Origin of the sequence: Vibrio sp. ZOR0018 (assembly GCF_963865925.1) — a bacterium.
GTDB lineage: Bacteria > Pseudomonadota > Gammaproteobacteria > Enterobacterales > Vibrionaceae > Vibrio > Vibrio anguillarum.
This window is the reverse complement of the sequence record NZ_CAWMCN010000091.1, coordinates 1-57,671: the sequence shown is the minus strand read 5'-3', so window position 1 is coordinate 57,671 and position 57,671 is coordinate 1. Positions and strand designations below refer to the sequence as shown.

Sequence of the window (57,671 nt, the reverse complement as noted above, 5' to 3'; positions counted from 1 at the left end):
GATAGTACAAACCTTAACGAGTGATAACGTTGAGCCAATTCAGCGCTTTGTGTTTCAAGGCTCATTTCCTTCTTTGGACCAATTGCTTTTTACGCCAGATGGTAAAACGCTTTACCTTCGCTCTGGGTCCGAATTGGTTGTTGCCGTTAAGAGTCGTCAAGGTTATTTCGTGCGAGAAGTGGTTGATTTAAGCCAAGGTAATTCCGATCGAGCCGTGACACAAATCAACTTATTGTCCGGTGCTTATTCGCTACTGGTGACTCACCGTAACGGCTTAGTGTCACAATGGTTTGATGTGCTGCAAAATGAAGAACGTCAACTGACTCAGATTCGTAAGTTTAAATTAGCGCCGCAGGTGACGCTGTTACTGCCGGATACTTATCGCAAAGGTTTTTACAGTTTCTACCCTAATGGCACAATCCAAAGTCACTATACGACCAGTGAAAAACTGGTGTTGTTTGAGAGGATGTACAACAAAGCCCCTCAATTGGCCGCCATGTCCAATAATGAGCTTTATCTCGCTACGTTAAGCGAGCAGAAGATCAGCGTGGCAAAAGTGGATAATGATTATCCTGAAATATCACTCTCATCATTGTGGCAAAAAGTGTGGTACGAAAGTTATCCAGAGCCTCAATATGTGTGGCAATCGACGTCAGCGAACGATGAATTTGAGCCTAAGTTTAGCCTAGTACCGATAGCCTTTGGCACTCTTAAGGCCGCAGCATACGCAATGTTATTTGCGATACCGATTGCGGTGTTTGGCGCGATTTACACGGCTTATTTTATGTCACCGAGAATGCGCCGAGTGGTGAAGCCGTCGATTGAATTGATGGAAGCGTTACCAACCGTCATTATTGGTTTTTTAGCGGGGTTGTGGTTTGCGCCATTAATTGAAAGCCATCTCGCGGCGGTCGGAGCCCTGCTGCTATTTTTACCCATTGTGATGTTACTTGTTGGGCTAGGTTGGCACCTATTACCGAGAGCATGGGTGCGAAATTTTTCAAATGGGTGGCACGCATTGATACTAATCCCCGTATTAGTCGTTAGTGCAGTGGTTATCTTTTCGTATAGCAGCCAAATTGAAGTTTGGCTATTTGATGGCGATATTCAGATTTATCTCGCGCAAAACGGCATCGATTTTGATCAGCGTAATGCGCTGGTGGTTGGTTTTGCGATGGGCTTTGCCGTCATTCCAACCATTTTCACTATTGCGGAAGATGCGATCTTTTCTGTACCTAAACATCTTTCTGATGGGTCATTAGCATTAGGCGCAACACCTTGGCAGACATTAACCAAAGTCGTGTTGTTAACGGCAAGTCCTGGCATATTCTCGGCGATCATGATGGGTTTGGGGCGAGCCGTCGGAGAAACAATGATCGTTCTTATGGCGACGGGTAATACACCCATTTTAGATTGGAATATTTTAGAAGGGATGCGCACCTTATCGGCAACGATTGCAGTTGAGTTACCAGAGTCGGAAGTGGGGAACTCCCATTATCGGTTGCTTTTTTTAGCGGCACTATTGCTACTCATGTTCACCTTTTGTGTGAACTCGATTGCTGAATGGGTCAGACAAAGGTTGCGTGCCAAATATCGCGCTTTGTAATCAAGGTGCTTTGTAATCAATTGGGAAAAATCATCACAAATGTTTAAGTGGTTTCAATCAGGTTCACCTTGGATATGGTTAACAGGCGGTGCTGTCAGCATCAGCCTGATTTCGGTATTGGGCTTGCTCCTGTTTATTGGTTGGAAAGGATTAACCTATTTTTGGCCGACGCCACTTTATCAATGGCAAACTCAAGAGGGGCAAGCACTGGTTGGTCAGCTCTACTCTGAGGAAAATGTGCCATTAACACACTTAAGAGCATTAGACATTACGTGGCCCAAAGCCATACTGGATGCTGGGGAAGTGAAGCGGCTCAGTATCAAAGTCGCTAACCGAGAACAAAATCATGCGGACTTTGTTTCGATACTGGATGTTAAACTGTCGGATAAACAAATGCCTAGCGGGTGGGCGGTAATAGAACGTAAGAATAACGGACAGTTTTATGGCAAGCCGATTGCTTATGTGCAAACCGATGGAAGCGAGAGTTCGGATGTTCAAACCATGCTCGCTGCAGGAATGCAGGATGTCGCGTTATTGAGAGAGCAAATTGACGATGTGATTGACCAAGAGATCAGAGTCATTGGCTTTGCCGCCGAAAAATTACGTTTAGAGAAGCGTCGTAAAGAACTCAATGGAAAGCTAGAGCGAACCTATTTAGATCACTATTTTCATAAAAAGCAGGATTTGGATAGCCAATTAGCTATTGCCGAACAAAAGTTAGATGCGCTGCGCCAGCAAATGAATGGGCCGTCGTTGATTGTTGAAGAGATGAGTGGGCAACGAGTGGCGATTCCACTTAGCCAAATTCTCGATATTTGGTATCCCAATGATATGACTTTGGGGCAAAAATTGGTCCAGTGGGGAAAGCAGGTGTGGCTCTTCCTATCAGAAGATCCCCGAGAATCGAACTCTGAAGGCGGTGTATTTCCAGCCATCTTTGGTACAGTGCTGTTGGTGTTGTTGATGTCGATTATTGTCATGCCACTTGGTGTTGTGGCGGCTATTTATCTGCACGAATACGCAAAAGAGAATCTATTTACTCGTATCATTCGTGTTGCGGTTATCAACCTTGCTGGTGTGCCATCGATTGTTTATGGGGTATTTGGTCTTGGTTTTTTTGTTTACACCATAGGCTCATCGATTGATACGCTACTCTATAGCGAAAGGTTACCAGCCCCCACTTTTGGTACGCCTGGCTTACTGTGGTCGGCGCTCACATTAGCGGTGTTAACTCTACCCGTAGTGATTGTGACGACGGAAGAAGGGTTAACACGGATTCCCAGCGCAGTACGCCATGGCTCGTTAGCATTGGGCGCTACCCATTTTGAGACGATTTGGCGCATAGTATTGCCAATGGCAAGCCCTGCGATTATTACTGGGCTTATCCTCGCCATTGCGCGAGCCGCGGGTGAGGTTGCCCCTTTGATGCTGGTGGGTGTGGTCAAACTGGCGTCAAGTTTGCCTGTGGATGGCGAATTTCCCTTCGTACATCTTGAGCGAAAATTCATGCACTTAGGTTTTCATATTTACGATGTTGGTTTCCAAACGACCAACATCGAAGCGGCTAGGCCACTGGTGTACGCCACTTCATTTTTATTGGTGACAGTGATTGTGGCACTGAATTTAACGGCCATCAGTATCCGCAATAACTTGCGTGAGAAATATCGAACGTTAGGGCAAGATTAATTATGTTTTCCATCAATCAAACTTTGGGTTATCACGCCCCGTTAGATGTTAATAATCTGAGCGATCAACAAACGGCGATTGCGATTGAAGATCTGAATCTGTTCTATAAACAGACTTGTGCGCTGAGCCATATCTCAATGCGTATTCCCAAAGGACAAGTAACGGCGTTTATCGGCCCTTCCGGTTGTGGTAAATCAACCTTACTGCGCTGTATTAACCGGATGAACGATCTGGTCGAAGGGTGTCGAGTTGAAGGTGAAGTCAAACTTCATGGTAGAAACGTCTATCACCCAGATGTGGATGTTGCCACGTTGCGCCGCCGAGTGGGGATGGTATTCCAACGACCTAACCCATTTCCGAAATCCATTTATGAAAACGTGGTGTATGGACTTCGTCTACAGGGAATTAAAAATAGCCGTACTTTAGATGACTCCGTTGAGCGAGCTTTAAGAGCCGCTGCGTTATGGGATGAAGTGAAGCATCGCCTACATGAAAATGCATTTGGCCTTTCGGGTGGGCAGCAGCAACGCTTAGTGATCGCCAGAGCGATTGCTATTGAGCCAGAGGTGCTGTTGCTTGATGAGCCAACGTCCGCGTTAGACCCTATTTCTACTTTGACCATCGAAGAGTTGATTAACGATCTCAAAACCAAATACACAGTGGTGATTGTGACGCATAACATGCAACAAGCGGCAAGAGTGAGCGACCATACGGCTTTTATCCATATGGGGAAATTGATTGAGTATGCGGATACTGACTCTATTTTCACCTCCCCATTGAAAAAACAAACGGAAGACTATATTACTGGTCGATATGGTTAATACTTTCGTCAATAGCGATATTCAAAAGGAACGATGATGCATCTAGGTCGCCACATTTCAGGACAGTTCAATGTTGAACTTGAATCGATTCGCACTCATGTATTGACGATGGGCGGGCTGGTGGAGCAACAACTCTCTTTTGCGATGCAAGCATTGCATAAAGATGATGCCGATCTGGCCAGAAAAGTCGTTCGGGATGATCACAAAGTGAATGCGATGGAAGTCTCTATTGATGAGGCTTGCACGCGTATTATCGCTAAGCGACAACCGACAGCCAAGGATCTACGCTTGATCATGGCGATCATCAAAACCATTACCGACCTTGAACGAATTGGTGATGTTGCCACCAAAATTGCCTACGTCACTATCGAAAGCCCTTCACCTAAAGAGAGCAAATTTCGAGTTTCTCTTGAACCTTTATGCCGACAAGCCATTGCAATGTTGCACCAAGTGTTAGACGCTTTTGCGCGGATGGATCTTGAATCGGCTGCTGAAGTGTACCGCTTGGATGACAAGCTGGATGCCGAATACGAAGCCGTGATCCGCCAACTAATGACCTATATGATGGAAGACCCTAAAAATATCCCACATATATTGCAAGTCATGTGGTCTGCACGAGCCATCGAACGCGTGGGCGATCGCTGCCAGAATATCTGCGAATACATCATCTATTTTGTCAAAGGTAAGGATGTGCGCCACTTAGGTAAACAATCGATTGATGACATCCTCAAATAGCCTTTTGGGTAAAGTAAGGTGAAGGAAAGTTATTCACCTTACATCAAGACATAACGGTCGCCGAAGTTAAGAAAGCTGGCGTAATACCTCTTGGATTTTAGCCGGATCGGTAATTGGGATGAGGGTGTCATCGACAGACTCTTGGCCCATTTTCACCGCATTGGCGATCATATCCATGCTACTTGCACGCGTGGTTTTGCCGGACAAATGCACTTCAGTGATGCCCGTTTCACGGATAATGTCAGTCACGTTTGATGCGTTTAAGCCAGCCCCAGCCATAATAGAGAATCGGCCATTCGCCAGTTTCACCATGTGTGCAATTACGGCTCGTCCAGCATAGGCATCTGGCGCTAACCCTGAAGTAAGTACACGCTCACACCCTAATTTTGCAATGTCTTCAATCGCTTGTTCATAGCTGTGGCATTGATCAATCGCACGGTGGAAAGTGGTACCCAACCCTTGCGCGGCTTGCATCATCAGTAAGCTTGCTTCAAGGTTGATGGTGCGATTCGGATTCAAAATACCAAAGACGATGCCGTCTAGTCCCGCCTGTTTTGCCATCTCGATATCGATCAACATCGAATCGAGATCATCCTGATCATAAAGAAAGTCGCCTTGACGCGGACGAATCATCGCGTAAACAGGAACGCTCGATATTTGTGCGGCCTTTTTCATTAAACCAAAGCTGGGCGTCAGTCCACCCAATGCGAGCGACGAACACAATTCAATGCGAGTAGCCCCGCCTTTAATGGCGTTGTGTAGCGATTCAATATTATCAATACACACTTCAACTTGAATATTCATAGCAAAATCCTGCTGGAAAAATTTGGTTAATGTTAGCAAGTTAGAGTAGTGACGTCTGTGTGATTGAGGTGAGAAATAGGGGTAAAGTTTACCAACCAATGCTGCCTCATTTTCACTAAATGAACGCCAACGAAAAGCCCAAAGCGTTAGCTTTGGGCTTGGATAAGGACTTTACTTCTTAACTGATTGGCGATGCGTTTTACGCTTTATTATATGTCCAACCATTGACCCGAGTTGAGCGCGGGCTAAGGAGAATTATTTCTTGCCTAGGTCGTCTGAGTGCTCAGCTAGGAATGCTGCAACACCTTTTGGAGATGCATCCATACCGGCTTTGCCTTCTTCCCACTGTGCTGGGCACACTTCACCGTTCTTTTGGTGGAAGTTAAGCGCATCAACCATACGTAGCATTTCGTCGATGTTACGGCCTAGTGGTAGGTCGTTCACAACTTGGTGACGTACAAGACCATCTTCGTCGATGAGGAAAGAACCACGGAAAGCAACGCCTGCTTCTGGGTGCTCAACATCGTACGCTTTACAGATTTCGTGCTTCACGTCAGCGATTAGCGGGTATTTTACTTGGCCAATGCCACCCTTTTCGATAGCGGTATTACGCCATGCGTTGTGAGAGAATTGAGAATCGATAGATACACCGATTACTTCAACGCCTTTCGCTTGGAAATCTTCGAAGCGTTTGTCAAAAGCGATAAGCTCTGATGGGCAAACGAAAGTGAAGTCTAGTGGGTAGAAGAAAACAACCGCTTTCTTACCTTTAGTAAATTCTGCGAAGTTGAAGCTATCAACGATTTCACCGTTACCAAGAACAGCTGCTGCAGTAAAATCAGGGGCTTTACGACCAACTAGTACCATTTTTTTGCTCCTAAGAATAAGGTTTAGTTCCAAACCAGTGATGAGCACTGGTCCAGTCCGTTTTTGAACGAGACAAACTATAGTACAGATTGTAGGATAGTAAAAAGCGAAATAAATAGATTAGTCTCATCGAAAAAAGCGATGAGCTCTAATGACGGAATCAGAAACGGTACTCAAACAAGATAGTAGTAGAACGATGAATAAATGGCCCAGTTTGAAGCAGTTGCACTATTTAGTAACACTCTACGAAACACGGCACTTTAGTGATGCCGCTGAACGTTGTTTTGTTAGTCAATCTACCCTAAGTAAAGGGATCCAAAATTTAGAGGAATTAATAGGCTGCCCGCTTTATGAAAAGGATAAGAAAGCTCCGTTAGTGTTTACCCAAGCGGGAGAGCTGGTTGTTAGCCAAGGAAGAGAGTTACTTGCCAAAGGACAAGATTTAGTGGAACTCGGCAAGGTTTGCCAAGGCGATGAGATGCAAGGTCAGCTTAAGCTGGGTTGTATTCCAACCATTGCTCCATTTTTACTGTGTGATTTAGTGCAAGAAGTGAATGTCCGCTTTCCGAAGTTGAACTTATTATTACGAGAAGATACGACGACGAACCTTTTGGCTGCACTGCGTCATGGAGAGCTTGATGTGTTGATTTTGGCTTTGCCTGTCGATATCGGCAAAATGGAGAGCCGAGTCGTGGGGATTGATCCATTCAAAATGGTGATCAGCCGTCATCAAATGGATAGCATCCGTGTGCCAATCAAGTATGCTGACCTGCCTGATGAATCGGTGTTTTTGCTCGAAAATGTGCACTGTTTAACGGATCATGCTGTGTCGGCTTGCAAGTTAACCGCTAAAGAGAAAATTAATCCATTTACCGCAACCAGTTTACATACCTTAGTGCAGATGGTCGCCAATGGTTTAGGGACGACTTTCATTCCACAAATGGCAATCAATCATGGCTTAGTTGAAAACCAAAATTTAGTGGTCATCGAGCCTCCTGGCCAGCAAGCGTATCGAGAGATTGGTTTAGTCTGGCGGCCAAGTTCATCGCGAACTCACACTTTTAAGCAGTTAGCGGATGTGGTTTCTGGTTTACTTTAGCGATTAGTCTTACTCTTTCCTTTGCCTAAAAAATCAAAAAGTCACTTTTAATGTGGCTTTTTTCAGTTTTTTATTCTGTTAGTGTTTTTAAACTTGTAAAATTTTACAAACAATTCTTGATGAAGTTTTCATAAAATCAAAAATCTTTACAGCCACAATTTTACACATCCTATTTTCTCTTGCGTTTAAAAAGAAGCCATCTGTCTCGCTCGGTTAGTCGTAAATTCAAGCCTTACTGCGTCTCACATCATTTCGAACGTCTGTTTAAAACTAAAATCTGCCTTTTTGAGTCATGTAATAAAATAACGTAATAACTTTCATATTTAACAAGGAAATCAAACATAGGTTTGAAACGGGATAAAACTTTGTTTTTAACCTTTCATTAACTTTGTCTCTTTTGCTGAATGATGAGTTGATGTAAGGTTTAATAAGGTTTTGTAAGACTTATGTCTAGCTTGGTTAGGCTTGAAATATTGGATTGACTGAGAGAAAGTGTCGGTAGAGATAAGTCAGTGGATAGCAAAAAATGAGCATTTGAATTTGTGGTTTTTAAATTACAAATGTAGTTGGAATGGTTTTAAGGAAGAACGTTATGTTTGCACAGACCCCAGAAACAGAGTTAGCACTCAGCAAAGAACACCACGAAGCCAAGCTTGAGGTTGTTGGTGCCGTTGGCTCACATCACCAAGCTATTTTCCCTTCAGAAGCCCAAATCTTCTTGTCCACTCTGTGTGCTAAATTTGCAAGCCGTGTTGATTCGCTGCTGGATGCACGAGAAGAGCGACAAACACGTATTGATAACGGAGAACTGCCGGATTTTCTCAAGGATACGCAAGATATTCGCGAAGGTAGCTGGAAAATTCTCGGTATCCCACACGATTTACAAGATCGCCGAGTGGAGATTACGGGGCCAACCGACCGAAAAATGGTGATCAATGCATTGAATGCTAACGTCAAAGTGTTCATGGCGGATTTTGAGGATTCGATGTCACCAGCATGGGATAAAGTGCTGGATGGGCAAGTCAATTTGCGTGATGCCATTGAAGGAACCATTAGCTATACCAATCCTGACAATGGTAAGTGCTACCAGCTTAAAGATAACCCAGCGGTGCTCATTTGTCGGGTACGCGGTCTGCACCTTAAAGAAAAGCATGTTAAATATGCAGGGCAAAGTATTCCGGGTTCGCTGTTTGATTTTGCACTCTACTTTTACAACAACTATAAATCATTGCTTAAAAAAGGCAGTGGCCCTTATTTTTATCTTCCAAAACTTCAGGCCTATCAAGAAGCAAAGTGGTGGAGTGACGTTTTCCATTTTACTGAAGAGTATTTTGGGTTAGAAACTGGCACCATTAAAGCCACCGTATTGATTGAAACCTTACCCGCCGTGTTCGAGATGGACGAAATATTGTTCTCGCTTAAAGAACACATTGTCGGCTTAAATTGTGGCCGCTGGGATTACATTTTCAGTTATATCAAGACATTGAAAAATTATCCGGATCGGGTGCTACCAGATCGCCAAGTTGTCACAATGGAAAAGCCGTTTCTTAACGCCTATTCACGCTTACTGATCTACACCTGTCATAAGCGTGGCGCATTTGCGATGGGCGGTATGGCCGCGTTCATTCCAGCTAAAGATCCCCAAGAAAATCAGTTGGTTCTCGATAAAATTCATCACGATAAATTGCTCGAAGCCAATAATGGTCATGACGGTACTTGGGTTGCCCATCCCGGTTTAGCGGATACGGCAAAAGCGGTCTTTGACCAAGTACTTGGCGAGCGTTGTAACCAATTAGATGTTACGCGTCTGTCTGATGCGCCGATTTATGCCAATGAGCTATTGACCCCGAGTGAAGGGGAACGTACCGAGCATGGCATGCGTCATAATATTCGAGTTGCACTTCAGTACATCGAAGCATGGATCTCCGGCAATGGCTGTGTCCCCATTTATGGGTTGATGGAAGATGCGGCGACCGCAGAGATTTCTCGAGCGTCAATATGGCAATGGATCAAGCATGGAAAAGCCTTGGATAACGGTCAGATTGTTACCAAAGCGCTTTTTGAGCAGTATCTTGCGCAAGAAATTGAAGTCGTGAAACAGGAAATCGGCACGCAGCGATTTGCACAAGGACGCTTTAGCGAAGCGGCACAATTGATGGCTCGCTTAACTACCAGCGATGAGCTGACACATTTTCTCACCGTTCCGGGTTATGACTACCTAGATTGATGAGATTTGAAACCAATAACCAATAACCAATTACTGACAACCAATAACGTGAAGCTGTTTTCAAAAGCAGAATAGGTCGTACTGCTGAGAAAAGGATGACAGTGCGCTTGCGCATCAAAATAAGAGGGATAGACCATGACATTAACTCGCCGCCAACAAATCGAAGCTCTAGAAAAAGATTGGGCAACCAACCCACGCTGGAAAAATGTAAAGCGTACTTATACTGCTGCTGAAGTGGTTGACCTGCGCGGTTCAATCACTCCAGCCAACACCTTGGCCCAACGTGGCGCTGATAAATTGTGGTCACTGGTTAACGGCAGTGCCAAAAAAGGTTATGTGAACTGTTTGGGTGCATTGACAGGTGGTCAAGCGGTACAACAAGCCAAAGCGGGAATTGAGGCGATTTATCTCTCCGGCTGGCAAGTAGCAGCAGACAACAACACCGCTTCCACCATGTACCCAGACCAATCGCTCTATCCAGTCGATTCTGTTCCATCGGTGGTCAAGCGCATCAACAACTCGTTTCGTCGTGCCGATCAAATTCAGTGGGCGGCCGGAAAATCACCGGAAGATGAAGGTGGTATTGATTACTTCTTACCGATTGTTGCTGATGCTGAAGCCGGTTTTGGTGGCGTACTCAATGCTTACGAGTTGATGAAGTCGATGATTGAAGCAGGGGCGGCCGGTGTGCACTTTGAAGATCAGTTGGCGTCAGTAAAAAAATGCGGACACATGGGCGGCAAGGTTCTGGTTCCGACTCAAGAAGCGGTTCAAAAATTGATTGCGGCACGTTTGGCCGCTGACGTATCAGGGACAACCACTTTGGTCATTGCTCGTACTGATGCAAACGCGGCGGATCTACTGACCTCGGATTGCGACGCATACGATCGTGATTTTATCCAAGGTGAGCGTACTCAAGAAGGTTTCTATCGCGTGAATGCTGGGATTGAGCAAGCGATTTCACGCGGTCTCGCTTACGCGCCGTATGCTGATCTCGTGTGGTGTGAAACCGCTAAGCCTGATTTGGATGAAGCCCGCCAATTTGCCGAAGCAATTCTAGCGCAATACCCAGATCAACTGCTGGCTTATAACTGTTCTCCCTCTTTCAACTGGGAGAAAAACTTAGACGCAGACACCATTGCTCGTTTCCAGCAAGAGTTGTCGGACATGGGGTACAAATATCAATTCATCACCTTAGCGGGCATTCATAACATGTGGTACAACATGTTTGAGTTAGCACATGCTTACGCGCAAGGCGAAGGTATGCGTCATTACGTTGAGAAAGTTCAGCGTCCAGAGTTTGAAGCAGCATCAAGAGGTTATACCTTTGTTGCACACCAACAAGAGGTGGGAACGGGTTACTTTGACCGGATGACCAATACCATCCAAGGTGGCAGCTCTTCCGTGACCGCGTTAACGGGCTCTACTGAAGAAGACCAATTTTAATTAGCGATACTTCCCAATCATTATCTGTGTAACACCTTTGAGCGGCGTAAGCCGCTCTTTTTTATGTGAGGCACTTATATTAGGGAGTGAGCGTTATTCAATATCGACTTCGTCCGGTTCACTCTCTTCTTGTAGCTCAAGTAAGGTAACAGCTACCCCAATAAAGTCCGTGTCAGTAATAATGCCCACTAGTTGGCCTTTATCTACAACGGGTAAGCAGCCTACTTTATGTTTTTGCATGTAGATAGCACTCTCTTTTAACCCCGCTCGCGGGTCAACCGTCATAATTTCAGTATGCATCACCTCATATAACGGCGTTGTCAGTGTATATGATTGATCTTCAGGGATGTTTTTTAAGCTCGACTCTTGCGCGGCAAGAATATCTCGATGAGTAATGATACCGAGTAGTTTTTTGTGTGGATCGACGATAGGGATATGGCGAATATCCAACGCTTCCATAGTGTGCTTAGCATCGGCTAACGTGTGTGTACGCAACAGGGTATGGGGGTTGCGAGTCATCATGTCTTCAATTTTGATCATAACGAGCTCCTTTTTATTATTGACCTGATTCAACTATAGTTTTTTCTGCGCAAAATATCTGAGAGCTCCCGCTATTTTTACTTTGATTGATGCGTAAAGATTGGGTGCCATTTTCATGTTTAATTACATTAAATTTAGATCTGGGTCTGACGAGCGAAGGTGTTTACGTATATACTACGGCGCTTAAAAAAATTACGTCATCCACTCAAAACGAACAAGATAAGAACTATGCAAGTTTCAGACTTTCACTTTGAACTTCCCGATGAGCTGATTGCTCGTTACCCAACGGCTGAACGTACGGCGAGTCGCTTACTGCAATTAGACGGTAACAGCGGTGAACTGGCGGATGGCTCATTTAAAGACGTTCTTGACCGAGTTCAGCCCGGCGATTTATTGGTTTTTAACAATACACGTGTCATTCCGGCTCGCATGTTTGGGCGCAAAGCTTCAGGCGGTAAACTGGAAGTATTGGTCGAACGAATGTTGGATGAACAGACGATTTTAGCTCATGTTCGCTCATCTAAGCCGCCAAAACCGGGCAGTGAGTTGTATTTAGGAGAGCATGACGAATATCATGCACACATGGTGGCTCGCCATGACGCGCTGTTCGAGATTCGTTTTACAGCGTCAAATACGGTACTGGAGATCTTAAACGAGATTGGCCATATGCCGTTGCCGCCTTACATTGACCGCCCTGATGAAGATGCTGATAAAGAGCGTTATCAAACCGTATACAACCAAAAACCGGGAGCTGTCGCTGCACCGACCGCCGGTTTGCATTTCGATGAGGCTCTGCTTGAGCAAATCAAAGCGAAAGGCGTCGAATTTGCTTACGTAACTTTGCATGTTGGCGCTGGAACCTTCCAGCCAGTACGAGTCGACAATATTCACGATCACCATATGCATGCAGAATATGTTGAAGTGCCACAAGAGGTAGTCGATGCTGTCAACGCGACGAAAGCGCGGGGTGGCCGAGTGATCGCTGTTGGAACTACGTCGGTGCGCTCACTGGAAAGTGCCGCGCAAGATGCGCTTAAAAAGGGCACTGAGCTGGTTCCTTTTTTCGGTGACACTGAAATTTTCATCTTCCCTGGTTATGAGTATCAGTTGGTGGATTGCTTAATCACTAACTTCCACTTACCAGAGTCGACACTGATTATGCTCGTCAGCGCTTTTGCAGGTTATGAGCATACTATGGCCGCGTACGCGCATGCCGTGAAACATCAATATCGTTTCTTTAGTTATGGTGATGCGATGTTTATCACCAAGAACACCAATTAACGAGTGCTAGCATTACGCTAGGAGAAGAAGCTCCGCTTCGTTTTTCGCTAGGAATTGGCGACCGCTCTAGAGGGGTGCTTGCACCTAATCATGATACGTCAGACTGTTTCTCTGACATTGGAGGCTTCGTGAAGTTAACATACGAACTTAAAAAGAAAAACGGAAATGCTCGCCGTGGGCAATTAACCTTTGAACGTGGCACTGTGCAAACACCGGCATTCATGCCTGTAGGTACTTACGGCACAGTAAAGGGCATGACACCGGAAGAAGTAAAAGAGACGGGCGCAGAAATTTTGCTCGGTAATACTTTTCACCTGTGGCTGCGCCCTGGCCAAGAAGTGATGAAAATGCACGGCGACTTGCATGATTTTATGAATTGGCAAGGCCCGATCCTCACCGATTCAGGTGGTTTCCAAGTGTTTAGCTTGGGTGATATTCGCAAAATCACAGAAGAAGGGGTGCATTTTCGTAACCCAGTCAATGGTGACAAGATTTTCATGGACGCAGAAAAGTCGATGGAAATTCAAAAAGATCTGGGCTCTGACATTGTGATGATTTTCGATGAGTGTACGCCGTACCCTGCGACGCACGACGAAGCGAAAAAATCAATGGAGATGTCTTTACGTTGGGCGCAGCGTTCACGTGACCATTTCGACAAATTAGAGAACACCAACTCGCTATTTGGTATCGTGCAAGGCAGTGTTTACGAAGATTTGCGTGATGTTTCCGTGAAAGGCTTAACCGAGATCGGATTTGATGGCTACGCGGTTGGTGGCTTAGCGGTGGGTGAACCTAAAGAAGACATGCACCGTGTACTTGAGCACACTTGTCCACAATTGCCAGAAGACAAACCACGCTACCTGATGGGTGTCGGTAAACCTGAAGACTTAGTAGAAGGGGTACGTCGCGGTATCGATATGTTTGACTGTGTGATGCCAACGCGAAATGCACGTAATGGCCATCTATTTGTGACGGGTGGTGTGATCAAGATCCGTAATGCAGTACATAAAACCGATACAACTGCGCTGGATCCGCATTGTGACTGTTACACTTGCAAAAATTATTCGAAGTCGTATTTACACCATCTGGATCGTTGTAACGAAATTCTGGGTGCGCGTTTAAATACTATTCATAACTTACGTTATTACCAACGCCTGATGGCAAGTATTCGTTTAGCGATTGAAGAAGATCGTTTCGACGCGTTTGTTGAGGAGTTTTATGCTCGTCGCAATCGTGAAGTTCCACCAATGGGCCAATAACGGTTTTGCTGCGTTTTGCTTGATTTGTGAAGTGATAAACTTGAAATTAAGCCAACGCAGCCCAATTAGAATTACATTACACAACAATATTTTAGAGGACGTTTTCAATGAGTTTAATTTCTGTAGCACACGCAGCAGGTGAAGGTGCATCACAAGGTGGCGGTTATGAAATGCTGATCATGCTTGGTATGTTTGCGGTTATTTTCTACTTCATGATTTACCGCCCACAAGCCAAACGTGTTAAAGAGCATAAAAGTTTGATGGCCGCCATGACTAAAGGTGATGAAGTGTTAACCAGTGGCGGTTTAGTGGGTAAAATCACTAAAATCGCAGAAGACAGCGATTACATTTCTATCGAACTGAATGTGAACAATGAAATTGTGATCAAAAAAGATTTCATTACAGCGGTGCTACCAAAAGGTACGCTTAAGTCTTTATAACAGCTAAAGGATCCTTGCTGTGCTAAACCGTTATCCGTTATGGAAGTATTTGTTAGTGGTGTTCGCCATCACTCTCTCTGCTTTATATGCACTTCCAAATATTTACGGTGAAGATCCGGCAATTCAAATTACAGGGGCGCGTGGCGCCTCTGTTGATATGTCAACGCTGGATGCTGTCACCAAAGCTCTTGATAAAGAGAGCCTTTCTCATAAATCCATTGCTCTAGAGAATGGATCAATTCTTGTTCGATTTAACGATACCGATACTCAAATCAGTGCGCGTGATGTGGTGAGTGAAGCGTTAGGCAAAGATACAATTGTTGCACTTAACCTTGCTCCTTCAACGCCTTCTTGGTTGGAATCGATTGGCGCGGCACCGATGAAGCTTGGCCTTGATCTGCGTGGTGGTGTTCACTTCTTAATGGAAGTGGATATGGATGCCGCAATGGAAAAATTGATTGGCCAGCAAGAAGAAGCGTTTCGCAGCGAACTGCGTGATGACAAAATTCGCTACCGCGCCATTCGCTCAGTGGGCAACGACCGAGTGGAAGTCACTTTGCGTGACGATGAGCAATTAGAGCAAGCACAGCAAGCATTAACGTCGAAACATCCTGATATGACTTTTACTACGTCTAAGGCTGACGGTCGATTTGCGCTGATTGCTCAATTTACTGAGCAGCGTTTGCAGGAAGTTCGAAATTACGCCGTTGAGCAGAACATCACGATTTTGCGTAACCGTGTTAACGAATTAGGGGTCGCTGAACCCTTAGTGCAGCGTCAAGGTGCCAGCCGCATTGTGGTTGAGTTACCGGGGGTTCAAGATACCGCTCGTGCTAAAGAGATTCTTGGCGCAACCGCGACTCTTGAGTTTCGTGAAGTTGATGACAAGGCTGATTTAGCCGCCGCGGCTTCTGGTCGTGCTCCTGCTGGGAGTGAAATCAAATCTGATCGTAATGGTCGCCCGGTTGTCTTGAAAAAACGCGTGATTCTAGGTGGTCAAAGTATCACGGATGCCAGCTCTAGCATGGATGAATATGGTCGCCCGCAAGTGAACATTTCGTTAGATAGCGAAGGCGGAAATAAGATGTCGGCGTTCTCTAAAAAGAACATTGGCAAGCTTATGGCAACGGTATTTGCAGAGTACAAAGACAGCGGCCGTCGGACACCTGATGGCAAAGTGATTCTGGATAAGCATGAAGAAGTGATCAACCAAGCAACGATTCAGTCGGCTCTTGGGCGTAACTTCCGTATCACGGGAATTGATTCTGCTGCAGAAGCTCAAAACCTTGCACTTTTACTGCGTGCAGGTGCGTTAATTGCGCCAATCTCTATTGTTGAAGAGCGTACCATTGGTCCATCAATGGGGCAGCAAAATATCGATATGGGCATTCAAGCCTGCATCTGGGGTATGGTTGCGGTGATGCTCTTTACGCTGCTTTACTACCGTGGTTTTGGCTTGATTGCCAATATTGCATTGATGGCGAACCTTGTGCTCATTATTGGTGTGATGTCGATGATCCCAGGGGCGACAATGACCTTGCCGGGTATTGCGGGCATCGTATTGACGGTTGGTATGGCCGTGGATGCTAACGTTCTGATCTTCGAGCGTATTCGTGAAGAGCTCCGTGATGGACGAAACCCACAACAAGCTATCCACCAAGGCTATGCTAACGCGTTCAGTACCATTGCTGATGCCAACATCACTACGTTGATTACGGCAATCATTCTATTTGCTGTGGGTACTGGAGCCATCAAAGGGTTTGCCGTCACACTTTCTATCGGTATTTTAACCTCAATGTTTACCGCTATTATCGGGACTCGCTGTATTGTGAACCTGTTATATGGTGGTAAACGCATTAAAAAATTGTCGATCTAAGGCTAGGAATTACTATGTTTCAGATTCTAAAAGCAGATAAAACGATCGACTTTATGCGTTGGTCTAAATTTGCGTTTTTATTCTCTCTTTTAATGATTGGTGCGTCTATTTTCACTTTATCAACCAAGTGGTTGAACTGGGGACTGGACTTCACCGGCGGTACTTTGATTGAAGTTGGGTTTGAACACCCAGCTAATCTTGAAGATATCCGCAGTGCTTTGGAAGCGAAAGGGTTTGGCGATGCGACGGTGCAGAATTTCGGTTCCGCGCGCGAAGTGATGGTTCGTCTTCGTCCACGTGCTGACATGGTTGGCGAGACGTTAGGCAATCAAATTCTTTCTGCTATTAAAGAGGGGACAGGAAAAAGTGTCGAGATGCGTCGCATTGAGTTCGTTGGTCCGAATGTGGGCGATGAATTAGCTGAAGCAGGAGGTTTAGCGATTTTAGCTTCGCTCATCTGTATTTTGCTTTACGTCTCTGTTCGTTTTGAATGGCGGCTCGCAGCGGGTGCGGTGATGTCATTGGCACACGATGTGATCATCACGCTTGGCATCTTCTCTATCATGCAAATTGAGGTTGATTTAACGATTGTTGCCGCTTTGCTGACCGTTGTCGGTTACTCGCTCAACGATACGATTGTGGTATTTGACCGTATCCGTGAAAACTTCCGTAAATTGCGTAAAGGTGATTCAGCCGAGATCATGAACAGCTCAATTACCCAAACCTTGAGCCGGACTTTGATTACATCGGGAACCACCTTGCTGGTGGTGATCGCACTCTTTGTGCAAGGTGGGGCGAACATACATGGTTTTGCCACCGCTTTACTGCTCGGTATCACCGTGGGTACTTATTCATCTATCTATGTCGCATCAGCGTTGGCATTGAAATTAGGAATTACCCGTGAGCACCTACTTCCACCTCAAGTGGAAAAAGAGGGTGCGGAGTTCGACGAACTTCCTTAGCAGCCTGAAAGTTTCTTAAATAGCCAAAGCCGCAGAATATTCTGCGGCTTTTTTCTACCCCATCCCACACCGCGGTCACTCTAAGTAGCAAAGTATAAAACGAAACTAAAAAAGCCTCGTATATTGCTATACGAGGCTTGAATCAATTTTGACGGTGTTGATGGTATTTAGTGCAACCTATTTAAGAATAGCGCTGTTACCGTTATCACGAATGTGTTTCAGAATCGCTTTAACACCACGGGCACTTGAACCTACAATGTTGCCCGATTTCATGTATTCAGTACCGCCAGAGAAATCGGTAAGAATAACGCCTGCTTCACGAGCGATCAGCTCGCCAGCGGCTAAATTCCAAGGTCTTAAACCCAGTTCAAAGTAACCATCGACACGGTTTGAAGCTAGGTAACATAAATCAAGCGCAGGAGAACCAGTACGACGGAAATCAGCACATTCAACAAACAGTGCAGACATGATTTTCATGAAAGATTCGGCATGTTGCTTTTGTTTGTATGGGAAACCAGTAGCGAGAATAGTGCCTTGAAGATCTTTTAACTGTTTAACACGAAGGCGTGAGTTGTTTAATTGCGCACCAGCACCACGTTGAGCGGTAAACAGCTCATTGCGCATTGGGTCATAAACACAAGCAACTTCTGTTTTGCCTTTAATGCGAACCGCGATGGAAACGGCGAAGTGGGGTAAACCTTTGACGAAGTTTGTTGTGCCATCCAGTGGGTCGATGATCCATTGAACGTCCTTATCTTTACCGTCGATAAGCCCGTTTTCTTCAGCAACGATACTGTGTTCTGGGTAAGAACTTTTGATTGTATCGATGATCATAGTTTCTGCTTCTTTGTCTACGTTAGTAACAAAGTCATTAGTCCCTTTCTGAGTTGTTTCGATTTTCTCAGTATTTTCTAGTGATTTAGCAATATGGTTACCAGCTTTTCGCGCAGCGCGAATAGCAATGTTTAGCATTGGATGCATACAGTTTTCCCAACGGATGTTAAAGAACGAAAAAGCGGGCAGCAGTATAACAAAGTTTTATTAAAAAGGAAGTGGCTATTTTTTGCTCGGTTGTTCATGTGTAGCTAAAGGACCTGACCATTTTAGTCAGGTTTATGTTAGTATTCTGTCGTTTAAAATAGAGTGGCGTACAACGTAATGCTAGACAATGTAAAAATCATTTTAGTAGGGACATCTCATTCAGGAAATATTGGTTCTGCTGCCCGAGCGATGAAGGTCATGGGCCTAAGTAAAATGATTTTGGTTTCGCCTCAATGCGAGGTAGACGCTCAAGCGATCGCTCTAGCTGCTGGAGCAAGCGACATTGCTTTAAATGCGGAGGTCGTGGATACGCTAGAGCAGGCTGTCGCAGATTGTGGCCTGGTGGTTGGGTCAAGTGCACGCTCACGAACTTTAGAATGGCCAATGCTTGAACCACGTGAATGTGGTGAAAAATTGGCGCAAGAGGGGCAGCAATACCCGGTTGCTTTAGTGTTTGGCCGAGAAAAAACCGGGCTGACCAACGATGAACTGCAAAAATGCCATTTTCATGTATGCATTCCGGCTAATCCTGAATACAGTTCGTTAAACCTTGCGATGGCCGTACAAACATTGAGTTATGAGGTGCGTGTTGCCTATCTAAATAATGAAAAAAAAGGTTATCAAGCCCAGCCAGAAGAAGCGTATCCTCTGCATCACGAATTGGAAATGTTCTATCAGCATCTTGAAAAGGTAATGATACAGACACAGTTTATTTCAAAGGGACAGCCGGGACAGATCATGAATAAACTCCGTCGGCTATTTTCTCGTTCGCGTCCAGAGTCTCAAGAAATCAATATATTACGTGGTGTGTTGACCTCAATTGAGAAGCATCGCAGCAATCAATAATTATCCAGATTAATAATAGGGTTAAATACCTGACTAAATTAGTCAAATAAATACTTGACCTATTTAGTCAGGTATGGAAAAATTCCAACCACATAATCAATGTGGATACGGTGATATGAGACTTACATCTAAAGGAAGATATGCGGTTACAGCCATGTTAGATGTGGCTCTGCATTCGCAACAAACCCCAGTGCCACTGGCGGATATTTCCGAACGGCAAGGCATTTCGCTCTCTTACCTTGAGCAGCTGTTTTCTAAACTGCGTAAAGCGGGGCTAGTTGCTAGTGTACGTGGTCCAGGTGGTGGATACCGCTTAGGTGCAGATGCCTGCTCAATTTCGATTGGTACTGTGATTGCCGCTGTTGATGAATCAGTTGATGCAACAAAATGTAATGGAAGAGCCGACTGCCAAGGTGGTACTCGCTGCTTAACACATACGTTATGGCGAGATCTTAGCTCTCGCATTAGTGACTTTCTGAACAACATTACTCTTGGCGAGTTAATGATTGATAATGAAGTACTAGAAATTTCTGACCGCCAAGGCTTGGGCCTGACGGTGAACCACGGGTTAACCAATAAAAATACCAATACCGTGATTATCGGCTCGGTGCCCGTAGGTCTTAATGCCCGCTCATAGCGGCAATGTTTACATTGGAGTAGAAAATGAAACTGCCTATTTATTTTGACTATTCAGCTACCTGTCCAGTTGACCCTCGCGTGGCTGAAAAGATGGTTCAGTACATGACGATGGATGGTGTTTTTGGTAATCCGGCATCGCGATCGCACCGTTATGGCTGGCAGGCAGAAGAAGCCGTAGACACTGCGCGTGAGCAAATTGCTGAACTGCTTAATGCTGATCCTCGCGAAATCGTATTCACATCCGGTGCGACAGAGTCAGATAACCTCGCGATCAAAGGTGTGGCGCATTTCTATGCCAAGCAAGGTAAGCATATCATCACCTGTAAAACCGAGCATAAAGCGGTGCTTGATCCATGTCGTCAGCTTGAGCGTGAAGGTTATGAAGTGACCTATCTTGAGCCAGAATCGAATGGCTTGATTGATCTAAAAAAATTAGAAGCGGCAATGCGTGATGACACAATTTTGGTGTCGATCATGCACGTGAACAACGAAATTGGCGTAATTCAGGACATCATGGCGATCGGTGAGCTTTGCCGTGAACGCAAGATAATTTTCCACGTAGATGCAGCGCAATCTGCCGGTAAAATTCCCCTTGATGTACAAGAAATGAAAGTGGATCTTATCTCCCTTTCTGCGCATAAAGCGTATGGACCTAAAGGGATTGGCGCATTATATGTTCGCCGTAAACCTCGTATTCGCCTTGAAGCGCAAATGCACGGTGGCGGCCATGAACGTGGTTTCCGTTCAGGCACATTACCAACGCACCAAATCGTAGGTATGGGTGAAGCATTCCGTATTGCTAAGCAAGACATGCAAAAAGATTTTGACCACGCAAAAGCATTGCGTGATCGTCTACTCGCTGGTGTACAAGACATGGAAGCCGTGAGTGTGAATGGCGATTTAGATCAGCGTGTTCCGCACAACCTGAATATTAGTTTTGCCTTTGTTGAAGGCGAATCGCTACTGATGTCTTTAAAAGACTTAGCGGTATCATCAGGTAGTGCTTGTACGTCGGCCAGCTTAGAGCCGTCATATGTACTGCGTGCGCTTGGTTTGAACGATGAAATGGCGCACAGCTCGATTCGTTTCTCATTTGGCCGTTTTACGACCGAAGAAGAAGTGGACTACGCCGTTGAACAAATCCGCGTAGCCGTAAGCAAATTACGTGACATGTCTCCTCTATGGGATATGTATCAAGAGGGTGTGGATTTAAACACCGTTGAATGGGCACATCACTAGTCCTTTAAAAGGCACTGGTTTATTCCCAAGGAAATAGAGGATTAGAGGTAACTATCATGGCATACAGCGAAAAAGTAATTGATCACTATGAAAACCCACGTAATGTTGGCTCTTTTGATAAAGAAGATCCAACCATTGGTAGTGGTATGGTTGGCGCTCCAGCTTGTGGCGATGTAATGAAGCTACAAATTAAAGTGACGCCAGAAGGCATCATTGAAGATGCAAAATTTAAAACCTACGGTTGTGGTAGCGCGATTGCTTCGAGCTCACTGGTTACTGAATGGGTGAAAGGCAAGAGCATTGACGAAGCGGCAGCCATTAAGAACTCTGAAATCGCGGAAGAGCTAGAGCTTCCACCAGTGAAAGTTCACTGTTCGATTTTGGCGGAAGATGCGATCAAAGCTGCCGTTGCCGATTATAAAAAGAAACACCAACAATAATATTAAGGGAGTGAATGATGGTTCACTCCCATAAGTTCAAACTAAGAATCTAAGGTTGTAGTATGGCCATTACCTTAACTGAAACAGCAGCGCATCGCGTTCGAGCATTCCTAGATAACCGAGGCAAAGGCGTAGGTTTACGTCTTGGAGTGAAAACAACAGGCTGCTCGGGTATGGCTTACGTGCTTGAATTCGTTGATGACGTTAACGAAGAAGACGAAGTGTTTGAAGATCATGGTGTCAAAGTGATTATCGATTCGAAAAGCCTCGTCTATCTTGATGGCACACAGCTTGACTATGTCAAAGAAGGGCTAAACGAAGGTTTTGAGTTCAACAACCCGAATGCAAAAAGCGAATGTGGTTGTGGTGAAAGCTTCAACGTGTAACGGATTGGCTTTCGGCGTGACTAGGCTCACTTGAGCCTAGTGTCGAGCACTAGGAGCAATGTGTTAATGAACTATTTTGAATTATTTGGGCTACCAAGTCAGTTTGCACTGGATGGTAGCCTTCTTTCTTCTCAGTTTCGTGCGCTGCAAAAACGGTTTCATCCCGACAATTTTGCCACTGCGTCTGAGCGAGATCGCCTGCTTGCTGTGCAAAACGCCTCACAAATCAATGATGCTTATCAAACATTAAAATCGCCGATCAGTCGCGCAGAATACTTGTTGCTTGAACAAGGCGTAGAGTTACGCGCAGAACACCAAACCATGCAAGATCCGCTGTTTTTAATGGAGCAGATGGAGCTGCGAGAAGAGCTTGAAGCCATCGCCTCACAGTCTGATGTTGAAAGTGCGTTATTCGATTTTGAAAACAGAGTCAGCAAGATGTATAAACAGCATCTTACCTTGGTTGAGCAACAACTTAATCATGCCCAATGGAACCTTGCGGCTGATACGGTTCGCAAGCTTAAATTTATTGCCAAGCTCAAAAATGAAATAGAAAGAGTCGAAGAACAGTTACTCGGCTAGTTCGATAATAAGGACCAACCCATGGCATTACTTCAAATTGCAGAACCCGGTCAAAGCTCTGCGCCGCATCAGCATAAACTCGCAGCGGGTATCGACTTGGGGACAACCAACTCATTAGTCGCATCGGTTCGAAGCGGTAATGCGACGACGCTTGCTGATGAACAAGGACGCTCGATCCTCCCTTCGGTGGTCCACTATTCGGCTCAAGAGCGTTGCGTAGGCTTTGATGCCAGAGCACACGCGCAAGTTGATCCTGCTAATACCATCATTTCTGTGAAGCGTTTGATCGGCCGTTCACTGGCTGACATTCAGGCGCGTTATCCCACATTGCCTTATCGCTTCAAAGCCAGTGACAACGGTTTGCCTATTTTGCAAACGGCTCAAGGTGATAAGAACCCGATTCAAGTTTCCGCCGATATTCTTCAATCTCTTGCTCAGCGTGCCGAAGCGTCGTTGGGTGGTGAATTAGCGGGCGTGGTGATTACTGTACCTGCTTACTTTGATGATGCGCAACGCGTGGGCACCAAAGATGCTGCTCAACTTGCCGGCTTGCACGTACTGCGTTTACTCAATGAACCTACCGCCGCAGCGATTGCCTATGGCTTAGACTCAGCGCAAGAAGGTGTGATTGCGGTTTATGATTTAGGTGGCGGTACGTTTGATATCTCTATTTTACGCCTGTCGAAAGGCGTGTTTGAGGTACTCGCGACTGGTGGCGATTCCGCGCTCGGTGGTGATGATTTTGACCATTTGATTGCTGACCATTTTTTGAGCCAAATCGGCTTAGCTGAACCGCTCAGTGCAGAGCAGCAACGAGCATTGCTTGATGCGGCCACCGAAGCGAAAATTGCCTTATCTGATACTGATACTGTCGAGGTTTCTGTGCTGGGTTGGCAAGGGCGTTTAACTCGCGATGAGTTTAACCAACTCATCACGCCACTAGTAAAAAAAACCTTACTATCGTGTCGTCGAGCACTCAAAGATGCCGAGATTACTGCAGATGAAGTGTTGGAAGTGGTGATGGTCGGCGGTTCAACTCGTACGCCACTGGTTCGAGATTTAGTTGGTGAATTTTTTGGTCGCACACCACTAACTAGCATCAACCCTGATGAAGTTGTCGCGATTGGTGCAGCAATTCAAGCCGACATTTTGGTGGGTAATAAACCCGATTCAGAAATGTTACTGCTGGATGTAATTCCCCTGTCGCTGGGTATTGAAACCATGGGTGGCTTAGTGGAAAAAATCATCCCACGTAACACCACCATTCCTGTTGCGAAAGCTCAAGAATTCACCACCTTCAAAGATGGTCAAACAGCCATGAGCATCCATACGGTGCAGGGCGAACGTGAGATGGTAGACGATTGCCGCTCATTGGCTCGTTTTTCACTAAAAGGTATTCCACCAATGACGGCGGGTGCCGCGCATATCCGCGTAACTTATCAAGTTGATGCAGATGGCTTACTCTCTGTGACAGCGATGGAAAAAAGTACGGGAGTTCAGGCGGAAATTCAAGTTAAGCCCTCGTATGGACTGAGTGATAATGAAGTAGCAAATATGCTGCGAGATTCGATGACGTTTGCCAAACAAGATATGCAGACTCGCGCTCTGGCAGAGCAACGTGTAGAAGCCGATCGTGTAATCGAAGGTTTGATCTCTGCCTTACAGGCCGATGGTGATGAATTGTTATCTGAGTCAGAAAAGCAGATCCTTCTGAATGCAATAGAAGATTTAATTGTGCTGCGTAATGGTGATAGCGCCGATGCCATCGAGCAAGGAATTAAAGAGACAGACAAAGCCAGCCAAGATTTTGCTTCACGCCGTATGGATAAATCCATTCGCAGTGCACTTGCTGGTCAATCGGTAGATGATATTTAAAGAGAAAAATTATGCCTAAGATTATTGTGTTACCTCACCAAGAGCTTTGTCCTGAAGGTGCCGTTCTGGAAGCGCAAGCAGGAGAAACCGTACTGGATGTGGCGCTGAAAAATGGTATCGCTATTGAACATGCGTGTGAAAAATCCTGCGCATGCACGACTTGCCATATTATCGTTCGCGAAGGGTTTGACTCACTTGATGAGAGTGATGAGTTGGAAGATGACATGCTTGATAAAGCGTGGGGTCTTGAACCTGAATCTCGCCTTGGCTGCCAAGCTAGAGTCGCTAACGAAGATTTAGTGGTTGAAATTCCAAAGTACACACTCAATCTGGCTTCTGAAGATCATTAATCCTATTGAGCGTATTAACGCCCGTTCACTGTTTGTAAAAGGAAAGCAAAATGAAATGGACCGATTCTCGTGATATTGCGATCGAGCTTTGTGAGCAATACCCAGACGTAGATCCTAAAAATGTACGTTTTACGGATCTACACCAGTGGGTGATGGAACTGGAAGAGTTTGATGATGAGCCAAACCGTTCCAACGAAAAAATTCTCGAAGCGATTATTCTATGTTGGATGGAAGAGATCGACTAAGACTATTGCTAACATGATGGTTATTCAGTAAAACATCACAGAGTTAACAATTTTAACTAAAAAGAGCGGACCGAATGGTCCGTTTTTTTATCAAGTTGACATTTTGACCCTACAAAATGCTAACATCCCTTGGTTATTTAATCGTAATGGCACAGGTGAGGCCATATTCAGGCAAGGAGAAACCATGTCTACAAAGATGTCCGTATTTATCAGCCAACAAGCTGCCCAGCCTCAGTGGGGAGAAAAGGCGATTGTTTCGTTTTCAGAAAATGGTGCCACAATTCATGCTATTGAGAGTGAGCATGAACTCAGCGCGGTTCAGCGCGCGGCACGTAAGCTTGATGGGCAAGCTATCAGAGCTATCAGCCTACAAGGTGACGGTTGGCACTTAGAAAATATTTGGGCTTTCTACCAAGGTTATCGTGAAGCGAAAAAACTCAACACACTAGAATGGCAACCGCTGAGTGAGTCAGATCAAGCCGAGTTAGAATATCGTATTAAAGCGACGGAATGGACGCGTGATATCATCAATAAAAGCGCTGAAGAAGTCGCGCCGCGTCAGTTAGCGACCATGGCGGCTGAGTTCATCAAATCGCTAGCCCCTGAGCATGTCAGCTACCGCATTGTCAAAGATAAAGATCTACTCACCGAAGGTTGGGAAGGTATTTATGCGGTTGGTCGTGGCTCCGAGCGTACGTCAGCCATGCTGCAACTCGATTACAATCCGACAGGAAAAGAAAGTGCTCCTGTTTTTGCTTGCTTAATTGGCAAAGGCATTACTTTTGATTCTGGTGGTTACAGTTTAAAAACGTCCAACTTTATGTCGGCGATGAAAGCAGATATGGGGGGCGCTGCAACGATCACCGGTGGTCTTGGTTTGGCTATCATGCGTGGTTTTAATAAACGTGTGAAACTCATTTTGTGTTGTGCAGAAAATATGGTTTCCGGACGCGCCTTGAAACTGGGTGATATCATCACTTATAAAAACGGCACCACAGTTGAAATAATGAACACCGATGCAGAAGGCCGCCTAGTGTTGGCCGATGGCTTGATTTATGCCAACGAGCAAAAACCACAGCTTATTATTGATTGCGCGACATTAACGGGTGCCGCCAAAAATGCACTCGGCAATGATTACCATGCACTACTCAGCTTTGATGAGAGCTTATCCCAGCAGGCATTGGTGGCAGCTCACCAAGAGAAAGAAGGCTTATGGCCTCTGCCTTTGGCTGAGTTTCATCGCTCTATGTTACCTTCAAGCTTTGCGGATCTCTCTAACATCAGCTCAGGTGACTATTCTCCGGGAGCAAGTACCGCAGCGGCCTTCCTCTCTTACTTTGTTGAAGATTACAAAAAAGGGTGGCTGCACTTTGATTGCGCTGGTACTTACCGCAAATCAGCAAGCGATAAATGGGCCGCAGGTGCAACGGCGATGGGGGTGCGTACATTAGCACGCATTTTGACCGACCAAGCTCAATAATGAAAAACCGCTCAACTCTCTGTTTTGGGCGGTTCACTATAACTAAAAAAACAAAAGAAAAAGGATAACCTTATGGCTCTAGAAAGAACATTTTCTATCATTAAACCCGATGCGGTAGAACGTAACTTGATTGGTGAAATCTATCACCGTATCGAAAAATCAGGTTTGCGTATTATCGCTGCGAAAATGGTACATTTGAACGAAGAGCAAGCGAGCGGCTTTTATGCTGAGCATGAAGGCAAAGCGTTTTTTCCAGCACTAAAAGAATTTATGACCTCAGGGCCTATCATGGCTCAAGTGCTTGAAGGTGAAGATGCTATTGCTCGTTACCGCGAATTAATGGGTAAAACTAACCCAGAAGAAGCGGCATGTGGAACCATTCGTGCTGATTACGCATTAAGCATGCGCCATAACTCAGTTCATGGCAGTGATAGTCCTGAATCGGCGGCACGTGAAATCGCTTTTTTCTTCCCAGAATCAGAGATTTTCTCTCGTTAATCTTGGCGTTTTTTATCCCAAATTCTTTCGATTAAGGCCTCACGTTGTGAGGCTTTTTTATACTCGTATGGTTGGGAGCTGTAGAGTAAAAACAATCCGCCAAGCATTGAATGACTTAGTAATTGAAGGGTTGTACAACCCTTGTCGTTACTGCATAAAGGCTGTACAATTCGCGCCCTTATTTATTGTTTCCGTCGTTGAGAGGCCACATGACTATTGAAAAAGTCAATCTGCTTGATTTTGATCGCCAAGGTCTGCGTAAATTTTTTGCTGAAGAGCTCAGTGAAAAAGCGTTCCGCGCTGATCAGGTCATGAAGTGGATCTACCATTTTGGTTGTGATGACTTCGAACAAATGACCAATATCAACAAGAAACTGCGTGAGCAACTGCAACAACGCTGTGAAATTCGCGCTCCGCTCGTTTCACAAGCACAACATTCGTCTGATGGTACGATTAAGTGGGCGATGCGTGTAGGAGATCAAGATGTTGAAACGGTTTACATCCCAGAGGAAGACCGAGCGACTTTGTGCGTCTCTTCCCAAGTTGGCTGTGCTCTGGAATGCAAATTCTGTTCAACGGCTCAGCAAGGTTTTAACCGTAACCTCAAAGTGTCTGAAATTATCGGGCAAGTTTGGCGCGCAGCGAGAGAAATTGGCCTTGAGAAAGAGACGGGTCGTCGTCCGATTACTAACGTAGTAATGATGGGGATGGGCGAGCCTCTGCTCAACATGAAAAACTTGATCCCAGCGTTAGAGATCATGCTGGATGATTTAGGTTTTGGCTTGTCAAAACGTCGTGTCACCGTGTCGACTTCGGGCGTGGTTTCTGGTCTTGATCAAATGACAGGGCAAATCGATGTTGCATTAGCGATTTCATTGCATGCACCCAATGACAAATTACGCAGCGAAATTATGCCGATCAATGATCGCTGGGATATTCAAGATTTCTTAGCCTCAGTGCGTCGTTATATTGCCACTTCAAATGCAAACCGTGGCAAGGTTACGGTGGAATATGTGTTGCTGGATCACGTCAATGACGATATGGACCACGCGCACGAATTGGCTAAGTTGATGAAAGGCACGCCGTGCAAAATTAACTTGATCCCATTTAACCCTTATCCCGGTTCACCTTATAAAAAACCGAGTAATTCACGTATTGACCGTTTTCAAAAAACACTGATGCAGTATGAACACACAGTGACTGTGCGTAAAACTCGTGGTGATGATATTGGTGCCGCTTGTGGGCAGCTAGTGGGTGATGTGATTGATAGAACCAAACGGACCAAAATGAAACAAATGAGTGGCGATGTCATTCCTGTCAAATCGGTCTAAATCGGATGATAAAGCAAAGCCAGAGATTCCTCTGGCTTTGTGCATTTTTACCATTTGAAATAATTTTCCGCGATTTTGACGTCAATTTTATGAAAAATATTGACCTAGCTGTAATTTCTTTCCTAAAGCCATGTTGTTTAACGTCAAATATCCATTAGAATTGCTAACTGACGTAATGTTAAATTTGAACTGTCGCCTGCATCAATGAATGCAAATTTTTCACCGTGTTGGAATGCACCATTTTATTACTACGAACTAATAACAATAAAAGTGATGACGGTGCCATTCGAGCCATAACATAATGAGATGTACAAAACGGATGACTACTGAACAAGAACAGATTATTGCAGATGTAAAAACAGACACGGTGCAACCCGGTACTTTATTAAAGGCAAAGCGTGAAGCGTTGGGATTAACGCAAAAGCAAGTTGCCGATAGGTTGCGGTTACGTCTCTCTATCATTCAGAGTTTAGAAGAGAATAACTTCGCCTCGGACCAAGTGGCGACGTTTACTCGCGGTTATTTACGTTCCTATGCGAAGGCCGTCGGGATCAAAGAGTCAGTTATTTTAGCTTCCTTTGATGATTGCTATCCTACGGTTGTCGCTGAGCAACCGATGCAAAGTTTTTCGAAGAAAACCAAGCGAGAGAAACACGATAGCCGTATTATGACGCTGACGTGGGGTATTTTTGCCATCATTATTGGTATTTCCTCATTATGGTGGTGGCAAAACCAAGAACAAGAGAATGTTGTGCTTGAGAGTTCACCATCAATCACGTCGACATCGGTTGAACGTTTGCGAGATGAGGATTTCACGACCGTTCCTGAATTAGTACCTACGGTTGACGAATCTCAAGTAGAAGTAGAAGCAGAAGCGGTGGATGCCCCTGTAGAAATCAACACTCAGGCTGCAGAACTTATCCCTTCACCTGAAGATGATACAGCCGAAGCCGACCTGAGTGCGAGCGACGATCCTGTATTGGATAAGACGCCACCGCAGGATGCAACTAATCCATACGCTCCTCTAACACTCACATTCAGCGCAGATTGTTGGATTCAGGTGAAAGATGCAGCAGGTAAAACCCTTTCCACTGGGATTAAAAAATCAGGGCAAACCGTAACCTTGCAAGGTGAAGCTCCGTTTCAAATCATTCTTGGCGCGCCTGAAAGCGTTTCAATGACATTTGCAAGTGAACCTGTAGACCTTTCTGGGTATACTTCCGGTAAAGTCGCTCGATTCACCTTACCTTAGAAAATACTATGCAACACGAATCTCCAATTAAGCGTCGTTCATCGACGCGTATTTATGTCGGTAATGTGCCCATCGGTGATGGTGCTCCTATTGCTGTTCAATCTATGACCAACACGCGCACTACCGATGTTGCGGCAACGGTCGCTCAAATTAAAGCGTTAGAAAAAGTCGGGGCTGATATCGTACGAGTTTCTGTACCGACAATGGACGCGGCGGAAGCGTTCAAGTTGATCAAGCAGCAAGTATCCATCCCGCTGGTGGCTGACATCCATTTTGATTACCGCATTGCGTTGAAAGTCGCCGAATATGGCGTTGATTGCTTGCGTATCAACCCTGGTAACATTGGCAACGAAGAACGTATTCGCGCCGTGGTCGATTGCGCACGTGACAAGAACATACCCATTCGGATTGGCGTGAATGGTGGGTCGCTCGAAAAAGAGATCCAAATGAAATATGGTGAGCCAACATCGGCCGCTTTAGTCGAGTCAGCGATGCGTCATGTCGATATTCTTGAAAGACTCAACTTTGATCAATTCAAAGTCAGCGTTAAAGCATCGGATGTTTTTCTCGCCGTTGATTCCTACCGTTTACTGGCTAAACAGATTGCCCAACCTCTGCATCTTGGTATTACGGAAGCAGGAGGCGCAAGAGCCGGTGCAGTTAAATCGGCAGTGGGCTTAGGTATGCTGCTTGCCGAAGGCATCGGCGATACGCTGCGTATTTCACTGGCTGCGGATCCGATCGAAGAGATCAAAGTCGGCTTTGATATTCTTAAATCGCTGCGTATTCGCTCACGAGGCATTAACTTCATCGCTTGTCCAAGCTGTTCACGTCAAGAGTTTGATGTGATCGCCACAGTCAATGCGTTAGAGCAACGTTTGGAAGATATTTTGACACCTATGGATGTCTCGATCATCGGTTGCGTGGTTAATGGCCCAGGTGAAGCTGAAGCTTCTCATCTTGGTTTGGCTGGCAGCAACAAGAAAAGTGCATTCTACGAAGACGGCGTCCGCCAGAAAGAGCGTTTTGATAACGATGATCTGGTCAGCCAACTCGAAGCGAAAATTCGCGCGAAGGCCTCTATTCTCGATGAGAAGAACCGAATCAACGTGACTCAAATCGAACAAAATTAATCTCAACGACCTTACGGTAAGTATTGTGGCAAAAACAATTCAAGCAATTCGAGGCATGAACGACTGCCTCCCAACTCAGTCTCCACTTTGGCAAAAAGTGGAAGGCACAGTGAAAAACGTGATTAGTGCATATGGCTACAATGAAGTACGTATGCCTATCGTTGAGATGACACATCTATTTAGCCGTGCGATCGGTGAAGTGACCGATGTGGTTGAAAAAGAGATGTATTCTTTTGAAGATCGCAATGGTGACAGTTTATCGCTTCGCCCTGAGGGTACCGCAGGTTGTGTCCGTTCTGGTATCGAAAATGGTTTGCTCTACAACCAAGAGCAACGTTTATGGTACATGGGGCCGATGTTCCGTCATGAACGTCCGCAAAAAGGGCGCTACCGTCAATTCCACCAATGTGGGGTTGAAGTGTTTGGCCTGGATGGCCCTGATGTTGATGCCGAGCTGATTATGATGACCGCGCGTTTGTGGCGTGAATTGGGCATCGACAAACATGTTCGTTTGGAACTGAACTCAATTGGTTCTCTTGAAGCGCGTGCCAATTACCGCACCGCTTTGATTGACTATTTAGAGCAGCATCAAGAGGTGTTGGATGAAGATGCCAAACGTCGCATGTACACCAACCCACTGCGTGTACTCGATACTAAAAATCCAGATATTCAAGCGATTTTAGGTGACGCACCCAAATTGTCTGAGTATCTAGATGAAGAATCGAAGCAACATTTTGCAGGCTTATGTGAACTTCTTACTGCTGCGGGTATCGAATACCAAGTTAACGAGCGCTTGGTGCGCGGCCTAGACTACTACAACCGCACCGTATTTGAGTGGATCACCGAAAGCTTAGGTGCTCAGGGTACGGTTTGTGGCGGTGGACGTTATGATGGCTTGGTAGAACAACTAGGTGGCAAAGCGACACCAGCAGTGGGTTTTGCCATGGGGTTAGAGCGCTTAGTGCTGATGATGGAAACACTGGAACTGACCGACGTGCGTCGCAGTGTCGATGTGTACATGGTCAGTGCGGGTGAAGGCACTATGATGGCAGCAATGAAACTTGCTGAGCAGTTGCGTGAACAGGTTCCGGGGCTGCGTGTTATGAACCATTTTGGTGGTGGTAACTTCAAAAAACAATTTAAACGTGCTGATAAAGTGGGCGCTGCGGTGGCTTTGGTATTAGGCGAAGATGAAGTCGCAGAAAGCACAGTAGTTCTCAAAGATCTTATCGGTGGTGAACAAATTACGATTTCTCAAACTGAAGTCGCGAGCAAACTGACGCATCTTGTGTAAGCAAGCGCATTTGAGACATCTATTAAAGAGGACAGGAAGTGGAACTCTACGATACTGAAGAACAACAAGTTGAAGCGATAAAAGATTGGTGGAAAGAGAACGGTAAAGCCGTGATCTTTGGTGCTGTAATTGGCCTTGGTGGCTTGTTTGGTTGGCGTTACTACCAAGATAGTGTTATTGCTGCGCAAGAAGCCGCTTCTGAAAGTTATAGCAAAGCGGTAACTCAGTTAGCGGCAAAAGGCGCAGAAGCAGAGATGGTTGTTGAGAGCTTTATTGATAGTAATAAAGGTACAGAATATGCCGTCTTAGCCGCACTACAACTTGCAAAAGTTCAAGTAGAAGCGGGTCAAATTGATGAAGCTTTAGCGCAGCTTGAATGGGCAAAAGCAAACACCAAAGATGATGCTATTCTACCGTTAGCGACCTATCGCGTGGCCCGTATTAAAGCGGAACAAGGCCAGTTTGATGCCGCCTTAGCTGATCTTACGACCATCACAGAGAAAGGGTGGGCGGGACGCATTGCGGAACTGCGTGGTGATATCTCACTGCGTAAAGGCGACACGGACGCGGCTTATGCGGCATACACGGAAGCACAACAAGCTGACGATGCAAGCCAAACGCTACAGATGAAACTGGACGATCTTGCCAAATAAGGGCACAAGTTGATGAAAAAGTTGTTCAACAAAGTGCTCGTTTCTGCCGTTGTGCTTGGAGCACTTGCAGGGTGTGCTAGCGAAGAAGACACCATTATCATGGCTCCTGTGCCAATGGTAACCAGTGAATTTACGCCCACAACTCAGTGGAGCACATCGATTGGTGATGGCGTAGGGCATTACTTCTCAAAGTTATCTCCAGAATACGCTTACGACAAAGTATTTATTGCTAGCCGTGATGGTTTGGTGAAAGCCTTGAACCCTAAAACGGGTAAAGAGCTGTGGCAAACCGATCTTGAACAAGATGGCATCATGCGTTTATCCGGCGGTATAGCGGCGGCCTATAGCCAAATTTACATTGGTAGTGAAAACGGTTTAGTCACTGCGCTTAATGAAGCTACGGGTGAGCTTGTATGGCAAGTTAAAGTCGACGGTGAAGTGCTAGCAGCTCCGGCTGCAGATGCGAACATGATCATTGTTAATACCAGTCGTGGCACTTTGGTGAGTTTAGACCAAGCGACGGGTGAGCAAAAATGGACCATCAGTACTGAAGTTCCTAATTTAACGTTGAGAGGCGATAGCAAACCTGTTGCGGTATCGGGCGGTGTTTTTTGGGGAACCTCAGGTGGCCGTCTTGCTGCCGCTATCGTTGAGCGTGGTCAGTTGATTTGGCAACAACCGATTGGTATGCCTAAAGGTGCCACTGAAATTGACCGTCTAGTCGATGTTGATGCCTCACCTATCGTGATTGGCGGCATGCTGTATGCGGTTGGTTTTAATGGCCAGTTGATCGCCATTGATCTGCGTTCGGGCAAACCAGCTTGGAAGCGGAATTACTCTTCAGCAACAGACATGGCTAGCGATGGTGGCCGATTATTTGTGGTGACCGACAAAGATCATGTGGTGGCTGTGGATACAAGAAGCGGTACCGAACTTTGGAGCAACAAACAGCTTGAACACCGTTTGCTAACTGCACCAGCGATTATCAATGGCTACCTTGTGCTAGGTGACAGTGAAGGGTATCTACATTGGATTGATCGCAGCAGTGGCGAATTCGTTGCCCAACAATTGGTTGATAAGAGTGGTTTTGCGGTGAGTCCTCTCGCTGTCGATGATGGTTATGTCAGCATGACCCGTAATGGCAATGTAAAGAAACTGACGATTAAAAAATAAATCGTGATATAATTCACATTCGGCTCCTGGCTGGTAACAGTTAGGGGCCGTTTTATTGAATAAATAGATGTGGTTATAGGTAAAAATTTAATGCTTGCTAGCAAGTGTTTACCTATAACTACATAAGAGAAAATATTGTAGAGGTTAGTATGGTTCCTGTTGTTGCTCTTGTTGGGCGTCCCAATGTCGGTAAATCTACGTTGTTTAACCGATTAACTCGCACTCGCGATGCGTTGGTGGCGGATTTCCCCGGTTTAACGCGTGACCGTAAATATGGCCAAGCTAAATTGGGTGAGCACGACTTCATTGTTATCGATACCGGCGGTATTGATGGTAGTGAAGAGGGTGTAGAAACGAAAATGGCTCAACAGTCATTGGCCGCGATTGATGAAGCTGATGTTGTGCTATTTATGGTTGATGGTCGCGCTGGTTTAACGGCGGCTGATGAAGTGATCGCCCAACATCTGCGTAAGATTGAAAAGCGCGCTATTTTAGTCGTGAATAAAGTGGATGGCATTGACGCTGATGCTGCAAGTGCTGAGTTTTGGCAATTGGGCGTCGATCAAATGTACCAAATTGCTGCCGCTCATGGCCGTGGTGTTGGGATCCTTATCGACCGAGCTTTGAATCCACTTGCTGAAGAAATGATCGAGCAGGCTGAAGGCGAAATCGAAGATCTAACCGACTTTGAAGATGCCGAAGAAGAAAAGTTAGATTACACCGAAGAAGAAGCCGAAGCTGAATACAAACGTCTGCAAGATCAGCCGATAAAACTGGCGATCATTGGCCGTCCGAATGTCGGTAAATCGACACTCACCAACCGCATTCTCGGTGAAGAGCGTGTTGTGGTTTACGACATGCCCGGAACGACGCGAGACTCCATCTACATCCCGATGATGCGTGATGAGCGCGAGTATGTATTGATTGATACTGCTGGCGTGCGTCGTCGTACTCGCATTAACGAAACGGTTGAAAAATTCTCGGTCGTCAAAACCTTAAAAGCCGTTGAAGATGCAAACGTTGTTCTGTTAGTCATTGACGCTCGTGAGAATATCTCAGATCAAGATCTTAGCCTGCTAGGTTTTGCACTAAACGCCGGACGTTCGATAGTGCTTGCAGTCAATAAGTGGGATGGGCTCGATAACGACGTCAAAGAACGTGTCAAGAAAGAGCTCGATCGCCGTTTAGGCTTTGTCGATTTTGCTCGTATCCACTTTATCTCTGCATTGCATGGTACGGGTGTTGGTCATCTATTTGAATCGGTTCAAGAAGCGTATAAATCGGCGACAACACGTGTTGGTACATCGGTATTGACTCGCATTCTTAAAATGGCAACCGATGATCACCAACCGCCTATGGTTCGTAGCCGCCGCGTAAAACTTAAATACGCTCACGCAGGTGGTTATAACCCGCCGATTATCGTTGTACACGGTAACTTGGTGAATGAGCTGCCAGATTCTTACAAACGTTATTTGATGAACTATTACCGTAAGTCTTTAGAAATCATGGGTACGCCTATTCGTATCCAGTTCCAAAGCAGTGATAACCCATTTGAAGGAAAAGTGAATAAGCTGACCTTATCTCAAGAGCGTAAACGTAAACGCTTAATGACGATGATGAAAGGACGCAGCAAGTAGCCTTCCTCATAATTGAAATACCCAAGTTTAGACTTGGGTATTTTTTTGCCTAAAATTTATCATTGGCGATAGAACCTCACTTAACGTGGCGGTCTGGAAATGAAGTGCAGTACCAAAATGATTGAGTGAAAAACAGAGCACGGCAACGTTGCTGCTTTGTATAAGTATCAAACAAAATGAGTAGAACATTTCGCCAAAAGATCATTTTAATATGTTCTGGTTTTTTTGATTTATTAGCTATTAAATGGAATTTTGTATCGTTATAAATCCATATGCAGAATATGTAACTTATGCTTTCGGTGTGTGGTTATATAAATGTTCTTTTGAGAGTAGATCGCTGAACGGAGCAGATAAAGCAAATGATCAGGCAGAGATCTTTTATCGATCATAGCCTAATGTGTATGAGGTGGTTGGTGAGCCTAAAGGTATTGTGATAGAGATCAAAGCTGAACTCTCGATAATCCGAGACCATACGTGCCGTTTGATGAAGTGTCGGCTATCACATGCACGATCTATCTACGCAAACGAGCTATCTATTAAAACGAACGATATAAAACATCTACCAAAATCACACACTATGTGAAAGACACAAAGAGAGATGGGATCAATATGCAGGAAAATCTTTGCCCTTGTTGCCAAAATCCACTGGCGTGGGATGGGCGTTACCATTGTGCTCAGTGCAAACATCACTTTAACAAAATTGGTTTTTGCCCTGAGTGTGATTCTGAGCTGGAGAAATTGCAGGCGTGTGGCGCAGCAAACTTTTTCTGTAATCCATGCAATGAGCTCAAATCAAAATCTAAGATTCGATTTGAGTTTCAAGCACAAGATTAAGTGATTAATTAACGGTAGAGAAAACTTCGCCATCCGCCACTCGCGTAATCAATTGATCGCCAGTTTTTAGATCGCAAGCGCGGTGAATCACTTTGCCTGAGCTATCTCGCGTGATCGAATAGCCTCGTTTTAGTGTCGCTAATGGGCTTACTGCGTCAAGCTTCTCTGCGGCTAGCGTTAAACGGTGTGCTGTGCGCAGGAGCTTTTTCTCCATTACGTCCAGCAATCGTTGCTCGCTTTTGGCTAGTCGATGCTGCTGCTTCGCTAAGGTTTGTACGGGAGAATGCAACTGCAGTTGATGGTATTGCTGGCCAATGTGCTCGCGCTGAGTCGAAATATAGCGCTGTATCGCCCGCTGTAGGCGCATTTCTGTGTCATCAAGTTGCTGGCTTTGACGCTGCAAGCGATAAGTGGGGTGCTGTTTCTCTAGCGCGTGAACCAAAGCGCGTAAATGATGCGCTTGTTGACTGGTGTAATAGCGCATCGCACTTTGTAGCTTGTGCTGGTATGAGGCGAAAGCTTGTCGTTTATTACTGTTGTCTCGGCTGACTAATTCTGCAGCAGCGGAGGGGGTTGGGGCACGTACGTCAGCCACAAAATCAGCAATCGTCACATCGATTTCATGCCCGACGGCACTGATAATTGGGATCTGACTAGCGGCAATTGTGCGCGCTACGATCTCGTGGTTAAAACACCATAAGTCCTCTAAAGAACCGCCACCGCGACCCACAATCAATACGTCACACTCTTGCCTCGCATTTGCTCTACCAATTGCTTGAGCAATTTGAATGGCCGCTTGTTCGCCTTGAACCAGTGTAGGATAAATGATGACGGGCAAGCTTGGATCGCGCCGCTTGAGCACATCAAGAATATCAAACAGGGCTGCGCCAGTTTTTGAAGTAATAACTCCGACGCATTGAGGATTTTCCGGCAAGGGGCGCTTATTGGATTGTGCAAAAAGCCCTTCCGCGGCCAACTGCATCTTCAGCTTTTCAAACTCTTGCTGGAGACGACCATCCCCTTCGGGTTGCATGCTCTCGATGATGACTTGGTAGTCACCTCTGGGTTCATAAAGAGAAAGACGCGCTTTAACAAGTACCTGCTGGCCATTTTTAGGTTTGAAGGTCACAAAGCGATTATTGCCTTTGAACATCGCACATTTTACCTGCGCGCGAGAATCTTTGAGTGAGAGATACCAATGGCCAGAAACCGGAGCGGAGAAGTTCGATATTTCACCAACGAGCCACACAATGCCCATTTCATTTTCAAGTAACAGGCGTACTTCAGCATTGAGACGGGAGACAGTGTAGATGTTTTCGTTGGTCAAAGAAGGCAAGGCTAATCCCCTAGACGAGGGTATGGAAATTAGCGGCAATATAATACATATCAAGGGTTGGAATGCAAATTAAAAATGAAAAAATGAGTGGTCAAGCGATTACCTCGGGCGTATAATCCGACCGCAATATCAAATCCAAATCGATTTATCCTGTTCATTGTGTATTAGGGCAAATTGAGACAACTTGGATTTACCTTTTATTCACTCCTCTTAATTGTGAGATATTGCAAATGCTAAGAATTGCCAAAGAAGCGCTGACATTCGATGATGTTCTTCTCGTACCAGCACACTCCACCGTTCTCCCAAACACAGCCGATCTCCATACTCAGCTGACCAAAAATATCGCACTGAACATTCCGATGATCTCAGCTTCTATGGATACAGTGACAGAGGCTCGCCTTGCGATCGCTCTTGCCCAAGAGGGTGGTATTGGTTTTATCCACAAAAATATGCCCATTGAAGAGCAGGCTGAACAAGTCCGTCTTGTCAAAATTTTTGAAGCGGGTGTAGTCACTGCGCCAGTAACAGTTCGCCCTGATGCAACCATTCAAGATGTGATTGCTTTGACAGAGAAACATGGTTTTGCCGGTTTCCCTGTGGTGAGCGATCACAATGAGCTTGTCGGTATCATCACCGGCCGCGATATTCGCTTTGTTACTGATTTAACAAAAAAAGTTGAAGCAGTCATGACACCAAAAGATCGCTTAGCCACAGTTAAAGAGGGCGCATCTCGTCAGGATGTACAAGAGCGCATGCACAAAGCGCGTGTTGAAAAAGTCTTGGTAGTGAATGATGAATTCAAACTGACTGGTATGATCACCGCGAAAGATTTCCATAAAGCAGAACGCAAACCGAATGCTTGTAAAGATGAACAAGGGCGTTTGCGTGTTGGTGCGGCTGTTGGTGCCGGTGCTGGCAATGAAGAGCGCGTAAAAGCATTAGTGGAAGCGGGAGTGGATGTTCTATTGATTGACTCTTCTCATGGCCATTCAGAAGGTGTACTTAACCGTATTCGTGAAACGCGCGCCGCTTATCCTGATCTCGATATTATCGGCGGTAATGTTGCAACGGGTGCCGGTGCGAAAGCTCTAATTGACGCGGGCGTAAGCGCGGTCAAAGTCGGTATTGGCCCGGGTTCAATCTGTACAACGCGTATTGTAACGGGTGTTGGTGTTCCTCAAATTACGGCGATTTCTGATGCAGCTGAAGTGGCTGATCAATACGGTATTCCTGTGATTGCTGATGGCGGTATTCGTTTTTCTGGCGATATTTGTAAAGCGATTGCTGCTGGTGCATCTTGCGTGATGGTCGGCTCCATGTTTGCTGGTACTGAAGAAGCTCCGGGTGAAGTTATTTTGTTCCAAGGTCGTTCATATAAAGCTTACCGCGGTATGGGTTCGCTGGGTGCAATGTCTCAAGGCTCTTCTGATCGTTATTTCCAATCTGACAATGCAGCTGACAAGCTTGTACCTGAAGGGATCGAAGGTCGTATCGCTTATCGAGGCCGTCTAAAAGAGATCGTTCATCAACAAATGGGTGGTTTACGCTCAAGCATGGGCTTAACTGGCTCGGCCACTATCGAAGATCTGCGCACTAAAGCCGAGTTTGTTCGTATCTCTGGTGCAGGTATGAAAGAGTCACACGTGCATGATGTTCAAATTACCAAAGAAGCGCCAAACTACCGCTTGGGTTAATGACGAACCACGAATAGCTTGAAGCTTATGGGGAGCGCGATACTCCCCATCCACTACATTAATGATTGAGATTGACCTTAAATGACTAAAGATATCCATGACCAACGTATTCTGATCTTAGATTTCGGCTCTCAGTACACACAACTGGTTGCCCGCCGTGTTCGCGAAATCGGTGTTTATTGTGAGCTGTGGAGCTGGGATGTTGAAGAAGCGGACATCCGTGAATTCAACCCAGATGGCATTATTCTTTCTGGTGGTCCTGAAAGCGTGACTGAAGCCAACTCTCCGCGTGCGCCACAATATGTGTTTGATTCTGGCGTACCTGTATTTGGTGTTTGTTATGGCATGCAAACCATGGCTGAACAGTTGGGCGGAAAAGTGGCCAGTTCTGAGGAACGTGAATTTGGTTATGCAGCTGTACAGCTAATGGGTGAATCGGCCCTGTTTAGCGACCTTGAGCTAACGCAAGACGTTTGGATGAGCCACGGTGATAAAGTGGTGCAAATTCCGGCTGATTTTGTCAAAACAGCGCAAACGGAAACTTGTCCTTATGCGGCAATGGCGAATGAAGAGAAAAAATATTATGGCGTGCAATTTCACCCAGAAGTCACGCACACCAAAAACGGTCTAAAAATGCTTGAGAATTTCGTTCTCAACGTTTGTGGTTGTGAGCGTCTATGGACGGCTGAGTCTATCATCGAAGATGCGGTTGCTCGTATTAAAGAGCAAGTCGGCGACGATGAGGTGATCCTTGGCCTATCGGGTGGTGTAGATTCGTCAGTTGTGGCGATGCTGGCTCACCGAGCGATTGGCGATAAATTAACCTGCGTATTCGTTGATAACGGCCTATTGCGTCTGAATGAAGCTCAGCAAGTAATGGATATGTTTGGCAACAAGTTTGGTTTAAACATCATTCATGTTAATGCAGAAGATCGTTTCCTCAACGCACTGCAAGGTGAGTCTGATCCGGAAGCGAAACGCAAAATCATCGGCCATGTGTTTGTTGATATCTTCGATGAAGAATCAAAGAAATTGAAAAATGCGAAATGGCTTGCGCAAGGCACGATTTACCCAGATGTGATTGAATCGGCTGCCTCTAAAACAGGTAAAGCGCACGTTATTAAATCTCACCATAACGTTGGCGGTTTGCCTGATGATATGGAAATGGGATTGGTTGAACCACTGCGTGAGCTTTTCAAAGATGAAGTGCGCAAGATTGGCCTAGAGCTTGGTCTGCCTTACAACATGCTTTACCGCCATCCGTTCCCTGGTCCAGGCCTTGGCGTACGCGTGTTGGGCGAAGTGAAGAAAGAGTACTGTGATTTGCTGCGCCGCGCCGATGCTATTTTCATTGAAGAGCTGCATGCCGCTGATCTGTATAACAAAGTGTCCCAAGCTTTCACGGTTTTCTTACCTGTTCGTTCGGTAGGCGTTATGGGTGATGGACGTAAATACGATTGGGTTGTATCGCTACGCGCTGTGGAAACCATTGACTTTATGACAGCACATTGGGCGCACCTGCCTTATGAGTTCTTGGGTAAGGTTTCTAACCGTATCATCAATGAAGTGAATGGTATTTCTCGTGTGGTTTACGATATTTCAGGTAAGCCACCAGCCACGATTGAGTGGGAATAATTCCTCCAGAAAAGCGTACTCCTTCGGTGAGTGCCCTGTTATGATTGCTGCGAAATAGTCGGGGAGCCGATGCAGATTCTGCATCGGCTGAGATCGAAATTCGAGACCCGTCGAACCTGATTCAGTTAATACTGACGTAGGGAACTATGAGCACTTTGTCACGAGCCGAATAACAACGGCTAACCTTTGTAAATTCGATTACCGAACTTTCCAAACCACGGTCAAAGTCAGTTCCTGTATGTCTTGTCATAGGAGCGACCATGGCACAACCAATACAGAAACACACACAAGAAACGACGCTATTAAACATACCTGTTGTACTCACTATCGCAGGGTCTGATAGCGGTGGAGGGGCAGGTATTCAAGCCGACATCAAAGCGATATCGGCAACCGGCAGTTTCGCATGTTCCGTTATTACCGCCATTACCTCACAAAATACTCAAGGCGTTTCCGCCATTTTCCCCATTCCACTTGATCACATCGAAAGCCAGTTAGATTCCGTCTTTAGCGACTTGAAGATCGTGGCCGTTAAAATTGGCATGCTAGCCGATGCCAGTATCATCAAGATCGTTGCCAAAAAAATGCAGCAATACCAACCCAAGAGCCTTGTGATTGACCCCGTGATGGTGGCGACCAGTGGTGATTTATTACTTGAGCAATCGGCAATCAGTACATTAAAAGAAATATTGATCCCTTTGGCTGACATTATTACCCCCAATTTATTTGAGGGAGCAGTACTTACTGGCAAGCCGGTTCCTCAATCTGGAGTCGAAATGAGCGGTATGGTGGCTGATTTACGAGCGTTGGGTGCAAAGGCGGTGCTGCTAAAAGGTGGGCATTTAGAACAAGATGAAAACAGCAATGATCTTTTGATCATGCAATCTTCGTCAGAATTACTCAGTGCGAAGCGTTTTCCAACCCCAAATACCCATGGGACGGGTTGCACTCTCTCTTCTGCAATCGCTTCTTACCTTGCTCAGGGAAATAACCTGCACAAATCCGTGTATTTGGCTAAGCAGTACATATCGCAAGCCATTGGCCATGCCGATGAGCTGGATATTGGCCAAGGTCGCGGCCCAGTTCATCACTTTTTTACAGGCCACGTTCATGTGCGCTAAAGCCATTGCCGATGCGATGATGTTTGAGAGATTTGAGACATTGGTTGTTCACTTAACCTGATGAAAAATAGATTAGACTCTAAAAGCCTCAAGCTTTTTTGAGGCTTTTTCATATTTATCGACTTGCCTTCAAAGGGCGATGTCGCTGTACGATAATTGGTTTACATCATGATGAAACCACTCGCATTTTGACATTTAATTAATAAGTTTCACTGTCAACAATGGCTCGGCTATCCATACTATTTTCACCGTACCCACTAAGCAAAAAATAAGGGATTGATATGTTGAAAACAAAGCATTTAGCCGTGCTGATTAGCAGTGTCTTAGCCGCAAACAGTTACGCGTTAAATATCTTACCTGACCCTGAAAATTCCGCGGGTTATATTGTCTCTAAAGTAGAGCTACAAGCGGCAGAAAAAGCCAAAACAGCGGATCCCATGTATGCCATCTGGTCGAAAGCACTAGAAACGAGTTCGAATGCGATTGTTGAAGCAATAGTACCGGGGTTAAGTTCTAACCCTGAAAACGTCAAGCGTGTTGAACGAGTCTTTCCACAGTACGAATGGGATTTCTTAACTCAAATGGCGGCTCCCGAATACACCTACACACGCTTCTTACGGGCAATTGGCAAATTCCCCGCATTTTGTGGCGAATATACGGATGGCCGAGATTCAGACGCAATTTGTAAAAAATCCATTGTGACGGCTTTTGCCCATTTCTCACAAGAAACTGGTGGTCACATTGCGAAAGACAACGTATCTGATAATCCGAATAGGCTTGAAGAATGGCAGCAAGCATTGGTTCATGTGCGTGAAATGGGTTGGTCTGAAGGGCAAAGTGGTTACACAACCGGTTGTGGCCAAAATGATTGGCAAAATGCTCGTTGGCCGTGCGCCGCTGGGCAAGGTTATTTTGGTCGTGGCGCGAAGCAGCTCTCTTACCATTTCAACTATGGCGCTTTTTCTGAAGTGATGTTTGATGGTGATGCCAAAGTACTACTCAATAACCCCGGATTAGTAGCGGATTCTTGGTTGAATTTAGCCTCAGCGATTTGGTTCTTCTTAACTCCTCAAGCACCGAAACCGGCAATGTTGCACGTAATTGACCGTACATGGACACCTTCGCAACGTGAAAGCGATGCTGGTATTGGCTATGGTTTTGGCACCACAATTAACGTTATCAATGGCGGCATTGAGTGCGGTGAACAGAACAAAGATAAAGGTCAACCGGTTAATCGCATTCGCTACTGGGAAGGGCTAGCCGATCATTATCAAATACCGATTGAGTCTGATGAAAAGAATACCTGTTGGCAGCAAACGCCTTACGGTAGCTTAAATTTGAACGGTGCGACGGATGTGCTGTATACCAACTGGGATGGTAATTGGAAATATTACTCTGATCGCCCAGGTGGCTACTCGTTTGAATGTGAACTGGTTGGTTTCCAAACCGCGTATTCAGCCCTTGTTGCTGGTGATTACGAAAAATGTGTGACTAACTTTTATGGTTCACATTCTAGCTGGCCCCAAGTGCGTGTTGTGGATGCGATTGATCCCGGTACGCCACCAGAGCCACCAGTGGATGGCATCGTCGGCTGGGAAGCAACAAAGGTATATAACACGGGCGATAAGGTGAGCTATAAAGGCGCTACTTATGAAGCTAAATGGTGGTCACAAGGTAATGAACCCACTCAAGGTGATCCTTGGAAGCTTATTACAGGTGGCTCAACAGCGCCCACAACAGCTGCCCCTGTTGAGCCACCACCAGTGGTCAATGAGCCAGAACCGCCCGTCACGCCAGAGCCTACGCCACCAAGCAGTGATTTTTCAAGCTGGGTTGCAGGGGTTACTGTTGCAAAAAATGGCGATAAAATTACGCATAATGGAAAGTGTTTTATAGCTAAAAATAACCCCGGAGTATGGGAATCACCCACGCAAAGTAACTGGTTTTGGGATGAAATAAACTGTCAATAGAGAGTAACATTTAGCAAAAGGAGAGCAGCACGATCGAATTCGGTTGCTCTGCTCTCTTTTTGAACAATCAAGTGGTTAAATTTACAATCTTAGTTTTCGTTAACGTTCTTTCCATTTTGTGTGCTACTCCACTAAAATCCGCGCGTAATTTTTATCAACATTTTTTAAGGTACTCGCGAATGTCTACTAAATTGGCCAATCCAGCGCCGCTAGGCCTAATGGGTTTTGGCATGACGACTATCCTGCTTAATATCCATAACGCAGGCTTTTTCCCTATCGACTCTATGATTTTGGCGATGGGTATTTTCTACGGTGGTTTAAGTCAAGTCATCGTGGGTATCATGTGTTTTAAACGTGGTGACACTTTTGGTACCACAGCGTTTACCTCTTACGGCCTATTTTGGCTCACATTGGTTGGCCTGATTGTCATGCCATACATGGGACTACCAGCAAGCCCTGCTCACTTTATGGGTTGGTACTTAGCGTTGTGGGGCATTTTCACTGGTTTCATGTTTATCGGTTCATTGTGCTACCCACGCGCTAAACAAGTGGTATTCGGCTCACTGACCATTCTATTTGCTTTACTAGCTGCGCGTGATTTCACTGGTAGCGAGCTTATCGGCACGATTGCTGGCTTTGAAGGCATCTTCTGTGGCGCAAGTGCGATTTATTTTGCAATGGCTCAAGTTCTGAATAATGAATATGGCCGTGTTATTTTACCGATTGGTGAAAAGAAAGCGCAAAACGCTGTTGTCGAAAAGTTGACGACACAAGAAATCGCAGCCTAATACGGGTTGATGAAAAAGAAAAAGGGTTAGCGTTTGCTAACCCTTTTTACGTTTACCTTGAATGCTTTTTGCTGATGAGCTTAGCTAATCCGTTAGGATGATGGTTGTTCAACACCCACGGAGCTTTCTTCTACGGTTGGTTCTTGTCCCGTTTTGCGTTTATATTTTCCTTCCCAATATGTCGCATTCTTAATGCCGAGTTTTACTGGGTTGAAAAGATACTCATCGACACCTTGTTTTTGTTGTTCTTCATAATCTTTGAGTGCTGCAATAGCTGGTTTAGCCATAAAGAAGATGATCAAAATCCCGACTATGTTTAGCCACGCCATCAAACCCACGCCCACATCACCCATTGCCCAAGCAAGGTTCGCGGTTCTCACTGTGCCGTAGAATACCGTTGCGATGATCACTACTTTAAGAAGGAACATCAGGCCATCGACTTTAAAGGTGCGGCGAATGTAAGCAATGTTCGTTTCAGCAATGTAGTAGTATGCCAAAATCGTGGTGAAGGCGAAGAAGAACAGAGCAAATGCAACAAAAGGTTTACCCACGCCCGGTAGTGCGCTCTCAATCGCCATTTGGGTAAATACTGGGCTATTGGCACTAATATCCGCCGCGATGTTCTGTACTAAAAATGCACCTTCTGCGCCGCCGTGTACGTTATAAGCACCAGTGATCAGAATCATGAACGCGGTTGCGGAACAGACCAGCAAAGTATCAATGTAGATAGAAAATGCTTGCACTAAACCTTGCTGCGCTGGGTGATCAACACTCGCGGCAGCCGCAGCGTGCGGTCCAGTACCTTGGCCTGCTTCGTTTGAGTAAACACCTCGTTTTACCCCCCAACCAATCGCAGCACCAATACCTGCCATTGGTGTGAACGCATCACCAATGATCATGGCAAAAATACGTGGTACTTCACTGATGTTAAGCAGGATGATAACAAACGCAGTAATGACATAGGCCAAAGCCATAAATGGCACCACGACCTGTGTGAAGTTAGCGATACGCTTAACACCACCAAAGATGATGAAAGCTAAAATAATTGACATTACGGTACCAGTAAAAATCTTAGCAAAAGTGAAGCTACCGATAGTGGTTTCAATGATTGGGCCAGCCCCAAAAGCCGCTTCTACGGCATTACCAATGCTGTTGGATTGCACGCCAGGTAAAAGCACACCACAAGCAAAGATGGTGGAAATGGCGAAGATCCATGCATACCATTTTTGTCCCATCGCTTTTTCGATGTAATAAGCGGGGCCACCACGGAATTCACCTTCATCTTCTTCTTTATAAATTTGTGCCAGAGTTGATTCAGCATAAGCAGTCGCGGCACCAAAAAAGGCCACTACCCACATCCAGAAAATAGCACCAGGGCCACCAAAACCAATTGCCGCGGCTACGCCTGCAATATTACCCGTACCGACGCGTCCCGAAAGTGAAACGGCCAAAGCTTGGAAAGAGGATATCCCTTTGGTTGAGCTTTTTCCGGAAAGAAGAAGTCGCCACATTTCAAAAAAGTGACGGACCTGAACGAATCGGGTCACAATTGAGTAGAATAAACCCGCACCAAGGCATAAATAAATTAGCGCCGGGCTCCAGATTATTCCATTCAGAAAATCAACAAATGACTGCATATGCATTTCCCTATTTTAGTAGTTTTGGTGAGTGTTGTGTTTGCTTTGTGGGCAACATATTAATCTTTTTGTAACTTAGATGTTAATTTATTTGTCTGTGAATAATCGTTAGCGTGATGAGGAACACAAAATGCTAATGAAATGTTAAATAATAGGTGGGTTAATTAGAATTGGCTAAAATTTCAGCGCATATGGGTTGGTCACCCGAAAGGTTGGAAATTAAATCCTCTCGGATGAATCATTATGCATAATAACTTTCCACTAAGGTTTAGCTAATAATAAGCATTTTCTATTGTGACTAGTTGGTGAGGTAGCGAGAGAGATTCAACTCATGAATTGGTAAAGCACAAGTTTGCTCACTGACAATGTCGGCAAGAAGCTGTCCAGATCCGCAAGCCATCGTCCACCCTAAGGTTCCATGTCCGGTATTGGTGTAGAGGTTTTCAAATGGAGTGGAGCCTATAATCGGGGTCCCGTCAGGCGTCATTGGTCTAAAGCCTGTCCAGAATTCAGCTTGTGCTAAATCACCGCCTTGAGGAAAGAGATCGGTCACGACTTTTGCAATGGTTGCTTTGCGCGCATCAGGCAAGGCAGGATCAAACCCGGCTAACTCTGCCGTGCCCGCGACACGAATTCGATCCTCAAAACGAGTGATGGCCACTTTATATGTTTCGTCCATTACCGTTGAACGTGGGGACAGTTCGGCGTCGACAATCGGCAGCGTTAGTGAGTACCCTTTCACTGGATAAACAGGAATGGAGATACCCAATGTCGCCAGTAAAGCGGTAGAGTAACTGCCGAGTGCGACGACATATTTGTCTGCTTTTAGCTCACCTTTATCGGTTTGGACAGCGGTGATATTTTTGCCATCAGTGGTTAATGTTTTTATTTGTGTATCAAACAGAAATTGCACCCCACGGCTTTTCGCGAGCTCTGTTAATTGTTGGCAAAACAGATAGCAATCTCCGGTTTCATCGTCGGGGAGGTACAAACCACCTCGCAATTTATCGCGTACAAGAGCAAGCCCCGGCTCTTGCTTAATGCACCCATCGACATCAAGAAGCTGATAACGAATCCCACTTTGCTCGAGTAGTTTGATGTCCTTTTGTATCGCTTGTAGCTGTTTTTCGCTGCGAAATACTTGCAACGTTCCAAGCCGACGGCCTTGATATTGCAGGTTATGTTGCTGATTCAGGTCAGCCAAACAAACGCGGCTGTAATTGGCAATCGCCAGCATTCGGGCTTTATTGATGTTGTAACGATCCTGCTGGCAGTTCAATAACATTTTACCCATCCACGCCAACAGCTGTGGGTCGATAGATGGTTTTATTTTCAACGGTGCATGCTCTTCAAACAGCCACTTTAACGCTTTTTGTGGGATGCCGGGTGCAGCCCAAGGGGAAGAGTAGCCGTAAGATATTTGCCCTGCGTTAGCAAAACTGGTTTCTTTTGCACCTTGTGATTGGCGATCCACCACCGTTACTCGGTGGCCCGCTTGTGATAAATACCATGCGCTGGTTAGCCCGATGACGCCGCTACCTAAGACGATCACGTCCATGTTGTCTCCTTAAATCATCCTAGTGTGTTCTTTGAGCACATTCAGAGTTGGTGTAAATGTTCACATAATGGCAACATCAAACATCAAATTGAGTGGAAACACAATCATTAGCCCCTGCACTTATTTTTATGTGGTGATGACAAAAGGGGGGAAATGAAGTCAGAGACAGGTCGCTATCAGCGCTGAGTGTGTCTATGTTTCAATACTGCATAAATCATAACGATAAAAGTGATAGCGGCCATTGCCCAGATCCAATAGCGGTAAGCAGAATAAAAGTGGCTGATTTGGTGAAGATGTTCAAATGCAAAATGGGTGAGTAAACCAAAGACCGCGACCCAAACTGTGGTGGCAAGCACGTTACCCAGTAAAAATACTCTGATGGGCATTTTCGCCACTCCGCAGGCTAATGGCATGAATTGTTTCATCCCCTCAACAAAGCGACTGATGATTAAGCAAATCGGGCCGTATTTTTGAATAGCGCTTTGCAGTTTTTGAAATTTAGCCCCTGAAATATAGCCTTTTTTATCCAACCAACCCTCAAAATAATAGCCGAGTAGATAGCCGCAACTATTACCAATAAAGCAGCTTAGCCACGATACAATCATAACAAGAGAGAAATTCATTACGCCATTGGATGACAAAATGGACGCGGCAATCATGAGCGATTGGCCGGGCATCGGAATGCCAATCCCTTCGAAAAAGATGCTGATGATCAGTGCTAGGTAGCCGTACTGTTCCAATAACGGCTGCATTGAGAGGAGCAGTTGATTGATAGGTTGCAAAGCGGGTATCCACCATCGAAAGTTTGAGGTTATTTAATACGCTGGTTCTTCGTTTGAATCAACGTCATCGTGTGATAATGCCCATTTCTTGGCTCTTAAAATAGAATACGTTGTGGTTAGTACCTTCAAATTAGCTGAAAATCATCAGCAAATTTGTTGTGGTTTCTATGCTCTTTTGGCGTAGTACACTGCTTAAAAATCAAGAGGAGTTATTTTATGTTTCATGCCCATGTTTATTTTGATCTCGCAGAGCAAGCAAAAGCACAGCGCGTACAACAAAAAATTGCCCAACAACGACATGATGTACAAGCCATGTTTGGCTTAGTACCAAGGCTTGTTGGCCCGCACTTAAAGCCGATGTTTGAAGTACACCTTGCTGACAATAGCCACGGATTTATTGAGTGGCTAGATGAACATCGGGAAGGTCTTAGCGTGTTAATCCATCCGGTTTCTGGAGACGATAGGTATGACCATTCTGAGGGACAAGTTCTGTGGTTAGGAGAGACTTTAGGGGTGAACTTAGCCGTATTGCGTTAGAGGATGCCTATCAAATTAATAGCCACAGTGAATTAGTGTTTAATGCTCATCTTGTCTAGTCTGTACAGAACGCAGCAGAAACAATAATCGTGGCAAGGTTTTGAAGAAAAAGGTTTTTCGAACAAGTCGTGACCGCAGGCTCATCACCTCTCGTTGTTATTGTATATACATGATGTTGTTCTAAGTTTTGTTGCATTTGAATTTAATACAGTGAATGTTCAGCCAATATCGACCGTGCTGAGTGTTTTTAGAATAAATCAAGCACACTTAAATAGCCGCAGTAATGCGAAGCAAGGAGAACGCAATGGAGAATAAAGGTATGAATTCGGGCGGTAAATGCCCTGTCATGCACGGCGGAGTAACCTCTGCTGAACTATCGAACATGGATTGGTGGCCAAAAGCACTGAATCTTGACATTCTTCACCAGCACGACGTGAAAACCAACCCAATGGGGGCGGATTTTAATTACCGCGATGCGCTAAAAACATTGGATGTTGATGCCTTGAAAAAAGATCTCAAAGCACTAATGACCGATAGCCAAGAGTGGTGGCCTGCCGACTGGGGGCATTACGGTGGTTTGATGATCCGCATGGCATGGCACTCCGCTGGGACTTACCGAATTGCAGATGGTCGCGGTGGCGCGGGCTCTGGCAACCAGCGTTTTGCTCCGCTTAACTCGTGGCCCGATAACGCCAACTTAGATAAAGCTCGTCGCTTATTGTGGCCAATCAAACAAAAATACGGCAACAAAATCAGTTGGGCAGATCTGATGATCTTGGCGGGTAATATGGCTTATGAATCCATGGGGCTTAAAACCTTTGGTTTCGCTTTTGGTCGTGAAGATATTTGGCACCCAGAAAAAGACACTTATTGGGGCTCAGAAAAAGAGTGGCTAGCGCCAAGTGGCGGAGAAAATAGCCGCTATTCCGGTCAGCGCGATCTAGAAAACCCGCTTGCTGCCGTGATGATGGGCCTGATTTATGTAAACCCTGAAGGCGTTGACGGTAATCCAGACCCGCTTAAAACCGCACATGACATGCGCGTCACTTTTGAGCGCATGGCAATGAATGATGAAGAAACCGTGGCGCTGACAGCGGGTGGGCATACTGTGGGTAAAGCGCATGGTAATGGTAGCGCTGCGAACTTAGGGCCAGATCCTGAAGGGGCGGACTTGCACGAACAAGGCTTGGGTTGGAATAACCATGCCAGTCGCGGCATTGGCCGTAATACCGTCACCAGTGGTATTGAAGGTGCATGGACTACGCACCCAACCCAGTGGGATAACGGCTTCTTCCACCTGTTGTTTACCTACGAATGGCAACTGACGAAGAGCCCTGCTGGCGCGTGGCAGTGGGAGCCAATCAACATCAAAGAGGAAGATAAACCGGTTGATGTGGAAGACCCAAGCATTCGTTATAACCCTATGATGACCGATGCCGATATGGCGCTGAAGATGGATCCTGAATATCGCAAGATCTCAGAGCGTTTCTACAAAGACCCAGCGTATTTCTCTGAAGTGTTTGCGCGAGCTTGGTTTAAGCTTACTCACCGTGATATGGGGCCTAAAGCGCGTTACTTTGGCCCTGATGTTCCGGCAGAAGATCTCATTTGGCAAGATCCCATCCCCGCAGGTCGTAAAGATTATGATGTGGATGCAGTAAAAGCAAAAATAGCGGCCAGCGGCTTAAGCATCAGTGAGATGGTCAGCACCGCATGGGATAGTGCTCGTACTTTCCGTGGTTCCGATAAACGTGGTGGCGCTAACGGTGCGCGCATTCGCTTGGCTCCTCAAAAAGATTGGCAAGGTAATGAGCCAGAAAGACTCAGCAAAGTGTTGGCTGTTCTGGATAAAATTGCTGCTGATGCGGGTATTAGCATCGCCGATACCATTGTTTTGGCGGGTAACGTCGGTGTTGAACAAGCGGCCAAAGCGGCAGGCGTTAATATTACTGTGCCTTTTACTACCGGACGTGGTGATGCAACGCTTGAACAAACGGATGTGGAATCGTTTGATGTGCTTGAGCCACTGGCGGATGGTTTCCGTAACTGGCAAAAGAAACATTACGTGGTTAACCCAGAAGAGATGCTGTTAGATAAAGCGCAACTATTGCGCCTGACCGCCCCAGAAATGACCGTATTGATTGGTGGATTGCGAGTGCTCGGTACAAACTATGGCGGCAGTCAACATGGTGTATTGACAGACCGTGTTGGGGCGTTGACTAACGATTTCTTCGTTAACCTCACCGACATGAATTACACTTGGAAGCCAACAGGCCGTAACTCTTACGATATGGTTGAGCGTAAGAGCGGTAAAACAAAATGGACAGCGACTCGTGTTGATCTGGTGTTTGGCTCAAACTCCATTTTGCGCTCATACGCTGAAATTTACGCGCAGGACGATAACAAAGAGAAGTTCGTCAAAGACTTTGTCGCTGCTTGGACCAAGGTCATGAACGCCGATCGCTTCGACGTGTTGTAAACCTCTTCACTCAGTAATCTTGATATTAAGGCCCTCTTAGCGAGGGCCTTGTCGTGCCTCGGTTTTCTATCTAAACGGCTTGTTTATAAAAGACTGGTCCCTAAAAAACGAGTGTTTCTAAAAACAGATGGAACCTAAAAACAGATGGTATCTAAAAAATAGAGGGCATCTAGGAAGCATCACACAGCGATATATTTTATTGTAATTCCAAGTGCGCCAGTGTTTTGAAGTGCTTAAAGGTTTCGCATTGCGACAGACTTTTACCTAATTTTTTATTAATCAGCACTTGGAAAAGATCATACAGCCCCATCGCCTCTTCATAGTCACATTTACTTAAGGCGAGGAAAAAGATCAGATAGGCTTTTTCACCATTACCCCATTCAATTCCACGCGGTGCAGCGACGGTGTAAACCATCGAACGTTTAGCAAAGAGTTCAATCGAGTGAGGTAGAGCAATGTATTCGCCCATCATGGTTGAAACCAAACTCTCTCGCTCTTGCAGTGAAGTTCGGTATCCTTCCTCTACCAACTCCGTTGATTCAAGATGCGAGCAAACCTGCTCAAAGAGGTGTGATTGCTCAATGACGTCATCAAGGTAGAGAAATTGAGCCTTGGAAAAATACTTATCCAAAAGATAAGAGTGCGTGCGATCAACCAACACTTGTTTGCCCAGTTCTTCCAATTGATGTTGGGTAGGGAAGGGGTCAACCACAAAGCTCTGAATCTCTCTATTGGCTAAGGGCATGGTGGTAATAATGAGGTCCGCTTGCGTGGCATCAGCGGTGATCAACTGTTCAGGGGAATAAACCGTTTTCATATCCAATTGCGGATACTGGCGGCGGATGATCGCTTCTAGCCCAAGTGTTGCGGCATTACCGGCGTCGCAATACAGGAGCGCTTTGGGTGTACGGTGACCTAAATGGTAATTACGTTCAAGCCCCACACCAATGTGAATCACAAGATAGCCTATTTCGTGCTGTGTCATGCAGTAACCCGTCTCTCTGATCCAGTCTGCGATGGCCGATAAGGTAATACTGTAAGCGAGTGGGTAGTGCTGTTTGATATGCTCGGCCAATGGGTTAATTGTGGCGACATGATGTTTGACACGAATGATCATATGGCAGACGTGGTTGTGAAGATCGCGGTGTAATAGCGCATCGTCACGCACATCGTAAGGGTAATTTTGATAGATATAATCAAAGATGTGAGTGACTAGAGCATCGGCTTCATGCTGTACACCCTGGCTAAGGAGTGCTTGATTCGTCGCAATTCTCGCTTGAATGTGAATCGCCAAGGCGGCAATTTCATGGTTATTGGCGGGTAACAGCATCGGTAGCGCAGAAAATAACGCTTTGGCAATTGGTAGCGTCGTTTCATGAACATCGTTTTTAGAAAATTCGGTAAGCTCTTTGCCACACGCGAGCCTGTGCAGTGTGACGGCAGCATAAAGGGTTAACCAACGCAGCCCAATATCGTTGATATAGAGTGTATGGTTGGTCAACACTTCACGAAAGCGCGCTGCAAAAATTTGCTGAGATTTTTCAGGGAAAATCGTACTAATAAAGCCCAGAGCTTGTTTTGTCTCTTTTTGTTCGATGTAGATAAGTTGTGTTAAACGGGAGCGAATCGCCATTTCTGGGCCTTGGATCAGCATGCCCAAACGAGGTTTACTTTCAATCGATAAACCAAACGTGGCCAGTTGGCTGCGTACATCAACCATATCATTTTGAATAACGGTACGGCTTAGATTCCATGTCTCGGCCAATTCGTCAATTTTTACGCCTTGTTCTGCCGTTAATAGCAGTACTTGAATCTGGATGATGCGCTCTTTACTGGTCCTTGGAATCGTTTCTGCATTTTGCACCCTCGATAAAAAATGCTCGAAAGTTGATGGGTTGTAGATATTGAGTTGGTAACCGGAACCGCGCTGGTGGAGAAGATGTGCGCCATGATTGACCATCACATTATTGAGCAGCGCGACATCGGTGCGTATGGTGCGTGTCGAAACATTAAGCCGTTGCGCAAGTTCGTCCTGAGTCAAAGGCGAGGCGGATACAGCATCCAACAAATGAATTAGGCGAGGGTGCGGTAGCTTGTACATCATCGATTCCTATTCCAGCATGAACAGCGCTATCTAAAAGGTAAAATGCACTAAAGGCAATAGATAGCCAACGCTTTGTTATGCCGGAGCACATGCTCCGGCGTCGGTGTTATGAATGTGCCAGTTGTTTTTGAGTCATGGCCAGCAGGGTTTTCACATCCTCGGGGCGAGTCTGTCCGGTTTTCTCATCGATGATTGAGCTATAGATATGTGGAATGACTTTTTCTACACCCGCATCGAGAGCGATGCGTAAGATCTCTTCAAAGTTGTCCAAATCAATACCACCAGTAGGCTCTAACCAAAAGTGGTGACGAGCACAGGCGTTGGCAACTTCTTGGTACTCAGCTTTGCATTTTAGCCCCTGCATTGGGAAGAATTTGACCGAGCTGCAGCCCATATCTTGCAACATGGCAATCGCCGTATCAACGGGAACAACCGCTTCTTCCATACCTGAACTTTTCGGGCCAGTTGAGATTTTAACCAAGCCAACAGTGCCTGATGGTGAAATCAAACCATTCACGATAGTGTGATTTTGACCTAGAGCTTGACGCGTAGCCCCCACACCAGTAAAGACTTGATTGACATGCTGAGGCTGTAGTATTCCGGCTAAAGCCGTCACCATATCCGATTGTTTCGGATCCCCTGCGCCAAGGCCAATCGATAAAGCATTCTCGATTTTTTCAGCGCACGCTTTCATATCAGCCGCAGCACTTGCGGTATCTGGGTAATCTTTCGAGAGCATACCGACCAACACATGGCCTTGTGCGGCTTGATAAATATCAATTGCATTCTGATGAGAGCCCGCCAGCACATTGAGACATACACGGTTAGCGTAAAAATTAGGGCTTAAAGACATTCTAATGACTCCTGATTCAGTTGGTTCATGGCGCTAAGAATAAGTTCAAGTTGATGAGATGAAACACTGCGGACATCAAATTCCACTGAACCTTCATTGGATTTGTAAGCGCGGCAGTAAATCGCTGGGTTACCATTTTGGAGGCGTGTGACGGCTTCATTAGCGCTGATACCAAATTGTTTGGCATCAAAACTTACTTCTGCACGTGCGATATCTCGGCCTGCACTGTCCCAAACCACGCGCGCGCTTATCCCTTCAATACGGTTTAACCCCTCGATAAATGGCGTCATTTTATCCACCATTTGTTGGCCGGTTTCTTGTTGGCGGCTTAAGTACAACTCAATGGCATGCGTTAGGCCTAAAATGCCTTCTTTACCGACTTTCATAGCACGGCCAATCCCTGCAGATTGCTGCTTAACCCATTCCACATATTGATGTTTCCCAATCACTAAACCGCTGGTTGGGCCTTCAATCGCTTTCGCACCACTGTAGATAACCAGATCAGCCCCTTGCTGATAATAGAGTTGTAGATCCTCTTCTGCTGCTGCATCAACAATCAGCGGAAGCTGGTGGTCTTGAGCCACTTTGGCCGCTTGTGGCACGGTTAACATGCTTTTTTGCACGCAATGGTGCGATTTAATGTAGAGAATGGCGGCGGTATTGGGGGTGATTGCCGCGGCTAATTGTTCTGCGCTGCATTCATTAGCCCAACCGGCCTCAATCAGGTTACCGCCGCCAAGATTTACCATGCTGCCAACCGGGGCACCATAATTGACGTTATGCCCTTTGGGGATCACAATATCCGTTGCGATCGGGTGCGTTTTTGCATGCAGATGCTCAAGCAGATAAGGGTTACCACGCACAATGACTGCCGCTACACTCTGTGCAATTCCCGCTGAAGCGCATGAGACGACGACTGCATTTTCAACTTGCAGCAAACGAGCAATATATTGGCCAGTTTTGTTCACCAAATCGCTCATTTCAAAGTAGTTGTTCATCCCAAAACAGACAGTCTGTTCCACTTCAGGTTGCGGAGTAGAAACACCAAGAGCTGTCATACGGCCAGATGCGTTGATCACTTGTTTCAAGTGATATTTTTCAAGAATGGAAGACATAATGCTGTTGTCCTTGTTCAGTCAATACAAGCTTGCCGTCAATAATGGCAGCAAGAGGCGTAAATCTCTGTTGTCCAGTTCGATGCTGGTGATGAGTATCGGTGTAGTTAACCGATGCTTTATTGATGGTGTAGAGCGTTAAATCGGCATCATAGCCTGCAATTAAGTGCCCCTTTTTCGCTAGGCGAAGTGCTTGCGCTGCTTGACTCGTCACGCGCTCAATGATCTGCTCATGGGATAATCCGAGTGTAAAAAACATCGACATCAGGTGTGCAAGACCGTAAACCGGGCCATTGAGCCGGTTCTTACAGTAAATGTCAGAACTGATCGTATCGGGCAAAATCCCTTGTGCGATGGCCTGCTCAGCCACCTCAAAACTGAAACTGGCACTGCCGTGGCCGATATCAAGTTTCATGCCTCGAGCTCTGGCCTGTTGAACGCTGCTTTTTATTTCCCCATGACAATCAAGAATGCGGTTAGGTTTGCCATTAAAGCAGTGAGTGAGAATATCGCCTTTGCCCAGCAGAGCGACAATCTCATCCAAATCTGGCGGCGCATTACCGACGTGCACCATCAATGGAACGCAGCCGCATTGCTGTTGTAATGCTTTGGCTGCATGAAGTGGCATTAAGCCATTGTGGCCGACAACACTACCGCTCATGCGTGCTTTTAAGCCGACAATAAATTCGGGATGACGAAGCAGTGCTTGCTTTGCGCTATCCAGATCAATGTCGTTAGCATCGGCCAGTTCATTTTGGCGCAACAAGCCAATTTTCGAGATGTTAAGTAGTGCGTGCACATGGGTTGTGCATTGCGCTGCAAGCTGCGCAAAATCATCCACATCGTTTGTGCCTGTGCTGCCCGCATCAATGACAGTCGTCACGCCACCGGACACCCCAACGTTATCGGGGTGGTCGTTATAAATCGGCGAGTTCGGATAACAGTGAGTGTGGCCGTCAATCCAACCAGCACTGACAAAAACGTCATGATCTAAATCGACGGTCTGTTTTGCCAATGAACCAGCAAGATCGCCCACCGCCGCTATTTTGTTGCCCTGAAGGGCGATATCGATACTAGACCCACCCGCTTGTTGGGCATTTTTGATCAGGATGTCATACATAATTTGCATCTCACGCTCTTCGCTCATCGGCGCGAAGAGCGATTATCAGTAGAATTTAAACCCCAGCTTGTTTTACAGTGCGATAGGAAAAAGCGCTCCTAACGCCATCGCTCCGAGAATGGCACCACCCGTAATCGGTTTACCCCACACATAGAAAATCAATGCGCCACCTAGAGAGCCGATCCCAATCGGGATAGAAGCGGCCATCGCAGATAAAATGATCAATGGCCCAAGAAAACGGCCGGAGCTATTGCCTGCTCCCATCATCACATCAGCCCCGTAGGTTGAATCGCTTTGGTTGATGGTGAATTTACGTGCCAGTACAATTAAGCCACCAATCGCCAAACCAGCGAGCATGCCTGTGATTA

51 protein-coding genes and 1 riboswitch (1 of these 52 running past the window's edge) are annotated in these 57,671 nt (G+C 45.8%); of the genes, 38 read left to right on the top strand and 13 right to left on the bottom strand.

From position 1 onward, the window contains the following. The 4 genes in view from AACR75_RS05265 to phoU are tightly spaced (at most 39 nt apart) and all read left to right on the top strand, a layout consistent with a single transcriptional unit that may run on beyond the window. Positions 1 to 1,606, top strand: partial view of an ABC transporter permease subunit gene (locus AACR75_RS05265; protein ID WP_047689050.1) — the 3' portion only. 596 nt of this gene lie to the left of the window's left edge; 1,606 of the gene's 2,202 nt are visible here — the last part of the coding sequence; the start codon falls outside the window, past its left edge; its stop codon occupies positions 1,604 to 1,606. A 39-nt stretch (positions 1,607 to 1,645) separates the two neighbouring features. Then, on the top strand, positions 1,646 to 3,292 hold the full coding sequence (gene pstA / locus AACR75_RS05260; RefSeq protein WP_047689047.1) for a phosphate ABC transporter permease PstA: 1,647 nt from the start codon (positions 1,646 to 1,648) through the stop codon (positions 3,290 to 3,292). Between the two features lie 2 nt (positions 3,293 to 3,294). Next, a complete protein-coding gene (pstB, locus tag AACR75_RS05255) occupies positions 3,295 to 4,113 on the top strand; it encodes a phosphate ABC transporter ATP-binding protein PstB (protein WP_010320428.1) in 819 nt (272 codons plus the stop codon). Positions 4,114 to 4,149: 36 nt separating this feature from the next. Beyond that, positions 4,150 to 4,848: a phosphate signaling complex protein PhoU gene (phoU, locus tag AACR75_RS05250; RefSeq protein WP_010320427.1), complete on the top strand. Its 699-nt coding sequence runs from the start codon at positions 4,150 to 4,152 to the stop codon at positions 4,846 to 4,848. Positions 4,849 to 4,914: 66 nt separating this feature from the next. On the opposite strand, the gene AACR75_RS05245 is transcribed toward phoU, so the two are convergent. Together AACR75_RS05245 and AACR75_RS05240 are read right to left on the bottom strand one after the other, a co-directional pair. Next, on the bottom strand, positions 4,915 to 5,751 hold the full coding sequence (locus AACR75_RS05245) for a copper homeostasis protein CutC (RefSeq protein ID WP_017049413.1): 837 nt from the start codon (positions 5,749 to 5,751) through the stop codon (positions 4,915 to 4,917). A 156-nt stretch (positions 5,752 to 5,907) separates the two neighbouring features. Continuing rightward, positions 5,908 to 6,519, bottom strand: a complete 612-nt coding sequence (locus AACR75_RS05240; protein WP_047689045.1) for a peroxiredoxin C — start codon at positions 6,517 to 6,519, stop codon at positions 5,908 to 5,910. Between the two features lie 196 nt (positions 6,520 to 6,715). Here AACR75_RS05240 and AACR75_RS05235 point away from each other — a divergent pair, with 196 nt between their 5' ends. The 3 genes from AACR75_RS05235 (at position 6,716) to aceA (ending at position 11,291) form a co-directional block, all read left to right on the top strand. Beyond that, complete coding sequence (locus tag AACR75_RS05235) at positions 6,716 to 7,618, top strand: hydrogen peroxide-inducible genes activator (protein ID WP_013857512.1); 903 nt, start codon at positions 6,716 to 6,718, stop codon at positions 7,616 to 7,618. Between the two features lie 592 nt (positions 7,619 to 8,210). After that, the gene (gene aceB, locus AACR75_RS05230; RefSeq protein ID WP_047689042.1) at positions 8,211 to 9,845 is read left to right on the top strand and encodes a malate synthase A; all 1,635 of its coding nucleotides are present in this window, start codon (positions 8,211 to 8,213) and stop codon (positions 9,843 to 9,845) included. Positions 9,846 to 9,980: 135 nt separating this feature from the next. Next, complete coding sequence (aceA, locus tag AACR75_RS05225) at positions 9,981 to 11,291, top strand: isocitrate lyase (protein WP_013857509.1); 1,311 nt, start codon at positions 9,981 to 9,983, stop codon at positions 11,289 to 11,291. A 93-nt stretch (positions 11,292 to 11,384) separates the two neighbouring features. On the opposite strand, the gene AACR75_RS05220 is transcribed toward aceA, so the two are convergent. After that, entirely contained in the window at positions 11,385 to 11,831 is a 447-nt protein-coding gene (locus AACR75_RS05220) for a CBS domain-containing protein (RefSeq protein ID WP_038171482.1), read from the bottom strand. A gap of 228 nt (positions 11,832 to 12,059) precedes the next feature. Between AACR75_RS05220 and queA the strand changes: the two genes are divergently transcribed. From queA to secF, 5 genes are all read left to right on the top strand, one after another. Beyond that, on the top strand, positions 12,060 to 13,112 hold the full coding sequence (gene queA / locus AACR75_RS05215; RefSeq protein ID WP_047689039.1) for a tRNA preQ1(34) S-adenosylmethionine ribosyltransferase-isomerase QueA: 1,053 nt from the start codon (positions 12,060 to 12,062) through the stop codon (positions 13,110 to 13,112). Positions 13,113 to 13,240: 128 nt separating this feature from the next. Then, on the top strand, positions 13,241 to 14,371 hold the full coding sequence (tgt, locus tag AACR75_RS05210; RefSeq protein WP_026027700.1) for a tRNA guanosine(34) transglycosylase Tgt: 1,131 nt from the start codon (positions 13,241 to 13,243) through the stop codon (positions 14,369 to 14,371). 107 nt (positions 14,372 to 14,478) lie between these two features. After that, entirely contained in the window at positions 14,479 to 14,811 is a 333-nt protein-coding gene (gene yajC, locus AACR75_RS05205) for a preprotein translocase subunit YajC (protein ID WP_013857505.1), read from the top strand. 19 nt (positions 14,812 to 14,830) lie between these two features. Further along, positions 14,831 to 16,687 (top strand): protein translocase subunit SecD, encoded by a 1,857-nt coding sequence (gene secD / locus AACR75_RS05200; RefSeq protein ID WP_017044259.1) that lies wholly within the window; start codon positions 14,831 to 14,833, stop codon positions 16,685 to 16,687. Between the two features lie 14 nt (positions 16,688 to 16,701). Then, positions 16,702 to 17,649 carry a protein translocase subunit SecF gene (secF, locus tag AACR75_RS05195; RefSeq protein WP_013857503.1) on the top strand — a complete coding sequence of 316 codons (948 nt, stop codon included), beginning with the start codon at positions 16,702 to 16,704 and terminating at the stop codon, positions 17,647 to 17,649. A 177-nt stretch (positions 17,650 to 17,826) separates the two neighbouring features. Here the strand turns inward: secF and suhB are convergent, their stop codons facing one another. Further along, complete coding sequence (suhB, locus tag AACR75_RS05190; protein WP_013857502.1) at positions 17,827 to 18,630, bottom strand: inositol-1-monophosphatase; 804 nt, start codon at positions 18,628 to 18,630, stop codon at positions 17,827 to 17,829. Positions 18,631 to 18,807: 177 nt separating this feature from the next. Here suhB and trmJ point away from each other — a divergent pair, with 177 nt between their 5' ends. The 19 genes from trmJ (at position 18,808) to AACR75_RS05095 (ending at position 36,577) form a co-directional block, all read left to right on the top strand. Then, positions 18,808 to 19,536 (top strand): tRNA (cytosine(32)/uridine(32)-2'-O)-methyltransferase TrmJ, encoded by a 729-nt coding sequence (trmJ, locus tag AACR75_RS05185; RefSeq protein WP_047689037.1) that lies wholly within the window; start codon positions 18,808 to 18,810, stop codon positions 19,534 to 19,536. Positions 19,537 to 19,651: 115 nt separating this feature from the next. Next, positions 19,652 to 20,173, top strand: a complete 522-nt coding sequence (iscR, locus tag AACR75_RS05180) for a Fe-S cluster assembly transcriptional regulator IscR (protein ID WP_026027698.1) — start codon at positions 19,652 to 19,654, stop codon at positions 20,171 to 20,173. A gap of 26 nt (positions 20,174 to 20,199) precedes the next feature. Further along, complete coding sequence (locus AACR75_RS05175; RefSeq protein ID WP_013857499.1) at positions 20,200 to 21,414, top strand: IscS subfamily cysteine desulfurase; 1,215 nt, start codon at positions 20,200 to 20,202, stop codon at positions 21,412 to 21,414. A 56-nt stretch (positions 21,415 to 21,470) separates the two neighbouring features. Beyond that, positions 21,471 to 21,854 (top strand): Fe-S cluster assembly scaffold IscU, encoded by a 384-nt coding sequence (iscU, locus tag AACR75_RS05170; protein ID WP_010320409.1) that lies wholly within the window; start codon positions 21,471 to 21,473, stop codon positions 21,852 to 21,854. Positions 21,855 to 21,916: 62 nt separating this feature from the next. Beyond that, positions 21,917 to 22,240 carry an iron-sulfur cluster assembly protein IscA gene (gene iscA, locus AACR75_RS05165; RefSeq protein WP_010320408.1) on the top strand — a complete coding sequence of 108 codons (324 nt, stop codon included), beginning with the start codon at positions 21,917 to 21,919 and terminating at the stop codon, positions 22,238 to 22,240. 66 nt (positions 22,241 to 22,306) lie between these two features. Further along, a complete protein-coding gene (gene hscB, locus AACR75_RS05160; RefSeq protein WP_047689034.1) occupies positions 22,307 to 22,822 on the top strand; it encodes a co-chaperone HscB in 516 nt (171 codons plus the stop codon). A gap of 21 nt (positions 22,823 to 22,843) precedes the next feature. Beyond that, positions 22,844 to 24,697 (top strand): Fe-S protein assembly chaperone HscA, encoded by a 1,854-nt coding sequence (hscA, locus tag AACR75_RS05155; RefSeq protein WP_047689032.1) that lies wholly within the window; start codon positions 22,844 to 22,846, stop codon positions 24,695 to 24,697. Positions 24,698 to 24,708: 11 nt separating this feature from the next. Next, complete coding sequence (gene fdx / locus AACR75_RS05150) at positions 24,709 to 25,047, top strand: ISC system 2Fe-2S type ferredoxin (protein WP_010320405.1); 339 nt, start codon at positions 24,709 to 24,711, stop codon at positions 25,045 to 25,047. Positions 25,048 to 25,097: 50 nt separating this feature from the next. Beyond that, positions 25,098 to 25,292: a Fe-S cluster assembly protein IscX gene (gene iscX, locus AACR75_RS05145; RefSeq protein ID WP_010320404.1), complete on the top strand. Its 195-nt coding sequence runs from the start codon at positions 25,098 to 25,100 to the stop codon at positions 25,290 to 25,292. 184 nt (positions 25,293 to 25,476) lie between these two features. Next, positions 25,477 to 26,772 carry an aminopeptidase PepB gene (pepB, locus tag AACR75_RS05140; RefSeq protein WP_026028095.1) on the top strand — a complete coding sequence of 432 codons (1,296 nt, stop codon included), beginning with the start codon at positions 25,477 to 25,479 and terminating at the stop codon, positions 26,770 to 26,772. A gap of 72 nt (positions 26,773 to 26,844) precedes the next feature. Next, a complete protein-coding gene (ndk, locus tag AACR75_RS05135; protein WP_013857494.1) occupies positions 26,845 to 27,270 on the top strand; it encodes a nucleoside-diphosphate kinase in 426 nt (141 codons plus the stop codon). Between the two features lie 209 nt (positions 27,271 to 27,479). Further along, a complete protein-coding gene (locus tag AACR75_RS05130; protein ID WP_047689028.1) occupies positions 27,480 to 28,601 on the top strand; it encodes a bifunctional tRNA (adenosine(37)-C2)-methyltransferase TrmG/ribosomal RNA large subunit methyltransferase RlmN in 1,122 nt (373 codons plus the stop codon). A gap of 301 nt (positions 28,602 to 28,902) precedes the next feature. Next, positions 28,903 to 29,853, top strand: coding sequence for a cytoskeleton protein RodZ (rodZ, locus tag AACR75_RS05125; RefSeq protein WP_081989732.1), 951 nt, complete (start codon positions 28,903 to 28,905; stop codon positions 29,851 to 29,853). 8 nt (positions 29,854 to 29,861) lie between these two features. Continuing rightward, entirely contained in the window at positions 29,862 to 30,986 is a 1,125-nt protein-coding gene (gene ispG, locus AACR75_RS05120) for a flavodoxin-dependent (E)-4-hydroxy-3-methylbut-2-enyl-diphosphate synthase (protein WP_047689023.1), read from the top strand. Between the two features lie 25 nt (positions 30,987 to 31,011). Further along, positions 31,012 to 32,280: a histidine--tRNA ligase gene (hisS, locus tag AACR75_RS05115; RefSeq protein WP_017044251.1), complete on the top strand. Its 1,269-nt coding sequence runs from the start codon at positions 31,012 to 31,014 to the stop codon at positions 32,278 to 32,280. A gap of 38 nt (positions 32,281 to 32,318) precedes the next feature. Then, positions 32,319 to 32,933: a YfgM family protein gene (locus AACR75_RS05110; RefSeq protein WP_013857490.1), complete on the top strand. Its 615-nt coding sequence runs from the start codon at positions 32,319 to 32,321 to the stop codon at positions 32,931 to 32,933. 12 nt (positions 32,934 to 32,945) lie between these two features. Continuing rightward, on the top strand, positions 32,946 to 34,106 hold the full coding sequence (gene bamB, locus AACR75_RS05105) for an outer membrane protein assembly factor BamB (protein WP_047689021.1): 1,161 nt from the start codon (positions 32,946 to 32,948) through the stop codon (positions 34,104 to 34,106). A gap of 149 nt (positions 34,107 to 34,255) precedes the next feature. Next, positions 34,256 to 35,743, top strand: coding sequence for a ribosome biogenesis GTPase Der (gene der, locus AACR75_RS05100; protein WP_029388206.1), 1,488 nt, complete (start codon positions 34,256 to 34,258; stop codon positions 35,741 to 35,743). A gap of 609 nt (positions 35,744 to 36,352) precedes the next feature. Further along, complete coding sequence (locus tag AACR75_RS05095) at positions 36,353 to 36,577, top strand: zinc ribbon domain-containing protein (RefSeq protein WP_443089064.1); 225 nt, start codon at positions 36,353 to 36,355, stop codon at positions 36,575 to 36,577. A gap of 4 nt (positions 36,578 to 36,581) precedes the next feature. Here AACR75_RS05095 and xseA read toward each other — a convergent pair whose 3' ends face one another. After that, on the bottom strand, positions 36,582 to 37,913 hold the full coding sequence (gene xseA, locus AACR75_RS05090; protein ID WP_047689015.1) for an exodeoxyribonuclease VII large subunit: 1,332 nt from the start codon (positions 37,911 to 37,913) through the stop codon (positions 36,582 to 36,584). 230 nt (positions 37,914 to 38,143) lie between these two features. Between xseA and guaB the strand changes: the two genes are divergently transcribed. The 5 genes from guaB (at position 38,144) to AACR75_RS05065 (ending at position 45,118) form a co-directional block, all read left to right on the top strand. Then, positions 38,144 to 39,607 carry an IMP dehydrogenase gene (gene guaB, locus AACR75_RS05085; RefSeq protein ID WP_026028100.1) on the top strand — a complete coding sequence of 488 codons (1,464 nt, stop codon included), beginning with the start codon at positions 38,144 to 38,146 and terminating at the stop codon, positions 39,605 to 39,607. An 81-nt stretch (positions 39,608 to 39,688) separates the two neighbouring features. After that, on the top strand, positions 39,689 to 41,242 hold the full coding sequence (gene guaA, locus AACR75_RS05080; protein ID WP_017044245.1) for a glutamine-hydrolyzing GMP synthase: 1,554 nt from the start codon (positions 39,689 to 39,691) through the stop codon (positions 41,240 to 41,242). A 49-nt stretch (positions 41,243 to 41,291) separates the two neighbouring features. Continuing rightward, positions 41,292 to 41,402: riboswitch (TPP riboswitch) on the top strand. A 100-nt stretch (positions 41,403 to 41,502) separates the two neighbouring features. Beyond that, positions 41,503 to 42,360 (top strand): bifunctional hydroxymethylpyrimidine kinase/phosphomethylpyrimidine kinase, encoded by an 858-nt coding sequence (gene thiD, locus AACR75_RS05075; protein ID WP_047689012.1) that lies wholly within the window; start codon positions 41,503 to 41,505, stop codon positions 42,358 to 42,360. A 281-nt stretch (positions 42,361 to 42,641) separates the two neighbouring features. Beyond that, a complete protein-coding gene (locus tag AACR75_RS05070; RefSeq protein ID WP_047689009.1) occupies positions 42,642 to 44,330 on the top strand; it encodes a chitinase in 1,689 nt (562 codons plus the stop codon). 179 nt (positions 44,331 to 44,509) lie between these two features. After that, positions 44,510 to 45,118, top strand: coding sequence for an acetate uptake transporter (locus AACR75_RS05065; protein WP_010320388.1), 609 nt, complete (start codon positions 44,510 to 44,512; stop codon positions 45,116 to 45,118). A 92-nt stretch (positions 45,119 to 45,210) separates the two neighbouring features. Here the strand turns inward: AACR75_RS05065 and AACR75_RS05060 are convergent, their stop codons facing one another. The 3 genes from AACR75_RS05060 to AACR75_RS05050 form a co-directional block, all read right to left on the bottom strand. Beyond that, complete coding sequence (locus AACR75_RS05060) at positions 45,211 to 46,755, bottom strand: alanine/glycine:cation symporter family protein (protein WP_047689007.1); 1,545 nt, start codon at positions 46,753 to 46,755, stop codon at positions 45,211 to 45,213. A gap of 298 nt (positions 46,756 to 47,053) precedes the next feature. Beyond that, entirely contained in the window at positions 47,054 to 48,313 is a 1,260-nt protein-coding gene (locus tag AACR75_RS05055; RefSeq protein WP_047689005.1) for a D-amino acid dehydrogenase, read from the bottom strand. Between the two features lie 176 nt (positions 48,314 to 48,489). Beyond that, complete coding sequence (locus AACR75_RS05050) at positions 48,490 to 49,095, bottom strand: DedA family protein (protein ID WP_019282098.1); 606 nt, start codon at positions 49,093 to 49,095, stop codon at positions 48,490 to 48,492. A 216-nt stretch (positions 49,096 to 49,311) separates the two neighbouring features. On the opposite strand from AACR75_RS05050, the gene AACR75_RS05045 reads away from it, so the two are divergent. Further along, positions 49,312 to 49,632 carry a DOPA 4,5-dioxygenase family protein gene (locus AACR75_RS05045; protein WP_017046265.1) on the top strand — a complete coding sequence of 107 codons (321 nt, stop codon included), beginning with the start codon at positions 49,312 to 49,314 and terminating at the stop codon, positions 49,630 to 49,632. A 304-nt stretch (positions 49,633 to 49,936) separates the two neighbouring features. Next, positions 49,937 to 52,111, top strand: coding sequence for a catalase/peroxidase HPI (katG, locus tag AACR75_RS05040; RefSeq protein WP_017047941.1), 2,175 nt, complete (start codon positions 49,937 to 49,939; stop codon positions 52,109 to 52,111). A gap of 196 nt (positions 52,112 to 52,307) precedes the next feature. Here katG and AACR75_RS05035 read toward each other — a convergent pair whose 3' ends face one another. From AACR75_RS05035 to AACR75_RS05015, 5 genes are all read right to left on the bottom strand, one after another. Next, positions 52,308 to 54,215 carry a BglG family transcription antiterminator gene (locus AACR75_RS05035; protein WP_231564183.1) on the bottom strand — a complete coding sequence of 636 codons (1,908 nt, stop codon included), beginning with the start codon at positions 54,213 to 54,215 and terminating at the stop codon, positions 52,308 to 52,310. 106 nt (positions 54,216 to 54,321) lie between these two features. Continuing rightward, positions 54,322 to 55,068, bottom strand: coding sequence for a 2-dehydro-3-deoxy-phosphogluconate aldolase (dagF, locus tag AACR75_RS05030; RefSeq protein ID WP_047688998.1), 747 nt, complete (start codon positions 55,066 to 55,068; stop codon positions 54,322 to 54,324). Next, the gene (locus AACR75_RS05025; protein WP_047688996.1) at positions 55,059 to 56,183 is read right to left on the bottom strand and encodes a DgaE family pyridoxal phosphate-dependent ammonia lyase; all 1,125 of its coding nucleotides are present in this window, start codon (positions 56,181 to 56,183) and stop codon (positions 55,059 to 55,061) included. Before AACR75_RS05025 ends, dagF begins: the two co-directional genes overlap by 10 nt. Then, on the bottom strand, positions 56,167 to 57,330 hold the full coding sequence (locus tag AACR75_RS05020) for an amidohydrolase/deacetylase family metallohydrolase (protein ID WP_081989728.1): 1,164 nt from the start codon (positions 57,328 to 57,330) through the stop codon (positions 56,167 to 56,169). Before AACR75_RS05020 ends, AACR75_RS05025 begins: the two co-directional genes overlap by 17 nt. A 45-nt stretch (positions 57,331 to 57,375) precedes the next feature. Further along, on the bottom strand, positions 57,376 to 57,671 hold a 296-nt coding region (locus tag AACR75_RS05015), incomplete at its 5' end, for a DUF4310 family protein (protein ID WP_047688994.1).

Coding starts and splice junctions, on each gene's coding strand:
- AACR75_RS05060 (WP_047689007.1), bottom strand. CDS start 46,755: ATGCAGTCATTTGTTGATTTTCTGAATGGAATAATCTGGAGCCCGGCG.
- suhB (WP_013857502.1), bottom strand. CDS start 18,630: ATGCATCCAATGCTAAACATTGCTATTCGCGCTGCGCGAAAAGCTGGT.
- AACR75_RS05175 (WP_013857499.1), top strand. CDS start 20,200: ATGAAACTGCCTATTTATTTTGACTATTCAGCTACCTGTCCAGTTGAC.
- iscA (WP_010320408.1), top strand. CDS start 21,917: ATGGCCATTACCTTAACTGAAACAGCAGCGCATCGCGTTCGAGCATTC.
- AACR75_RS05130 (WP_047689028.1), top strand. CDS start 27,480: ATGACTATTGAAAAAGTCAATCTGCTTGATTTTGATCGCCAAGGTCTG.
- secF (WP_013857503.1), top strand. CDS start 16,702: ATGTTTCAGATTCTAAAAGCAGATAAAACGATCGACTTTATGCGTTGG.
- fdx (WP_010320405.1), top strand. CDS start 24,709: ATGCCTAAGATTATTGTGTTACCTCACCAAGAGCTTTGTCCTGAAGGT.
- ispG (WP_047689023.1), top strand. CDS start 29,862: ATGCAACACGAATCTCCAATTAAGCGTCGTTCATCGACGCGTATTTAT.
- guaB (WP_026028100.1), top strand. CDS start 38,144: ATGCTAAGAATTGCCAAAGAAGCGCTGACATTCGATGATGTTCTTCTC.
- aceB (WP_047689042.1), top strand. CDS start 8,211: ATGTTTGCACAGACCCCAGAAACAGAGTTAGCACTCAGCAAAGAACAC.
- AACR75_RS05020 (WP_081989728.1), bottom strand. CDS start 57,330: ATGAGCGAAGAGCGTGAGATGCAAATTATGTATGACATCCTGATCAAA.
- bamB (WP_047689021.1), top strand. CDS start 32,946: ATGAAAAAGTTGTTCAACAAAGTGCTCGTTTCTGCCGTTGTGCTTGGA.
- queA (WP_047689039.1), top strand. CDS start 12,060: ATGCAAGTTTCAGACTTTCACTTTGAACTTCCCGATGAGCTGATTGCT.
- AACR75_RS05095 (WP_443089064.1), top strand. CDS start 36,353: ATGCAGGAAAATCTTTGCCCTTGTTGCCAAAATCCACTGGCGTGGGAT.
- AACR75_RS05045 (WP_017046265.1), top strand. CDS start 49,312: ATGTTTCATGCCCATGTTTATTTTGATCTCGCAGAGCAAGCAAAAGCA.
- AACR75_RS05070 (WP_047689009.1), top strand. CDS start 42,642: ATGTTGAAAACAAAGCATTTAGCCGTGCTGATTAGCAGTGTCTTAGCC.
- phoU (WP_010320427.1), top strand. CDS start 4,150: ATGCATCTAGGTCGCCACATTTCAGGACAGTTCAATGTTGAACTTGAA.
- pstA (WP_047689047.1), top strand. CDS start 1,646: ATGTTTAAGTGGTTTCAATCAGGTTCACCTTGGATATGGTTAACAGGC.
- iscX (WP_010320404.1), top strand. CDS start 25,098: ATGAAATGGACCGATTCTCGTGATATTGCGATCGAGCTTTGTGAGCAA.
- yajC (WP_013857505.1), top strand. CDS start 14,479: ATGAGTTTAATTTCTGTAGCACACGCAGCAGGTGAAGGTGCATCACAA.
- aceA (WP_013857509.1), top strand. CDS start 9,981: ATGACATTAACTCGCCGCCAACAAATCGAAGCTCTAGAAAAAGATTGG.
- hscB (WP_047689034.1), top strand. CDS start 22,307: ATGAACTATTTTGAATTATTTGGGCTACCAAGTCAGTTTGCACTGGAT.
- AACR75_RS05065 (WP_010320388.1), top strand. CDS start 44,510: ATGTCTACTAAATTGGCCAATCCAGCGCCGCTAGGCCTAATGGGTTTT.
- trmJ (WP_047689037.1), top strand. CDS start 18,808: ATGCTAGACAATGTAAAAATCATTTTAGTAGGGACATCTCATTCAGGA.
- AACR75_RS05235 (WP_013857512.1), top strand. CDS start 6,716: ATGAATAAATGGCCCAGTTTGAAGCAGTTGCACTATTTAGTAACACTC.
- iscR (WP_026027698.1), top strand. CDS start 19,652: ATGAGACTTACATCTAAAGGAAGATATGCGGTTACAGCCATGTTAGAT.
- AACR75_RS05220 (WP_038171482.1), bottom strand. CDS start 11,831: ATGATCAAAATTGAAGACATGATGACTCGCAACCCCCATACCCTGTTG.
- dagF (WP_047688998.1), bottom strand. CDS start 55,068: ATGTCTTTAAGCCCTAATTTTTACGCTAACCGTGTATGTCTCAATGTG.
- thiD (WP_047689012.1), top strand. CDS start 41,503: ATGGCACAACCAATACAGAAACACACACAAGAAACGACGCTATTAAAC.
- pstB (WP_010320428.1), top strand. CDS start 3,295: ATGTTTTCCATCAATCAAACTTTGGGTTATCACGCCCCGTTAGATGTT.
- katG (WP_017047941.1), top strand. CDS start 49,937: ATGGAGAATAAAGGTATGAATTCGGGCGGTAAATGCCCTGTCATGCAC.
- pepB (WP_026028095.1), top strand. CDS start 25,477: ATGTCTACAAAGATGTCCGTATTTATCAGCCAACAAGCTGCCCAGCCT.
- ndk (WP_013857494.1), top strand. CDS start 26,845: ATGGCTCTAGAAAGAACATTTTCTATCATTAAACCCGATGCGGTAGAA.
- guaA (WP_017044245.1), top strand. CDS start 39,689: ATGACTAAAGATATCCATGACCAACGTATTCTGATCTTAGATTTCGGC.
- rodZ (WP_081989732.1), top strand. CDS start 28,903: ATGAGATGTACAAAACGGATGACTACTGAACAAGAACAGATTATTGCA.
- AACR75_RS05035 (WP_231564183.1), bottom strand. CDS start 54,215: ATGATGTACAAGCTACCGCACCCTCGCCTAATTCATTTGTTGGATGCT.
- iscU (WP_010320409.1), top strand. CDS start 21,471: ATGGCATACAGCGAAAAAGTAATTGATCACTATGAAAACCCACGTAAT.
- AACR75_RS05025 (WP_047688996.1), bottom strand. CDS start 56,183: ATGTCTTCCATTCTTGAAAAATATCACTTGAAACAAGTGATCAACGCA.
- AACR75_RS05055 (WP_047689005.1), bottom strand. CDS start 48,313: ATGGACGTGATCGTCTTAGGTAGCGGCGTCATCGGGCTAACCAGCGCA.
- der (WP_029388206.1), top strand. CDS start 34,256: ATGGTTCCTGTTGTTGCTCTTGTTGGGCGTCCCAATGTCGGTAAATCT.
- hscA (WP_047689032.1), top strand. CDS start 22,844: ATGGCATTACTTCAAATTGCAGAACCCGGTCAAAGCTCTGCGCCGCAT.
- AACR75_RS05240 (WP_047689045.1), bottom strand. CDS start 6,519: ATGGTACTAGTTGGTCGTAAAGCCCCTGATTTTACTGCAGCAGCTGTT.